This is a genomic window from Kitasatospora sp. NPDC088346 (genome assembly GCF_044740765.1).
Lineage (GTDB): Bacteria > Actinomycetota > Actinomycetes > Streptomycetales > Streptomycetaceae > Kitasatospora.
The window spans coordinates 1-57042 of sequence record NZ_JBIURH010000011.1; the positions used below are offsets into that span (position 1 = coordinate 1).

Here is a 57042-nt window from a genome sequence, read left to right on the forward strand (position 1 = left end):
CGGATCGTCTTCATCCGCACCCTGGTCACCGGCAAGCAGGGCGCCGAGTCCGGCCGCTCCATCGACACTGTCGCCAACACGGGGCAGTACCTGTAAGCGGCGGTCACCCTCCGTCCGGCTGCGGTGCCTGCGGGCCCCGCGGCCGGACGGCGTGTCTCGGGGCCCTGCCGCAGGGGGCGGGGCCAAGCTCGAACCACCACCGGCGCAGTGCCGGCGGTGGCGCAGACAGCGGTACGTCAGTACCCAGCCCGGCGGGGGCGGGGTACCGGGCAAGGAGGGCCGCATGACCGTACGGCGCGTGATGGGGATCGAGACCGAGTACGGAATCTCCGTGCCCGGCCACCCGAACGCCAACGCCATGCTCACCTCGTCCCAGATCGTCAACGCCTACGCGGCGGCGATGCACCGGGCCCGACGGGCCCGCTGGGACTTCGAGGAGGAGAATCCGCTGCGCGACGCCCGGGGCTTCGACCTCGCTCGGGAGGTCGCGGACGCCAGCCAGCTCACCGACGAGGACATCGGCCTCGCCAACGTCATCCTGACCAACGGCGCCCGGTTCTACGTGGACCACGCGCACCCCGAGTACAGCTCGCCCGAGGTCACCAACCCGCGCGACGCCGTACTCTGGGACAAGGCCGGCGAGCGGATCATGGCCGAGGCGGCGGCCCGCGCCCTGGAGCTGCCGAACGGCCAGCCGATCCACCTCTACAAGAACAACACCGACAACAAGGGCGCCTCCTACGGCACCCATGAGAACTACCTGATGCAGCGGGCGACGCCGTTCGCCGACATCGTCCGCCACCTCACCCCGTTCTTCGTCTCCCGCCAGGTGGTCACCGGCGCCGGTCGGGTCGGACTGGGCCAGGACGGCTCCGCCAACGGCTTCCAGATCAGCCAGCGGGCCGACTACTTCGAGGTCGAGGTGGGCCTGGAGACCACGCTCAAGCGCCCCATCATCAACACCCGCGACGAGCCGCACTCCGACGCCGAGAAGTACCGCCGGCTGCACGTGATCATCGGTGACGCCAACCTCTCCGAGATCTCCACCTACCTCAAGCTGGGCACCACCTCGCTGGTGCTGTCGATGATCGAGGACGGCTTCATCGCCGTCGACCTCGCCGTCGACCAGCCGGTCCGCACCCTGCACCGGGTCTCCCACGACCCCGGCCTCGACCACCTGATCACCCTGCGCAGCGGCCGCAAGCTGACCGCCGTCCAGCTGCAGATGGAGTACTGCGAGCTGGCCCGCAAGTACGTCGAGGACCGCTTCGGCCAGGATGCCGACGACCAGACCGTGGACGTGCTGGCCCGCTGGGAGGACGTGCTCGGCCGCCTGGAGCGCGACCCGATGAGCCTGTCCCGGCAGCTCGACTGGATCGCCAAGAAGGAGCTGCTGGAGGGCTACCGCCAGCGCGACGGGCTGGACTGGGAGAACCCCCGGCTGCACCTGGTCGACCTGCAGTACAGCGACGTGCGCGCCGACAAGGGCCTGTACAACCGTCTGGCGGCCCGTGGCCGGTTCGAGCGGCTGCTGACCGAGGAGGAGGTCCAGCGGGCCGTCCTGAAGCCCCCGGAGGACACCCGGGCCTACTTCCGGGGCCGCTGCCTGGAGCAGTACGCCGAGCACGTCGCGGCCGCCTCCTGGGACTCGGTGATCTTCGACCTGCCGGGCCGGGACTCGCTCCAGCGGGTGCCCACCATGGAGCCCCTGCGCGGCACCCGGAACCACGTCAAGGAGCTGCTGGACCGCTGCCGCACCGCGGAGGAACTGGTCCGGGTGCTCTCCGGCGGGTAATTTTCGATCACCACGGGTGAACGGCGCCCGGATGGGAATCATCCGGGGGACCGTCGTGCGTTGAACTCAAATGGGGGCGGGATCCGCACCCTGTGGATAGGGTCTGACTCAAGCAGCAGACCATGCCGTGCCAGACCGATCGAGCGGGGTGAGGGAAATGGCCAGTAAGGACACCGGTGGCGGCCAGCAGCGGGCGAACCGCTCCTCCGAGGAGGTCGAGGAGCAGGCTGCGGAGGCGCAGGGCTCCGAGGACCTCCAGGAGCGCCAGGAAAAGCTGAGCGACGACGTCGACGCCGTGCTGGACGAAATCGACGAGGTCCTGGAGTCGAACGCGGAGGACTTCGTCCGCGGATTCGTGCAAAAGGGCGGCGAGTAGCCGGCCGGGGGAATTCCTCCCTCGGCAGGCGAAACCGCGTAACCGTTGGGAATTCGGGGCGGGCAGCGCTGCAGGCGCCCATCGCGTCTGCAGCGCTGCGTGCTGTCCGGCCCGCTGCGCCCCGCCCCCGCAGCCCCCTCCGTCGGCCCGGCGGACCACCCGAGAAGTGCACCGGCCCGACATGTGGATCACGGGCGGGAAGCGGGTAGGGTCCGGGTCATCAGCTGCAATGATCGTCCACTGGAAGGAAACGTGTGGAAGCCAACACTGGTGGCACCGGGCGTCTACCGGCTGCCTTCCTCACCCCGGGGTCCTCGTCGTTCATCGACTTCCTCGCCGAGCACTCGCCCGGCCTGCTCCCGTCCGGCCGGGCGCTCCCGCCGGGGCTGACGATCGAGGCGCCGCACGGCACCACGATCGTCTCGGCGGTCTTCGGCGGCGGCGTGGTCATCGCCGGTGACCGCCGCGCGACCATGGGCAACGTGATCGCCCAGCGCGACATCGAGAAGGTCTTCCCGGCCGACGAGTACAGCGCGGTCGGCATCGCCGGCACCGCCGGCCTCGCGGTCGAGATGGTCCGGCTGTTCCAGCTGGAGCTGGAGCACTACGAGAAGATCGAGGGCGCCGTCCTCTCGCTGGAGGGCAAGGCCAACCGGCTCACCACGATGATCCGGTCCAACCTCGCGATGGCGATGCAGGGCCTCGCGGTGGTCCCGGTCTTCGCCGGCTACGACCTCGACCTCGGCCGGGGCCGGATCTTCACCTACGACGTCACCGGCGGACGCTCCGAGGAGCGCGGCTTCGCCGCCACCGGTTCGGGTTCGGTCTTCGCCCGCGGCTCGATGAAGAAGCTGTACCGGGACGACCTGACGGCCGATCAAGCCGCGACGCTGGCCGTCCAGGCGCTCTACGACGCGGCCGACGACGACTCCGCGACCGGCGGTCCCGACCTCGCCCGCGGCATCTACCCGATCGTCTCGGTGATCACCGAGGACGGTTTCCGCAGGCTCCCGGACGACGAGGTGGCGGCGATCGCGGCCTCCATCACCGCCGGCCGCCGCGACCACCCCAACGGCCCGCAGGCCCCGCTCCTCTAGTCCGCCGCACTCCTACCCGGAAGGGGTGGTCCACCGGTGTCCACACCGTTCTACGTCTCGCCTCAGCAGGCCATGGCGGACCGCGCGGAGTACGCCCGCAAGGGCATCGCCCGCGGGCGCAGCGTGGTCGTGCTCACCTACACCGACGGCATCCTGTTCGTCGCGGAGAACACCTCCCGCGCGCTGCACAAGGTGTCCGAGATCTACGACAAGATCGCGTTCGCCGCGGTCGGCCGGTACAACGAGTTCGAGAACCTCAGGATCGGCGGCGTGCGCTACGCCGACCTGCGCGGGTACTCCTACGACCGGGCCGACGTGACGGCCCGCGGGCTCGCCAACGTCTACGCCCAGACCCTCGGCACCATCTTCTCCTCGGTCGGCGAGAAGCCGTACGAGGTCGAGCTGATCGTCGCCGAGGTCGGCCGCACCGACCAGGACGACCAGATCTACCGGCTCACCCCGGACGGCTCGGTCGTCGACGAGAAGAACTCCGTGGTGGTCGGCGGCAACGCCGACTCCATCGGCAACTACCTGGGCCAGCGGCACCGGGTCGGCATGGGCCTGGCCGAGGCGCTGAAGGTGGCCGTGGACGCGCTCGCCCGCGACCCCAACGGCGGCAGCCCGCGCACCCTGACCCCGGAGCAGCTGGAGGTGGCGGTCCTGGACCGCCAGCGCCCCCAGCAGCGCAAGTTCAAGCGTGTCCTGGGCGGCCAGCTGTCCCGGCTGCTCAGCGGCGACGAGACGGCGGCCGACGAGGCCGACGCCACCGCCGGAAAGGGCGCAGGGAAGGACGCAGGGAAGGACGTGGGAAAGGACGCCGGGGCGAGCCCGGCGGAGAGCACCCCGGAGGACTCCGCCGGGGAGTGACCCGGCGGCGTGAATCCCGTACGGCGCGTGTCTGCGCGCCGTACGGGATTCACGTGCGCCTCCGGGGATTTGACGGTTCGCCGTGATCGGATTGGCATCGTCGCAGTGGGTTTCGAAAGGCCCCGAGAAGAGAAAAGATGCCTCATGGACCGCCGAATTTTCGGGCTGGAGAACGAGTACGGTGTCACGTGTACGTTTCGGGGACAACGGCGTCTGTCTCCGGACGAGGTGGCCAGGTACCTCTTCCGCCGCGTAGTTTCCTGGGGCCGCAGCAGCAATGTGTTCCTGCGCAACGGTGCACGCCTCTACCTCGACGTGGGCTCGCACCCCGAGTACGCCACTCCCGAATGCGATGACGTCACCGAGCTGGTGACGCACGACAAGGCCGGCGAACGGATCCTCGAAGGCCTGCTGGTGGACGCCGAGCGGCGCCTGCACGAGGAGGGCATCGCCGGCGACGTCTACCTCTTCAAGAACAACACCGACTCGGCCGGCAACTCCTACGGCTGCCACGAGAACTACCTGGTGGCCCGACACGGAGAGTTCTCCCGGCTGGCCGACGTGCTGATCCCGTTCCTGGTGACCCGCCAGCTGATCTGCGGGGCCGGCAAGGTGCTGCAGACCCCCCGGGGCGCGGTGTTCTGCGTCAGCCAGCGGGCCGAGCACATCTGGGAGGGGGTCAGCTCGGCCACCACCCGGTCCCGTCCGATCATCAACACCCGCGACGAGCCGCACGCCGACGCCGAGCGGTACCGCCGGCTGCACGTGATCGTCGGCGACTCCAACATGTCGGAGACCACCACCCTGCTCAAGGTGGGCGCGACCGACCTGGTGCTGCGCCTGATCGAGGCCGGTGTGGTGATGCGCGACCTCACCCTGGAGAACCCGATCCGGGCGATCCGGGAGGTCAGCCACGACCTCACCGGCACCCACCAGGTGCGCCTGGCCAACGGCCGGGAGGCGAGCGCGCTCGACATCCAGGAGGAGTACTACACCAAGGCGCTGGAGTTCGCCGACCGCAAGGGTCTGAACACCGGCACCATCGCCCGGGTGCTCGACCTGTGGGGCCGCACGCTGGAGGCGGTCCGCACCGAGGACCTCGCCAGGGTCGGCAACGAGATCGACTGGATCATGAAGTACAAGCTGATCGAGCGGTACCGCGAGAAGCACCAGATGACCATGTCGAACCCGCGGGTCGCCCAGATCGACCTGGCGTACCACGACATCCACCGCCGGCGCGGCCTGTTCTACCTGCTCCAGAACAAGGGGCAGGCACAGCGGGTGACCACCGACCTGAAGACCTTCGAGGCCAAGTCGGTGCCCCCGCAGACCACCCGGGCCCGGCTGCGCGGCGACTTCATCCGCCGGGCCCAGGAGCAGCGCCGGGACTTCACGGTCGACTGGGTGCACCTGAAGCTGAACGACCAGGCGCAGCGCACGGTGCTCTGCAAGGACCCGTTCCGTTCGGTGGACGAGCGGGTGGAGAAGCTGATCGCCGGCATGTGACCGGCGCGGCCCGGCCTCGGCGCGGGGGCGGTGGACGGACGGACGGTCCGGGCACCGCCCCCGCGCCGTGCCGTGGTGGGGCCCGGCCCGGGGTGTTGCCCTTGTGTCTCCGACATCCGGGGCGAATCGGGCCATAAGCTCAGGATCATGCGCAGAATCGCCGGTCTCCTCGTCGTGCCCCTCGCCGTGCTGCTGGCCGCCTGCAGCAGCGGGTCCGGATCCTCGGGGGGCTCCTCGCCGTCCGCGACGGCCCTGTCGCCGGTGGCGGTACCGAGCCCGGTGACCTCGGCCGACCCGATGCCGACGGTGGAGGGCTCGTTCGGCAGCAAGGCCACCATCACCCTCCCCGCGGGCCAGCCGAGCGGGCAGTTCGTGGTGAACACGGTCTCCGAGGGCAGCGGTGCGACGGTGGCCAAGGGCGACTGGGTCACCGTGAACTACACGGCCAAGGACTGGACCACCGGCAAGGACCTGCCCAGCTCCTACGACCCCGGCAGCAAGCCGCAGCTCTACCAGGCGGGCAGTGGCGGGCTGGTGCCGGCCTTCGACCAGAGCGTGCTGGACAAGAAGGTGGGCAGCCGGCTGCTGGTGGTCGCCCCGCCTGCGGCCGGCTTCGGCAGCGCAGGCAACGCCGCGCTGGGGGTCGGCAAGGACGACACGGTGGTGTTCGTGCTGGACATCATGCAGAGCGTGCCGCAGGACTCGACCATCACCGGTGCGATCACCGAGCCGCCGGCCAACATGCCGCAGGTGAAGGACAACGGCAAGGCCGCCCCGACGATCACCGTCCCGGCCGGGCAGCCGGCGCCGACGGAGCTGCAGACCTTCGTCCTGGTCAAGGGGGACGGCAAGGAGGTCACCTCCGGGCAGACCCTGCTGGTGCAGTACACCGGCGTGGTCTGGGCGGACGGCAAGCAGTTCGACTCCTCCTGGAGCCACGGCGGCGCGCAGGCGCTGCAGGTCGGCACCGGCAGCCTGATCAAGGGCTGGGACCAGGCGCTGGTCGGCCAGACCGTGGGCAGCCGGCTGCTGCTGGTGGTGCCGCCGTCACTCGGTTACGGGGACAAGGCCAGCGGCGCGATTCCGGCGAACTCCACGCTGGTCTTCGTGATCGACATTCTTGCGGCGGTCTGATCCCATGGAGTCGGGCGGACGTTCGGTGAACCTGAACGTCCGTCCTCATGGTGACCTGACATACTGCTGCCCTTCCGCAGTTGGTACCTGTCGTCGGGCGAGATGAATTGGGGAGTCATGTCTGAGAAAGCGTCGAGCCCGGGCGAGGCGGGCACCGCGAACGGCGCGGTCGGCCCCGGCGCGGCATCGCCCGACCGCGAGTCGATCGTCGTGCCGCCGTCGATCCTGGCCCAGCAGGCCGGCTGGGGCCAGGCCCCCGCCGCCCCCGCCGCGCCCAAGGAGGACGAGCAGCCGCAGGTGTTCGCCTCCACCAAGCGCCGGCAGGAGATCTCCGAGGCCGGCTACAACGAGAACCCGCCCGGGGTGGGCCGGCTCGGTGTGATCCTCGGCACGGTACTGGCCCTGCTGCTGATCGGCAGCGGCGTCACGCTGTACCTGGCGAACAAGCCGGACTCCAAGAGCAACGCCGCCAAGCCGGACTCCGCGCCGACCGCCGCGCCGACGCCGACCGAGGCCCCGGTGCCGCCGATCAAGGACAGCGCCAAGGTGCTGCCGACGGTCACCGGCGAGTTCGGCAAGAAGGCCACCATCGAGCTGCCCAAGGAGGCGTCCGACGGCACCTTCGTGGTCAAGGAGCTGATCCCGGGCACCGGTGCGAAGGTCGACAAGAGCAACTGGGTCACCGCCGACTTCACCGCGATGAACTGGAGCACCGGCAAGGAGATCCAGGGCTCGTACGAGGGTGGCAAGCCGCAGCTCTTCCAGGCCGACGGCGGCCAGCTGATCCCCGCGCTGGACGCGGCCGTCACCGGCCACAAGGTCGGTACCCGGCTGCTGGTGGTGGCCCCGCCGGCCGCCGCCTTCCGCGACCAGGGCAGCCAGGGCATGGGCGTCGGGCCGACCGACAACCTGGTCTTCGTGATCGACATCCGCAACGCCAACGCGCAGGACGCGGTGGTCAGCGGTGACGTGATCGCCCCGCCGTCGGACTTCCCGAAGGTCAAGGACAACGGCAAGAAGGCCGCCGAGATCACCCCGGTCCCCGGCGCGGCCGACCCGACCGAGCTGAAGTCCGCGGTGCTGATCCAGGGCAAGGGCCGCAAGGTCGAGACCGGTGAGGGCGTCCTCGTCCAGTACACCGGCGCGCTCTTCAAGGACGGCAAGAAGTTCGACTCCTCGCTGGACCGCGGGCAGGCCTTCACCTTCGTCACCGGTGGCGGCAATGTCATCGAGGGCTGGGACAAGGGCCTCGTCGGCCAGACCATCGGCAGCCGGGTCGAGCTGGTGATCCCCGCCGCGCTGGCCTACAAGGACCAGGCGAAGGAAGGCATTCCGGCCAACTCCACCCTGGTCTTCGTGGTGGACATCCTGGACGCCGGCGTCGGTGGCGGCAGCTGAGCGATAATGATCGGGTGACCGGGCGCGGGGCAACTCGCGGCCGGGCCTGACTTCGACGGGTGGCAGCCGGTCGTACCGTGGTCCTGGAAAGGACCTCGGCGCGGGCGGCTGCCGCCGTGTCATGTGTCTATCAGCGAACGAGAAGAGTCTGTTGTGAGCATCAGCAAGCCGGAGATCGACTTCCCGGTCGGCGACGCGCCGAAGGACCTCCAGATCCGCGACATCGTCGTCGGTGACGGTGCCGAGGCCAAGTCCGGCGCGGTCGTCGAGGTCCACTACGTGGGCGTCACCTTCGAGACCGGCGAGGAGTTCGACGCCTCCTGGAACCGTGGCCAGTCCTTCCGCTTCCCGCTCGGCGCGGGCCGCGTCATCAAGGGCTGGGACCAGGGCGTCCAGGGCATGAAGGTAGGCGGCCGCCGCGAGCTGGTCATCCCGGCCCACCTGGCCTACGGCAACCAGTCGCCGAGCCCGCTCATCCCGGCCGGCTCGACCCTGATCTTCGTGGTCGACCTGCTCGGCGTCTGAGCCCCCGCGCAGGGGCCGCATCCCGATCGGCGGGGTGCGGCCCCTGCGGCGTTCCCGGACTCGGCTTTTGCGCAGCGTGCCCGGACCGGTACGGTCAGGTCGCCGGATCAAGAATGTCCCGCCGAGACTCCCAGGAAGGTCCGCGATGGCGATCGCCAAGGCAGAGCGGCTGATGAACCTGGCCCTGTGCCTGATGAACACCAGACGTCCGCTCTCCAAGAAGGAACTGCGCGAGTCCGTCGAGGCCTACCGCGAGGCCTGGCAGCAGGGCAGCGAGGACGCCTTCAACCGGATGTTCGAGCGGGACAAGGACGACCTGCGCGAGCTCGGCCTGATCATCGACGTCGACGAGAACGCCCTGGACGGCGAGATCGGCTACCTGGCCCGCCGGGACCGCAACCGGCTGCCCGAGATCGCGCTGGACGCCGAGGAGGCCGCCGCGCTGACCCTGGCGGCCCGGGTCTGGCAGCAGGCCAAGATGTCCGGCGCGGCCAGCGGCGCGCTGCAGAAGCTCCGCGCGGCCGGCGTCCCGTTCGCCGAGGACGCCGAGCACAGCGCCCTGGAGCCGCGGATCCCGGCCCGCGAGGCCGCGTTCGAGCCGCTGCTCACCGCCGCCCGGGACCGCCGTCCGGTCGGCTTCGAGTACCGCAAGGCCGGCGCCTCCGTCGCCGAACAGCGGGCCGTCGAGCCGTGGGCCCTGGAGTGCTGGCGCGGCCATTGGTACCTGGCCGGCTTCGACCGGGACCGGCAGGACGCCCGGGTCTTCCGGCTCAGCCGGATCACCGGCAAGGTCCGCTCGCGGGCCGGCGAGTTCACCGGCACCGTGCCCGAGCACGTCGACGTCCGGGCGTACGTGGCCCGCTTCGCCGGGGAGGGCGCGACCAGCACCGCCACCGTCCGGCTGCGCCGCGGCGCGGCCTTCCCGCTCCGCACCAAGGCGCTGAGCAGCCACCGCCTGGACGAGCAGTGGGACGAGCTGGAGATCCCGTACGGCCACGGGCTGGGCGCCGACCTGGCCGAGTTCGGGCCGGACGTCGTGGTGCTGGGCCCGGACGACCTGCGGGCCGACGTCATCGACCGGCTGCGCGCGGTGGCCGGTCTCGCCGAGGGGGAGTAAGGCCATGAGCAACGCGATCGACCAGACCCGGCGGATGCTCTCCCTGGTCACCTACCTGCGCGAGCGCCCCGGGGCCGAGGTGGCCGAGGTGGCGCGTGCCTTCGGCATCACCGAGCGCGAGCTGATCGGCGACCTGAACGTGCTGCCGATGTGCGGCACCAGCTTCCGCGGCGGCGACCTGCTGGACATCGACACCGACGGCGAGCGGATCTGGTGGCACAACGTCGACGACGTCGCCCAGCCGCTGCGGCTGGCCGCCGACGAGGCGACCGCCCTGCTGGTGGCGGCCCGTGCGGTGGCCGGTCTGCCCGGCCTGCGTGAGCGGGACCGGCAGGCGCTCACCCGTGCCGTCGCGAAGATCGAGGACGCGGCCGGCGAGAGCGCCGAGTCCAGCGCCCGGGTCGGGGTGACCTTCGAGGCCGAGGGCCAGGTCTTCGCCGACATCGACCGGGCGCTCAGCGAGGGCCGGCTGATCTGGCTGCGCTACTGGTCGCACGGGCGCGGCGGGATGACCGAGCGCGAGGTCGACCCGATCCGGCTGGTCACCGAGGGCCACACCTACCTGGAGGGCTGGTGCCGGACCTCCGAGGACCGGCGGATCTTCCGGCTGGACCGGGTGGCCGAGATCAAGGTGCTCGACGAGCCCGCCAACCCTCCCCGGCTGCAGCCGCGCGACCTGTCGGCGGGCCTGGTCAACCCGGCCGCCGACGACCCCGAGGTGGTCGTGGAGGTCGGCCCCGGCGGGCGCTGGGTGGCCGAGTACTACACCCACGACAGCGCCGAGGAGCTGCCCGACGGCGGTCTGCGGATCACCCTGCGCAGCGCCGACCCGTCGGGCCTGCGGCCGCTGGCCCTGCGGCTCGGCCGGGACGGCCGGATCGTCTCCCCGGCGGAGCCGGCCGAGCAGGCCCGCGCCGCGGCCCTGGCCGCACTGGACGCCTACCGGGACGGGCAGGGCTGATCCGGGGTGGGGGAGGGCACCAGATTCAAGGTCTACTGCTCCCAGTGCCGGGAGAAGGTCGAGCTGGCGGTCGCCGAGTTCCGGCTGGCCCTGGGGGCCTCCGCGGAGCGGACCTTCTACAGCTTCACCTGTCCGTCCTGCGGTGCGGCGGTGCGCAAGACCGCCGGTGAGAAGATCGTCGCGGCGCTGACCGCCGCCGGGGTGCGGACCATGCGGCTGCTGCGGGTGGAGGGATAGGCTCGGCGCCATGCAGTGGATCATTGTCGCGGCCGTGCTGGCGGCCACCGCGGGCCTGCTCGTGCTCGGTGTGCTCGCCTGCCGGCTCTGGCTGGACGTCCGGGCGCTGGCCCGGGAGGTCGACACGGCCTCCCGCGCCCTGGCCGTGGCCGCCGAGGACCTGGCCGGCGGCCCCACCGGGCGGGTTACCCTCTAGGACACGGCCCCTGCGGTGCGGGAGGGGCCGGTCCGGGTCGCCGGGCGGTTGCCGGGCCGATACCGGCAGCGGCTACCATCGCCCGCAACAGGGCAGTACCCGGAAATGGCCGAGCTGACGGCGGATCAGCACGGGGGCCCGCCGCCCGGCGGGTCTCCTCGCACGAGTTCGAGGACCTGGGTTGAGCAAGTCTTCCAAAGCACCCAAGGACCCCGAGGGCCGGATGGCCCTCGCGGACCACCTGCGCGAGCTGCGCAGCCGGCTGGTGAAGTCGGTCCTGGCGATCCTCGTGTTCACGGCCGTCGCCGTGTACTTCAACAAAGAGCTGATCGACTTCCTGTCGGCGCCGCTGCCCCGGTGCGGCCCGGACAACAAGCCGCTGCCGGGCGACACCAACTGCGCGAGCATCGTCAACATCGGTCTGCTGACCCCGTTCAACCTGGTGCTCAAGGTCAGCCTCACGGCCGGCCTGGTGGCGGCCACCCCGGTGTGGCTGTACCAGCTCTGGCAGTTCGTCTCGCCGGGCCTGCACAAGCACGAGCGCCGGTACTCGCTGGGCTTCCTGGCGGCGGGCACCCCGCTGTTCCTGGCCGGCGCGGCGTTCGCGTACCTGGTCATGCCGGTCACCGCGCAGATGCTGATCTCGTTCACGGCGGACAAGGTCACCAACATCCTGCCGGTCGAGGACTACCTCGACGTGGTCACCAGGATGGTGGTGGTGTTCGGGCTGGGCTTCGAGTTCCCGCTGTTCCTGGTGATGCTGAACCTCGTCGGCGTGCTCACCGGCAAGCGGCTGCTCGGCTGGTGGCGGGCGATGGTCATGGGCATCACCGTCTTCGCGGCCTTCGCCACCCCGAGCGCCGACCCGCTCACGATGCTGGCGCTGGCCGCCCCGATCTGGGCCCTGTACTTCCTGGCCGTCGGCATCGCACTGCTCAACGACCGGCGCAAGCTGCGCAACAACCCGGACGCCGGGCTGGACGACGACGAGGCCTCGCACCTCGACCTCTCGGTGGACGTGGTGGAGGGTGCGGGCCCGGTGGCCGCCTCGGCCGCGCCGGAGGCCTCGGCGCCGGTGCCGGCCGCCCGGCACGAGCAGATGGACGACATCACCTGACCGGTCCTCGAACCGTGCGGCCGAGGCCCCGTTCCGCCACCGGCGGGCCGGGGCCTTCGCCGTGCGGCGCGCGGATCGGGCGGGCCGTCTTGGCAGGCCCTTGACCATGTGACATATTACTGCCGTGTCCATGCGATCCCCCCACGACGTCGTGGTGATCGGCGCCGGCGTCGTCGGCGCCGCCTGCGCCTACTACGCCACCCGGGCCGGCCTGCGGGTCGCCGTCGTCGACCGCGGCCCGGTGGCCGGCGGCACCACCGGCGCCGGCGAGGGCAACCTGCTGGTCTCCGACAAGGAGCCCGGGCCCGAGCTCGACCTCGCCCTGCTCTCCACCCGGCTGTGGCGCGAGCTCGCCGACACCGTGGGCGCCGCCGCCGAGTACGAGCCCAAGGGCGGCCTGGTGGTCGCCGCCGGCCCGCCGGGCCTCGCACAGCTGCGCGCCTTCGCGGCCGCGCAGGCCGCGGCCGGGGTGCGGGCCTCGGAGGTCAAGGGCGACGAGCTGCACGAGCTGGAACCGCACCTCGCCCCCGGCCTGGCCGGCGGCTTCCACTACCCGCAGGACGCCCAGGTCCAGCCCGCGCTGGCCGCCGCCCACCTGCTGCGGGCCGCCCGCCGGCGCGGCGCCGAGCTCTTCCTCGGCGAGGCGGTGCACACCGTCCGCACCCGGCCCGACGGCTCGGTGCTCGGTGTCACCACCGACCGCCGCACCCTGGACGCCCCGGCGCTGGTCAACGCCGCCGGAACCTGGGGCGGCGAACTCGCCCGGCTCGCCGGGGTCGACCTGCCGGTACTGCCCCGGCGCGGATTCGTCCTGGTCACCGAACCGCTGCCGAGGATCGTCCGGCACAAGGTCTACGCCGCCGACTACGTCGCCGACGTGGCCAGCGGCTCCGCCGCCCTGCAGACCTCCGCCGTGGTCGAGGGCACCCCCGGCGGCCCGGTGCTGATCGGAGCCAGCCGCGAACGCGTCGGCTTCGACCGCACCCTGTCGGTCGAGGTCCTGCACCGGCTGGCCGCCAACGCCGCGGCGCTCTTCCCGGTGCTGCGCACGGTCGCCGTCCAGCGCGCCTACCGCGGCTTCCGGCCGTACCTGCCGGACCACCTGCCGGCCATCGGCGCCGACCCCCGGGTGTCCGGGCTCCACCACGCCTGCGGGCACGAGGGGGCCGGCATCGGCCTCGCCCCCGCCACCGGCCTGCTGATCGCGGCCCAGCTCACCGGCGCCGAGCCGGAGCTGGACCTGACGCCGTTCCGGGCCGACCGTTTCGCGGGCCCGCCCGCCCCAGGAGGAGTGCAATGAGCATCCGACGCACCCCGCGCACCCCCGCCGAGCTGGTCGGCGCGGAGCCGGGGCCCGCGCACACCATCGACTTCGACGGCCGTCCCGTGCCCGCGCTGCCGGGCCGGACCATCGCCGCCGCGCTCTGGGCCGAGGGGATCCTCGCCTGGCGCACCACCCGGGTCGGCGGCCGGCCGCGCGGCGCGTTCTGCGGGATCGGCGTCTGCTTCGACTGCCTGGCCACCGTCAACGGGCGGCCGAACCAGCGCACCTGCCTGATCCCGGCCCGGCCGGGGGACACCGTCACCACCCAGGAGGGCCACGGCCGTGCCGACCTCGCCGTCTGACCCGTCGCCGTTCGGCCCGTCGCCGTCCGACCCCTCGTCGCCGGGCGCCGGCACCGCGCCGGCCGGCCGCTACGACCTCGCGGTCGTCGGGGCGGGCCCCGGCGGTCTGGCCGCCGCCGTCACCGCCGCCGACCACGGCCTGTCGGTCGCCCTGATCGACGCCGGACCGCGCCCGGGCGGCCAGTACTACCGCCACCCCGCGCCGGGCCTCGGCGCCGCCCGTCCCGAGCGGCTGCACCACGGGTGGCCGGTCTTCGCCGACCTCTCGGCCCGGCTGCGGGCGCACACCGGCCACCGCCGGATCGCGTACCTGACCGGGCACCACGTCTGGACGGCCGAGCCCGGCGCGTACTGGCGGCTGTACGCCACCGTCGGCCCGGGCGCCGAGGACGCCGCCGTCGTGGAGGCCCGGGAGGTGCTGCTGGCCACCGGCGCGTACGAGCGGCAGCTGCCGTTCCCGGGCTGGACGCTGCCCGGTGTCGTCACGGCCGGGGGCGCCCAGGCCATGCTCAAGGCAGGCCTGGTGCTGCCCGGGCGGCGGATCGTGGTGGCCGGCAGCGGCCCGCTGCTGCTCGCCGCCGCGTCCTCGCTGGTCGCGGCCGGGGCCGAGGTGCCCGCGATCGTCGAGGCGACCGACTACCTCGGCTACGCCCGGGGCCTGCCCACCCTGCTCGGCAACCCGGCCAAGCTGGCCGAGGGCGCCGGGCACGGCGCCGCACTGCTGCGCCACGGCGTCCGGCTGCGCCGCCGCGCCGCGGTGGTCGAGGCGCACGGCGACGACCGGGTGACCGGGGTGACGGTGGCCCGGCTCGACCGGGACTGGCGCCCGGTGCCCGGCGGCGAGCGCCGGATCGACTGCGACGCGGTCGCGGTCGGCCACGGCCTGATCCCCCAGATCGAGCTGGCCACCGAGCTCGGTGCGGACACCCGGGTGACCCCCGACGGCACCGTGGCGCTGGCCGTCGACGGCGAGCAGCGCACCAGCCTGCCCGGCCTCTGGGCGGTGGGCGAGGCCTGCGGGGTCGGCGGCGCCGATCTGGCGGTCGCCGAGGGCGTGCTCGCAGCGCACGCCGTCGCCGGGCGGCCGGCCCCGGCCGCGGCGCTCCGCCGCCGCGACCGCCGCCGGGCCTTCGCCGGGCTGATGGCGGCCGCGCACCGCCCCGACCCGGGCTGGACGGACTGGCTGACGGCGGACACCGACGTCTGTCGCTGCGAGGAGGTCCCGGCCGGGCGGATCCGGGAGGCCGTGGACGACCTCGGCGCGGGCGACGCCAGGACGGTCAAACTGCTCACCCGGGCCGGGATGGGCTGGTGCCAGGGCCGGATGTGCGGCCCGGCGGTGGCCTGCCTGGCCGGTGACCCGCAGGCCCGCGCGGACAGCCGTCCGCTGGCCTGTCCCGTCCCGCTCGGGCAGCTGGAGCGGCTCGGCGAGCGGAGCACCTGACCGGATCCGACCGGTTTTCAGCCCGTTTTCGGCCGGACGGCGGCGCGTGGCCCTTGTGGCCACCCCGTCCTCTCTAATAAAATGTCACACCTCACCTCAGGGAGAATCCCGTGCCTCACGCACCTCATGACCCCACCCGTCCCTGGCGCGGCATCATGGTCGCCACCACGCTTCCGCTGCGCCCGGACCTCTCCGTCGACTACGACGCCTACGCCGACCACGTCCGCTGGCTGATCGCCAACGGCTGCGACGGCGTGGTGCCGAACGGTTCGCTCGGCGAGTACCAGACCCTCACCGACGAGGAGCGCGCCCGCGTCGTCGAGGTCGCCGTCGAGGCCGCCGGCGACGGCGCCCGGGTGATGCCCGGCGTCGCCGCCTACGGCAGCGCCGAGTCCCGCCGCTGGGCCGAGCAGGCCGCCGAGGCCGGCGCCGGCTCGGTGCTGCTGCTGCCGCCGAACGCCTTCCGGGCCGACGCCGCGTCCGTCCGCGCGCACTACGCCGAGGTCGCCCGGGCCGGCCTGCCCGTCGTCGCCTACAACAACCCGATCGACACCAAGGTCGACCTCGTTCCCGAGCTGCTCGCGCAGCTGCACGCGGCCGGCTCGATCGTCGCGGTCAAGGAGTTCAGCGGCGACGTCCGCCGGGCGTACGAGATCGCCGAACTGGCCCCCGGCCTCGACCTGCTGATCGGCGCCGACGACGTGCTGCTGGAGCTGGCCCTGGCCGGCGCCGTCGGCTGGATCGCCGGCTACCCGAACGCGCTGCCGCAGGCCGGTGCCACCCTGTACCACGCCGCGGTGGCCGGGGACCTGGCCACCGCGCTGCCGCTCTACAGGGCGCTGCACTCGCTGCTGCGCTGGGACTCCAAGACCGAGTTCGTCCAGGCGATCAAGCTCTCGATGGACCTCGCCGGCCGCCCCGGCGGCCCGGTCCGCCCGCCGCGCGCCCCGCTCTCCGCGGAGATCGAGGCCGCCGTGCGGGCCGCCACCGAGAAGGCGCTCGCCGAGGGTCTCGCGTAGCGCGCCGTCGGCGCGGCCGGCTGCGGGGACAGCCGGCCCGCCCCGCCGGGGCGCGTCCCCGGGTACCGTCCAGGCCCAGTTCCCGTACGAGGGAGTACTCGCACCCATGCGCAGCCGCCACGTCTTCCACGCCGTCGACTCGCACACCGAGGGCATGCCGACCCGGGTCGTCACCGGCGGGTTCGGCACCATCCCCGGCAGCACCATGGCCGAGCGCCGGGTCCACTTCCAGCAGCACCTGGACCACTTCCGCACCCTGCTGATGTACGAGCCGCGCGGCCACGCGGCGATGAGCGGGGCGATCCTGCAGCCGCCGACCCGGCCGGACGCCGACTTCGGGGTGCTCTACATCGAGGTCTCCGGGCTGCTGCCGATGTGCGGCCACGGCACCATCGGCGTGGCCACCGTCCTGGTCGAGACCGGCATGGTGGAGGTGGTCGAACCGGTCACCACCGTGCGGCTGGACACCCCGGCCGGCCTGGTGGTCGCCGAGGTGCGGGTCGAGGGGGGCGCGGCCAAGGCGGTCACCATCCGCAACGTGCCCGCGTACTCGGTCGCGCTGGACCGCAAGGTGGAGGTGCCCGGTTTCGGCGCCGTCACCTACGACCTCGCCTACGGCGGCAACTTCTACGCCGTGCTGCCGCTCGCCGACCTCGGGCTGCCGTTCGAGCGCGAGCGCAAGCAGGACATCCTGGACGCCGGCCTGGCGGTGATGGAGGCGATCAACGCCGCCGACCGCCCGGTCCACCCCGAGGACCCGTCCATCCACAGCTGCCACCACGTCCAGCTCCTCGCCCCGGGCTCCACCGCCGAGCACTCGCGGCACGCGATGGCCATCCACCCCGGCTGGTTCGACCGGTCGCCCTGCGGGACCGGCACCTCCGCCCGGATGGCGCAGCTGCACGCCCGCGGCGAGCTCCCGTTGCACCGGGACTTCCGCAACGACTCCTTCATCGGGACCACCTTCACCGGGCGGCTGGTCGAGGAGACCACGGTGGCCGGGCTGCCCGCGGTCGTCCCGACCGTCACCGGCCGGGCCTGGATCACCGGCACCGCGCAGTACTTCCTCGACCCCGAGGACCCGTTCCCGGCGGGCTTCCTGCTCTGACCGGGCGACGACGCCGGCCCGACGGCGCCGCCGCGGTGCCCGAACCCCTGAAAGGCTTTCACCCGTGAGCATCGACTCGTACAACCCGGCCGACCCGGACGACCTGGTGGTCTCCGCCGAGGCCCCGGGCGCGGCCGGCACCGCCGCCGCGGTCGAACGCGCCCGCGCCGCGCAGGCCGGCTGGCTCGGCGCGGGCGCCGCGGCCCGCTCCGCGGCCCTGACCCGGGCCGCCGAGGCCGTCGAGGCGCACGCCGCGGAACTGGCGCGGCTGGTGGTCCGCGAGGTGGGCAAGCCGATCGCCGAGGCACACGGCGAGGTGGCCAGGACCGCCGCGATCTGGCGCCACTACGCGCAGGCGCCGTACGCGCCCTCCGGCGAGCTGCACGAACCCGCCGCCGGGCAGGGGCTGTTGATGACCCGGCGGCGCCCGTACGGCGTGGCCGGGCTGATCACCCCGTGGAACTTCCCGCTGGCGATCCCGACCTGGAAGGCCGCCCCGGCGCTCGCCGTCGGCAACACCGCCGTGCTCAAGCCCGCGCCGGAGGCGACCGCCTGCGCGCTGCGGCTGGCCGAGATCGCCGGACTGCCCGAGGGCGTGCTGACCGTCGTCCCCGGAGGCGTGGCGGAGGGCACCGCGCTGGTGGACGCGGCCGACGTGGTGTCGTTCACCGGCTCGACCGCGGTCGGCCGGGCGGTGATCGCCGCCACCGCGGCGCGCGGCGTCCCCGTCCAGGCCGAGATGGGCGGTCTGAACGCGGCGCTGGTCCTGCCGGACGCCGACATCGCCCAGGCCGCCGCCCACCTGGCGAACGCGATCGCCGGGTACGCGGGCCAGAAGTGCACCGCGACCAGCCGGGTGATCGCCGTCGGGGCGGCCTACGAGCCGCTGCGCGAGGCGCTCGCCAAGGCGCTGGCCGGCGCCGCCGCGGGCGACCCCGGCGAGCCGTCGACGGTCTGCGGGCCGGTGATCAACGAGGCCGCGCTGCTGCGCCTGACCGGTGCCGTCGAGTCGGCCGTCGCGGCCGGCGCCACCGTGGTGGCCGGCGGGGGCCGGCCGCGGCGGCCGGGCTGGTTCGTCGAACCGGCCCTGCTGGAGGACGTCCCGGCGGGCCACCCGCTGCTGTCCGAGGAGTTCTTCGGCCCGCTCGCGGTCCTGGTCCGCGCGGCCGACCTGGACGAGGCGATCGCGCTCGCCAACGGCACCCGGCACACCCTGGCCACCTCGGTGCACAGCCGGGACCTGGACACCGCGCTGGCCGCGGCCGACCGGCTGGACGCCGGGATGATCCGGGTCAACGCGCCCTCCAGCGGCGTCGACTTCCACCTGCCGTTCTCCGGCGCCAAGGCCGCCAGCTACGGCGGCCGCGAACAGGGCCGGGCCGCCCTGGAGTTCTACACCTCCGGCCGGACCGTCACCCTGCTGCCCGCCGGGACGCCCCGATGACCGTCGTCACCGTCGACTACCACACGGCCGGCGAGCCGTTCCGGATCGTCACCGCGGGACTGCCGCCGGTGCCGGGCGACACCGTCGCCGAGCGCCGCGCGGTGGCGCTCGGGGCCGGCGGCACCGCCACCGCGCCGCGCCCCGGAGCGCTGGACGACGTCCGGCGGCTGCTCACCCGCGAACCGCGCGGGCACGCCGGGATGTACGGCGGGTTCGTGGTGCCGGCCGACGACTCCGAGGCCCACTTCGGGGTGCTGTTCTGGCACAAGGACGGCTACTCGACGGCCTGCGGCCACGGCACCATGGCGCTCGGGGCCTGGGCCGTGGACTCCGGGCTGGTCGCAGCGCCCGACGACGGCACCGCGTGGGTGCGCATCGACGTGCCCTCCGGACGGGTCTCGGCCGCCGTCCACCGTGCCGGCGGGCGGACCACCGCGATCACCTTCCGCAACGTGCCCGCCCGGATCGCCGCCCGCGGCCTGCGGGTGGAGACCTCCCTCGGGACGGTGGCCGTGGACCTCGTCCACGCGGGCGCCTGCTACGCCTCGGTGCGCGCCGCCGACCTCGGGCTCGCCGTCGAGACCGGGCGGCTGCCCGAACTCACCGCCGCCGGACGGGAGATCCGTGCCGCGCTGGCGGACGAGCCGGCCACCCGCCACCCGGCCGACCCGAGGCTGTCCGGCGTCTACGGGGTGATCCTGCACGACGAGCTGCCGGACACCCCGCGCGGGCCGCACCAGCGCAACGTCACGGTCTTCGCCGACGGCCAGATCGACCGCTCGCCGTGCGGATCCGGCACCTCCGCGCGGCTCGCGCTGCTCGCCGCCGACGGCCGGCTCGGGGAGAGCAGCCGGCTCGGGGCGGGCGACCGGCTCGGGGAGGGCGACCGCGAGCTGCGGCACGAGTCGGTCATCGGCACGGTCTTCACCGGCCGGGTGGTCGCCGAGGGCCCCGACGGGGTGGTCACCGAGGTCACCGGCACGGCCCACCGCACCGGCGAGCACCGCTTCGTGCTCGATCCGTACGACACTCTCGGGACGGGTTTCCTGCTCTGATGACCGACATCCTCGCCACCCCTGCACTGGACCTGACGCCGCGGCAGGCCGTCGAGGCACTGGAGCACGCGCTGCTCGGCGGGCTCGACCCGGAGGACTGCCCGGCCCGCACCAACCTGCCCGTGCCGGCCGGCGAACTGCTGCTGATGCCCGCCGCCGGCCCGGGCTACGTCGGGGTGAAGATCGCCGGGGTGGCACCGGCCAACCCCGGCCGTGGCCTGCCCCGGATCACCGGCAGCTACCTGCTGCTGGACGGCCCGACGCTGCGTCCGCTCGCGCTGTTCGACGGCGCCGCGCTGACCGCCCTGCGCACCCCGGCGGTCACCGCGCTGGCGCTGGACCGCCTCGCCGTGCCGGATGCGGAGCACCTGGTGCTCTTCGGCGCCGGACCGCAGGCGGCCGGGCACCTCGACGCGCTGGTGGCGATCCGGCCGCTGACCCGGGTCACCGTGGTGAGCCGCAGCGCCGGGCCCGCCGAGCGGCTGTGCGAGCGGGCGCGCTCGCTGGGTCTGGCCGCGGTGCGCGGTGCCGCCGGTGCGGTCGCCGACGCCGATCTGGTGGTGTGCTGCACGACGGCCGGCACTCCGCTGTTCGACGGTTCGCTGGTGCCGGACCGCGCGGCGGTGGCGGCGGTCGGTTCGCACCGGCCGGACGCCCGGGAGGTGGACGGCGCCCTGGTGCGGAGGTCGGCGCTTTTCACCGAGTCCAGGGCCACCGCGGAGCGTGAGGCGGGAGATCTGGTGATGGCATTCTCGGAGCGCGGGGCGGGGCTTCCGGCCACCCTTGCGAACCTCTCGGAACTGGTGAACGATGGGGCGGTTGTTCCGCCGGACCGGCCGAGGTTCTTCAAAAGCGTCGGGATGGCCTGGCAGGATCTGGCAGTCGCTGCCAGGCAATACGAATGCCGCGCGGATTGCGTGTGAATCTTCCACAATTTGAGTAACGTGACATTGTACAATGGTGTCCTGCAAACCTCCGGAGGAACACCATGGCGGACCGAAAGCCCCGCACCCTCATCTCGGTTCAGGAGCGGCTGCGAGACCAGGTCGCCCATGCACTGCGCGCGGGACTCATCTCCGGTGAGCTGCGGCCCGGCGTCGTCTACTCCGCGCCCGCCCTCGCCGCCGACTTCGGGGTCTCCGCCACCCCCGTCCGCGAGGCGATGCTCGACCTCGCCCGCGAGGGCCTCGTCGAGGCCGTCCGCAACAAGGGCTTCCGGGTCACCGAGCTCAGCGAGCGCGACCTCGACGAGTACACCGAGATCCGCGCCCTGATCGAGGTGCCCACCGTCGGCCGGGTCGCCCGCACCGCCACCCGCGAGCAACTGGAGGCGCTGCGCCCGGGGGCCCAGGCCATCGTCGTCGCCGCCCGCGAGCACGACCTGATCGGCTACCTGGAGGCCGACCGGCAGTTCCACCTCGACCTGCTCGGCCTGGCCGGCAACGCCCGCCTGGTCGAGACCGTCGGCGACCTGCGCAAGCGCTCCCGCCTCTACGGGCTCAACCGGCTCGACGAGCGCGGCGAGCTGGTCTCCTCCGCCGAGGAGCACCTGGAACTGCTCGACCTGATGATCGCCGGTCAGGCCGACGAGGCCGAGGAGTGCATGGGGCGCCACCTCGGGCACATCCGCTCGCTGTGGGCCGCCGGTGCCGGGAACCCCGTCGAGGAGCGCCCGGCCTTGCGCCTCGGCGCCCGCTGAGCCCGGGCGGCCGCGGGTCAGACCAGCGGCCGCTGCTCAGACCAGCCGGCCGTCGGCCATCCGCAGCACCCGGTCCATCCGGCCCAGCAGCTCGCGGTCGTGCGTGACCATCACCGTCGCCGTCCCGTGGGTCCGGGTGACCTCGGCGAGCAGGTCGACGATCCGCGCACCGCGCTCGTGGTCCAGCGCCGACGTCGGCTCGTCCACCAGCAGCACCGAGGGCCGGCCGAACAGCGCACGGGCGATGTTCACCCGCTGGCGCTCGCCGCCCGAGAGCTGGTGCGGACGGCGGCGCTGCTTCGGCCCGTCCAGCCCGACCGAGGACAGCAGCTCCTCGGCCCGGCCCCGCGCCGCCGACGGCCGGCCGCCGCGCACCGACTCCAGCACCAGCAACTGCTCGACGGCGGTCAGCGAGGCCAGCAGGTTGGACTGCTGGAAGACGATCCCCAGCCGGTCGCGGCGCAGCGCCGTCCGGGCCCGGTCGCCCAGCGCGCCCGCGTCCAGGCCGTCCACCACCACCTCGCCCCGGTCCGGGCGCTGCAGCGTGGCGGCGACCGCCAGCAGGCTCGACTTGCCGGAGCCGGACGGCCCGACCACGGCGGTGAACTCGCCCGGCGCGACCGTCAGCGAGACGTCGTCCAGCGCCGTCAGCCGACTCTCGCCGTCCGGGTAGCTCAGGGTCACCCCGCGCAGGGCGAGGCCGGTACGGGTGGTCTGCACGGTCGTGGTCATCGGGAGGCTCCCAGCGCGGCCAGCGGGTCGACGGAGGTGATGCGGCGGACCGCGAGCGCGGCCCCGGCCAGGCCCAGCAGCACCATCGCGGCCACCGGGACCGCGACCGTCGCCGGGCCGACCTCGAACGGCACCGAGCCGGACGCGAGCAGCCCGCCCAGCCCGCCGGCCGCGCCGCCGAGCGACGCCCCGGCCAGCAGCACCGCCGCGGCCTGCGCCAGCGCGTCCCGCACCAGGTAGCCGCTGCTCGCGCCGACCGCCTTGAGCACCGCGACGTCCGGACGGCGCTGCACCGTCCAGACCGTGAAGAACGCGCCCACCACCAGCGCGCTGACCGCGAACAGGAAGCCCTGGATCAGCTGCAGACTGCCCTGCTCGGCCGCGTACCCGCTGATCCCCGCCGGCGCGTCGGCCAGCGCCACCGTCACGGTGCCCTGCGCCGCGTCCAGCGCCGCCGGGCCCGCGGGCGAGCCGCTCAGCGCCAGCGCCGTCGGGCGGGTCTGGCCGCTGATCCGCTCCCAGGCGGCCAGCGTCGTCCAGACGCCGGGCGCGTGCGCGTACGAGCGCTCCTCGGTGATCCCGGAGACGGTCAGCGGGCTCGGACCGACCCGGACCTGGTCGCCCGGCGCGAGGTGGTACCGGGCCGCGAGGTCCGCGCCGACCGCGACCTGCCCGTCCTGCGGGGCCGCGCCCCGGCGCAGCGGCGGCAGCAGTGCGGCGGGGGAGCCGACCACGCTGACCGAGGCGGCCGCGTCGGTGGCGGTCAGCCTGGTCATCGCGATGCCCAGCGGGTGGACGGCCGTCACCCCGGGGGCGGCGGCGAAGGCCGCCTGCTGCCCGGCCGAGACGGTCGAGTTGGCGAACGAGACCGTCGGCGCGGCGCCGTCGGGTGCGCCGAACACGACCCGGTCGGCGGGGAGGCCGGCGACGGTCGAGGAGGCGGCCGAGGCCAGGCCGCCGGTCAGGCCGTACAGGAACACGACCAGCGTGGTGATCAGGGTGACGACCGCGCCCATGAGCGCGAACCGGCCCTTGGCGAAGCGGATGTCACGCAGTGCGACGAACACGGGGACCTTCCGGTGGAGGGACGTGCGATTCCACCCACCACCCTGGCCGCGCGGGCCGCCGCTGCCATCGTGGAGAGGAACCGGTCCGCCCTCCGCCGCAGGGTGCACCCCGGAATCCATCGAACGGTTGATGCCCGGCCGCTCGGCCCCGCCCGGGGCACCCCGTACCCTCGGGAGGCGTGACCCGCACCGAGACGCCCGCACCGGGCCACACCGCCGACACCCCCGCCCTGCGGCTGATGAACCTCGCCCTGCACGGGCTGTTCTTCGCCCTGCTGGGCGTGCTGGCCGTCCGCGGCGTGCTCGACGGCGGTCTCGGGGCCGCCGGTCTGGCCACGGCCGCCCTGCTCGCCGCCGGGTACGCGGCCGGCGGGGTGGTGGAGCGGATCCGCACCACCCGGCGGTGGGCCGGGCTCTGGCTCGCGGCGGTGGTGCTGGTCTGGATCGCACTGACCATGGTCCACCCCGAGTTCTGCTACCTCGCCTTCCCGCTGCACTTCGTCTGCCTGCACCTGCTGCCCACCCGCCGCGCCGTGCTCGCCGTCGCCGCGCTCACCGCCGTCGTGGTCGCCGCACAGGCCGGCACCGAGGGCGGGCTCACCACCGCCAAGGTCCTCGGCCCGGTCGCGGGCGCGGCCGTCGCGCTGCTCACCGCGTACGGCTACGCGGCGCTCTACCGGGAGAGCCGCGAACGGCAGCGGCTGATCGACGACCTGGTGCGCACCCGCGACGAGCTCGCCGCCTCCCAGCGCGAGGCCGGCCGGCTCGCCGAGCGGCAGCGCCTGGCCCGGGAGATCCACGACACCCTCGCCCAGGGCCTGTCCTCGATCGTGCTGCTCGCCCGGGCCGCCGACGCCGCCCTGCCCGGCGACCCGCAGGCCGCCGCCGGCCGGATCCGCGAGGTCGGCCGGACCGCCTCCGACAACCTCGCCGAGGCCCGCCGCTTCGTCCACGCGCTCACCCCGCCCGCCCTGGACGACACCACCCTCACCGAGGCACTGCGCCGTCTGGCCGGCGGTGCGCGGGCCGACTTCCACCTGGACGGCGAGCCGTACCCGCTGCCCGTCGAGGCCGAGGTCGCCCTGCTGCGCCTCACCCAGGAGGCCCTCGCCAACGCCGTCCGGCACGCCCGCGCCGAGCGGATCGCGGTCACCCTCGCCTACCTCGACGACGAGGTCACCCTGGACGTCTTCGACGACGGCGTCGGCTTCGATCCGCACGCCCCGGCGGACGGTGACCGCCGGACCTTCGGGCTGCACGGCATGCGCGAGCGGATCGCCGCCCTCGGCGGCGGCCTGACGGTGGAGTCCGCCCCGGGCGAGGGGACGGCGGTGGCCGCGGCCCTGCCGCTGCGGGCGGCCGTGCTCGCCGAGGCGGGTGCCCGGTGATCAGCGTCCTGATCGTGGACGACCACCCGGTGGTCCGGCGCGGCCTGCGCGCCATGGTCGACGACCTGCCCGAGGTGACCGCCGTCGGCGAGGCCGCGGACGGCGCCGAGGCACTGCGCCTGCTCGACGGCCCGGCGCCGCGGCCGGACGTGGTGCTGATGGACCTCCAGATGGGCACCGGGATGCACGGCGTCGAGGCCACCCGTCGGATCACCGCGCTGCCCGACCCGCCGGCCGTCCTCATCCTCACCACCTACAGCACCGACGCCGACATCCTCGCCGCCGTCGAGGCCGGCGCCACCGGCTACCTGCTCAAGGACGCGCCGCCGGAGGACGTCGCGGCCGCCGTGCACGCCGCCGCCCGCGGCGAGACGGTGCTCGCCCCGCCGGTCGCCGCCCGTCTGCTCGGCCGGGTCCGCTCCGGGCGGCCGACCCTGTCGCCGCGCGAGAGCGAGATCCTGCAACTGCTCGCCGAGGGCCTGGCGAACCGGCAGATCTCCAAGCGGCTGTTCATCAGCGAGGCCACCGTCAAGACCCACCTGGTGCACATCTACGGCAAGCTGGGCGTCGACAGCCGCACCGGCGCGATCGCGGCCGGGCTCGGCTCGGGGCTGATCCGGCCCGCCTGACCTCGCCGCGCTCAGCCCGGCCGGACCAACCGGGACTCGTAGGCGAACACCACGGCCTGCACCCGGTCGCGCAGCTCCAACTTGGCCAGGATCCGGTTCAGATGGGTCTTCACGGTGGCCTCCGCGACGTGCAGACCCGCGGCGATCTCCAGGTTCGACAGGCCACGGCCCACCTCCACCAGGACCTCGCGCTCCCGGGCGGTCAGCCGTTCCAGCCGTTCGCCGTCCGGGCCGGGGACACCGGCGGGGAGCCGGTCGGCGAAGTTCTCCAGCAGCCGCCGGGTGATCCGGGGGGAGACCACCGCGTCACCGGCGGCCACCGCCCGGACCGCCGCGAGCAGTTCCTGCGGCAGGGCGTTCTTCAACAGGAAGCCCGAGGCACCGGCCCGCAGCCCGGCGAAGGCGTACTCGTCGAGGTCGAAGGTGGTCAGGATCAGCACCCTGGTGCCGGGGCAGTCCCGGACGATCCGGGCGGTCGCCTCGATGCCGTCCGTGCCGGGCATCCGGACGTCCATCAGCACCACGTCGGGCGCGAGCCGGCGGGCCAGCCGGACGGCCTCGGCGCCGTCCCCGGCCTCGCCGACCGGCACCATGTCCGGCTGCGCCTCCAGGACCATGGTGAACGCCATCCGCAGCAGCGGCTCGTCGTCGACCAGCAGGATCCGGATCGTCACACCCCCTCCTCCCCGGCGGGCCCCAGGCCGAGCCTGGTCGCCACCCGCCATCCGGCCGCCCCCGGCAGCGGGCCGGCCTCCAACCGTCCACCGTAGGCGGCCGCCCGCTCGCGCATGCCGGGCAGGCCGTGCCCGCCGTGCCCGCCGGGCGAGGCCGGGCCGGCCGGCGCCGCACGGCCGTCGTCGACCACCTCCACGGTGACCGCCCCCGCCGAACAGCCCACCCTGACCTCGGCGCGGGTGCCGGCCGGGGCGTGCCTGAGGCTGTTGGTCAGCGCCTCCTGCACCAGCCGGTACACGGTGAGCTGCGCCGCGGCCGGCACGGGGGCGGGGTCGCCCGCGACGTCCAGCCGTACCGGCAGCCCGGCCACCCGGACCTGCTCCACCAGGGACTCCAACTGGGCGAGGCCCGGCGCCGGGTGGCGCAGCGCGTCCGGTTCGTCGGCCCGCAGCACGCCGAGGAAGCGCCGCATGTCGGTGAGGGCCTGCCGTCCGGTGTCGGAGACCTGCCGCATCGCGGCGGTCGCCCGCTCGGGGGAGCGGGGCTGGGCGAAGACCGCGCCGTCGGCGAGCGCCACCATCACCGACAGGTTGTGGCTGACGACGTCGTGCAGCTCGCGGGCGATCCGGGCGCGCTCCCCGGCGACCGCGAGCCGGGCCTGCTGGTCGCGCTCGCGCTCCAGGCCGGCCGCCCGGTCCTCCAGCGCGGCCAGGTGGGCGTGTCTGGTCCGTACGGTGGTGCCGGTGACGCCGGCGGCGACGGCCATCGCGGTCAGGGTGACGGTGTCGCCGAGGAAGCGGCCCTCGGGCGACCAGCGGACGCCGGCCAGCACGATGCCCGTCTCCAGGGCGAGACCGGCCACCAGGGCGGGCCGGCGGCCCACCCGGGAGGCCACCGTGTACAGCGCGACCAGCAGTGCGGCGTCGGCGGGCAGTTGAACGCCGGCGAGCCACTGCACGGCCGCGGCCGCGGCCACCACGCCGAACACCGCGAGCGGCGCCCGGCGGCGGGCGAGCAGCGGCAGCACCAGCGCCGCCTGGAGGGCCAGCTCCCAAGGCCGGTCGGACATGCCGTGGCGGACGGCGATGACGGTCGGCACGCACAACCCGGCCACCAGCAGGACGTCCTGGACGGGCGGCGGCAGCGCCGGGCGGCGCGGCGGACGGCCGCGCCGGGGCGGGGCCGCCGGTGGTGCGGATGCCTCGACGTGTCCCGCCACTAGGCGTCCCGCCGCTTGAGCAGGACGGCCGCGCCCGCCAGCGCCGCCACCGCGTACAGGCAGCAGACCGCGAAGCCGGTCCAGGGCGCCAGGGTGTGCTCGTCCGGGCGCAGGACGCAGAGCGCGTGACCGGCGTTGCTCGGCAGGTACGGGCCGATGGTGTCGGCCCAGGTCGAGGGCAGCGCCCTGACCACCTCCGGTACGACCAGCAACAGGCCGAGGACGGTGGCCGTCCCGCCCGCGGTGTTGCGGACGACCGCACCGACCCCGACGCTCAGCAGGGCCACCGCGGTCAGGTACAGGCCGGTGCCGAGCACCGCGCGGGTCACCCCCGGGTCGCCCAGCGAGGTGGCGACGCCGGTGGATTCCATCAGGGCCTGGCCGCTCAGGAAGGCGACCAGCGCGCCGGCCGTCATCAGCAGCCAGGTCACCGCCGCGTACACGGCCGCCTTGGCCCAGAGCACGGGCAGCCGGTCCGGGACGGCCGAGAACGTCGCCCGGATCATGCCGGTCGCGTACTCGCCGGTGACCACCAGCACGCCCAGCACGCCGACCGCGAGCTGCGCGAGGAAGAAGCCGACCAGGCTCAGCGCGGTCGGGTCGACGACCGCCCGCTCCTCCTCGCCGAGCGTCGGCCAGCGGTCGGCGGTGACGCCCGTGAAGAGCAGCCCCAGGCCGACCAGCGCGGCGACGGCGGCGGCCAGGGTGACGGCGGTCGAGCGCAGCGTGCGGAGCTTGACCCACTCCGAGTGCAGCACGCGGGCCCGGGTGACCCGGCCGTGGCCGGTGCGGGCCCGGACGGCGGGCGCGAAGGGCCGGACGGTCATGCCGCACCTCCCCGGCGGCCCGCGCCGGCGGTCGGTACGGCCCGCGCGCCGGTGGTCGGTACGACCCGCGGCACGGCACCGGGTACGAAGCCCGGCGCGGCCCCGGGCACCGCCCGCTCCGGGGCCCGGTACTCGACCGCGTCCCGGGTCAGTTCCATGAACGCCTCCTCCAGGGGCGCCCGGTGCGGGGTGAGCTCGGTCAGCGCGATCCCGTGGTCGGCGGCGAGCCGGCCGATCCGCTCGCTGCTCAGGCCCGTGACCTCCAGGGCGCCCGGCTCGCCGGGCACCACGGAGGCGGCCGTCGCCGCCAGCAGGGCCGACAGTCGCCCGGCCTCGCCGGTGCGGACCAGGACCGTGTCGCGGGCCGCGCGACGCACGAACTCCGCCACCGAGGTGTCGGCGATCAGCCGTCCCTGGCCGATCACGATCAGGTGCTCGGCGGTCAGCGCCATCTCGCTCATCAGGTGCGAGGAGACCAGGACCGTCCGGCCCTCGGCGGCCAACTCCTTGAGCAGGGTGCGGATCCACAGGATGCCCTCGGGGTCGAGACCGTTCACCGGCTCGTCGAGGACGACGGTGGCCGGGTCGCCCAGCAGCGCGCTCGCGATGCCGAGCCGCCGGCCCATGCCGAGCGAGAACCCGCCGGCCCGCCGACGGGCCACCTGACGCAGGCCGACCAGGTCGATCACCTCCTCCACCCGCCGGCGGGGGATGCCCGTGGTGGCCGCCAGTGCGAGCAGGTGGTGGTAGGCGGACCGGCCGGTGTGGACCGACCGGTCCTCCAGCATCGCGCCGACCTCGTGCAGCGGCGCCCGGTGCTCGGCGTAGCGCTTCCCGTTGACCGTGACCCGGCCGGTGGTCGGCGCGTCCAGGCCGAGGATCATCCGCATCGTGGTGGACTTCCCGGCGCCGTTGGGCCCCAGGAACCCGGTGACGGCGCCGGGCCGGACGGTGAAGCCGAGGTCGGTGACGGCGGTCTTGTCGCCGTAGCGCTTGGTCAGGTGGTGGGCTTCGATCACGGGAGCGGGTCCTCGCGGGTGAGAGGGCGTCAACTGGTGGCGCGGGCCGGTGCGGTCGACCGTGGCGCCGACCCGGTCACCACGCTAGGTTCCGTGGCCGGCCGGGACGACGGCCCGAAGGCTGAACCGGCCGGGCGCGGTGTGCGCCCGCAGGTGGAAGGCGCGTACAACCCCGGTTGCAGCCGGGGCGGCACCGGGCCCCGCCGCACCCGTCCGGCTACCGGTCAGTAGGGTGGCGGTCCGGCGACGGTCGCCGGGGTGAACGGGGGACCCATGGCGGATCGGCTCACGGTGGTGTCCGGCGGCGGGACGGGGATCGGCCGGGCGATCGCCCGCGTCTTCGCGGCGGAGGGCGACCGGGTGGTCGTCATCGGCCGCCGGCCCGAACTCCTCGAACGGGCCCGGGCCGAGATCGACGAGGAGGTCGGCGCACCGCGGATCCACCCGGTCCCGGCGGACCTGACCGACCCGCGACAGGTCGCCCGGGCGGCCGCGGAGATCGCGGCCCTGGGGCCCGTCGACGTGCTGGTGAACAACGCCGGCGCCATCGTGACCGCACCGGCCGACGACAGCCTGGCCGCACTCGCCGAGGCCTGGCGGCGCGACCTGGACACCAACCTGCTGACCGCGGTGCTGCTCACCAGCGCCCTGCTCGACCACCTGCGGCGGCCGGGCGGCCGGCTCGTCCTGATCAGCTCGGCGGCGGCCCAGCGCGGCGGTGCGGGCGCCCACTCGGCCGGCTCGTACGCGGCGGCCAAGGCGGCGCTGCACGGCTGGGCGTTCGGCCTGGCCCGGCAGTTGGGGCCGGACGGCATCACCGTCAACGTGCTCGCCCCGGGCTACGTGGCCGACACCCCGATCTTCGGCGACCGGGCCACCCCGGAGTTCCACGCCGGCAAGATCGCCGACACCCTGGTGGGCCGGGCCGGCACCCCGGCCGACGTGGCGGCCGCCGTCGGCTACCTCGCCTCACCGGCGGCCGGCTACCTGACCGGACAGGTGATCGGCCTCAACGGCGGTGCGGTGCTGGGCCGGTAGGCGTCGGGCCCGCCGCCGGGCGCCACCGGACCGCGCCCACCCGGGTGACCTGACACGGCCACCGCGGCCGAGCGGCCCGCAGCGGCTAGGGTGGGGGCGAACCGGCCCGAGGGGAGTGGCAGATGACGGTGGACGCGTTCCGTCCGGAGGTGCCCCTGGTGGCCGCGCCGATGGCGGGCGGCGCCTCGACCCCGCAGCTGGTGGCGGCCGTGAACGGCGCCGGCGGGCTCGGCTTCCTGGCCGCCGGCTACCGGAGCGCCGCCGCCGTGGCCGAACAGATCAGGGCCGTCCGGGAACTGACGGGCCGGCCGTTCGGCCTCAACCTCTTCGTGCCCGCCGAGCCCGGCGACCCCGGCGACCCGGGGGCCGTGGCGGCCTACCGGGAGCGGCTGCGCCCCGAGGCCGAGCGGTACGGCGTCGACCTGCCGGCCGTGATCGCCCCCGACCGGGACGACTGGGACGCCAAGATCGCGCTGCTGCTGGCCGACCCGGTGCCGGTGGTCTCCTACACCTTCGGCCTGCCCTCCCCGGCCGAGGCCGAGGCGCTGCGCGCGGCCGGCACCGTCCAGGTCGGCACCGTGACCTCGCCCGCCGAGGCGCGGGCGGCGGCCGAGGCGGGGATGGACGTGCTGACGGTGCAGGGCCCCGAGGCCGGTGGCCACCGGGCCACCCACCGGGCCGCGGCGACGCCCGGCACCGTACCGCTGCTCGACCTGCTGGCCGAGGTGCGCGCCGAGGTGGACCTGCCGCTGATCGCCGCCGGCGGCATCGCGGACGCCGCGGGCCTGGCCGCCGCCCTCGGGGCCGGTGCGGTGGCCGCCCAGCTCGGCACCGCCTTCCTGCGCTGCACGGAGTCCGGGGCCACGGCGGCCCACCGGGCGGCGCTGGTGGACGAGCGGTTCACCGCGACGGCCGTCACCAGGGCCTTCACCGGCCGGCCGGCGCGCGGGCTGCGCAACGCCTTCATCGAACGCTACGAGCCGTACGCGCCGACCGCCTACCCGGAGGTGCACCACCTCACCCAGCCGCTGCGGGCCGCGGCGGCCGGGCGCGGCGACCTGGAGGCGATGCACCTCTGGGCCGGGACGGGCCACCGGCTCGCCCGGACCGGCCCGGCGGCGGACGTCGTCCGGGCGCTCGCGGGGTAGGCGGCTCCGGCGGTCAGCCCAGCAGGGCGCCCATCCACTCCTCGATGCCGGCCACCGTGCGCGGCAGCGCCCCGGACATCAGCCGGGCGCCGTCGGCGGTGATCACCAGGTCGTCCTCGATCCGGACGCCGATGCCGCGCAGTTCGAGCGGCAGCGTCTCGTCGTCGGGCTGGAGGTAGAGGCCGGGTTCGACGGTGAGCACCATGCCCTCCTCCAGCACGCCGTCGAGGTAGGTCTCGGCCCGGGCCTTCGCGCAGTCGTGGACGTCCAGGCCGAGCATGTGGCCGCTGCTGCACAGGGTGTAGCGGCGGAACAGGCCGCTGTCCTCGTGCAGGGCCTCCTCGGCGGAGACCCGCAGCACGCCCCAGTCGGCGAGGCCCTCGGCGATCACCCGCATGCCGGCCCGGTGGAAGTCCCGGAAGCTGGCGCCGGGGCGCAGGGTGGCGATGGCGGCGTCCTGGGCGGCCAGCACCAGTTCGTAGACCTGACGCTGGACGGGGGAGAAGGTCCCGGAGAGCGGGAGGGTGCGGGTGACGTCGGCGGTGTAGAGGGAGTCGGTCTCCACGCCGGCGTCGAGCAGCAGGAGTTCGGACGGGTCGAGGGCGCCGTCGTTGCGGATCCAGTGCAGCACGCAGGCGTGGGCGCCGGAGGCCACGATGGTGTCGTAGCCGGTGCCGTTGCCCTCGGCGCGGGCACGGAGGTTGAACGTTCCCTCCAGCCAGCGTTCGCCCCGGCCGTGGCGCAGTGCGGTGGGCAGGGCCCGGACGACGTCCTCGAAGCCGGTGGTGGTGAGGTCGACCGAGAGCTGGAGCTGCCCGACCTCCCAGACGTCCTTGACCAGGCGCAACTCGGAGAGCACGGTGGCGAGTCGGGCGTCCGCCGGGTCAGTCGCGGTGTCGGGGCGGCCGGCGAGGGAGTCCAGCACCGGGTCGATGCCGGCCAGGATCCGGGTGGTGGGCTGCGGGCCGGTGAACAGCTTGGCCAGGTCGTCCAGGTGGGCGGTGCGGACACCGGTGAGCTCGGCAGCCTCGGCCAGGTCGGGCCGCCGGCCGACCCAGAACTCGCCGTAGCGGCGGTCGCGGTAGAACTCGGAGCCGTACGGGCTGCCGCCACCGCGCGGCGAGCGCGGGCGCAGGTGGAGCACCGGTTCGCCGTCGGGCTCGACCACCAGGACGTGGCCGACCTGCTCCTCGCCGGTGAGGCCGGTGAGCCAGGCGTACGCGCTGTGCGGGCGGAAGCGGTAGTCGCAGTCGTTGCTGCGGACCTTCAACTGCCCGGCGGGGACGATCAGTCGCTCGCCGGGGAAGGCGGCGGCGAGCCGGCGGCGGCGGGCCGGGGTGGCGTCGTGGCCGGGCACCCGCTCGCCGGCGGGCAGCGGGGTGGCGGCCCACGCGGTGCCCATGAACGCGTCGAGGGCGGGCGGGACGGGCAGGTCGTGGCTGCCGGTGTGCAGGCGGGGGGTGGGCTCGGCGGTCACTGCTGCGACTCCTCTGGCCTGGGGTGGAACCGGGGGGACTGGCGGCGGGTCAGGGCCCGGGGAGGACACGGCTCGGTAACGGGCGGCATCAGCTCTTGCCAGTGCAATTTCACATTACTATGTTACGGGTCACATCCCGGAGGGGCTAGACCCCAGGTCGCCCCTCCGGTGTGGCCCCGGATCAGCCCCGGGGCGGACCGGGCCTCAGCAGTGGCCCCCCATCTCGGAGTTCACCATGAACAGGCGTACCCACGTCGCCCTGGCGGCGACGATCGCAGCAACCCTCACCCTCGGCCTCGGCGCGTGCAGCAGCAACGGCGGCAGCGCCGACGGAGCCGGCGACCAGGCAGGGGTCACCACCGAGGGCAACGGCATCATCGGCGGGACGCCGGTCAAGGGCGGCACCCTCACCATCCTCTCCAACCAGGACTTCGACCAGCTCGACCCGGCCCGCAACTGGACCATGCCGGTGATGGACGTCGGCGTCCGGATGCTCTACCGCACCCTGACCACGTTCAAGGCGGCCCCCGGCGCCGAGGGCCTGAAGATCGAGCCCGACCTGGCCACCGACCTCGGCACCCCGAGCGACGGCGCCAAGACCTGGACCTTCCACCTGAAGGACGGTCTGAAGTACGAGGACGGCACCCCGATCGTCGCCGACGACGTCAAGTACAACGTCGAGCGCTCCTTCTCGCCCGAGCTGGCCGGCGGCCCCGACTACGCGGTGCGCTACCTCAACGCCCCCGACGGCTACCAGGGCCCGCTGAAGGGCGAGCGGCTGGGCAAGGAGGCCATCGAGGTCCCGGACGCCAAGACCATCGTCTTCCACCTCAAGCGCCCGGTCGCGGAGTTCGGCTACACCGTCACCCTGCCGACCTTCTCGCCGGTGCCGAAGGCGAAGGAGACCGGCGCCAACTACAGCAACCACCCGGTCTCCTCGGGCCCGTACAAGATCGAGGAGTACGACCGCGGCAAGCGCATGGTGCTGGTCCGCAACACCAGCTGGGACGAGAAGAGCGACCCGGTCCGCAAGGCGTACCCGGACCGGATCGTCGTCGAGCAGACCCTCAAGGGCGCGGGCATCGCGGACCGGCTGATCGCCGACCAGGGCGAGGACAAGAACGCGATCTCCTACGTCGACCTGGTCTCCGCGAAGGTCAGCGAGGTGCTCACCAACCCGGACCTGAAGAAGCGTCTGATCAGCGAGAACTCCGGCTGCACCTCGATGCTGGTGATGAACACCAGCAAGGCGCCGTTCGACAACCCCAAGCTCCGGCTGGCCCTGCAGTACGCGGTGGACAAGGAGGCCTTCGCGGCCGCGGTGGGCGGTCCGGCGTTCAACGACGTCGCCACCACCTACCTGCCTCCGGTGCTGACCGCCGGCGCGCCGATCGACCACTTCACGATCAAGCCGGCCGGTGACCCGGAGAAGGCCAAGTCGCTGATGGCCGAGGCGGGTTTCGCCAACGGGCTGCAGACCGAGCTGGTCACCTCCACCGGCGCCAAGGCGCAGGCCGAGTCGATCCAGGCCTCGCTGAAGAAGGTCGGCGTCGAGGTCACCGTCACCACGGTCGACCCGACGGCCGTCAACTCGATCGTCGGCGACAAGGACAAGCAGCCCGGCCTGTCGATGAGCGGCTGGTGCCCCGACTACCCGTCCGCCGCGACCTTCCTGCCGATGATCTTCGACGGCCGCTCCATCAAGGACAAGAGCAACAACGGCAACAACAGCCGGTTCAACGACCCCGAGACCATCGCCGAGCTCGACCGGATCGCCGCCCTGGACGACCTGCAGAAGGCCAACGCCTCCTGGCTCGCCCTCGACGCCAAGATCATGGACAAGTCGCCGGCCGTCCCGCTGACCTGGCAGAAGAAGCCGCTGCTGGTCGGCTCCAACATCGCCGGCGCCTACGCCCACCCGGTGTGGTCCGGCCAGATCGACTACGCGGTCATCGGCCTGAAGTCCGTCAAGTAGTCAGGAGCCGACCCCATGACCGCCCCGCTCTCCGAGGCAGCCGCCCGGGGAGCGGGGGCGGCGGTCAGCCCCGCCGCCCCCGCACCCGCAGCGCCCCCCGCCTCGCCCTGGCGCCTCGCCTGGCACCGGCTCCGCGGCCAGAAGGCCGCCATGGTCGGCCTCGGCATCATCGTCTTCTTCGTCCTGTGCTCCCTGCTCGCCCCGGTCCTCACCGCGATCAGCGGCCACGGCCCGTCCGACACCGACAAGAAGGCCCTCAACCTCTACCTCGGCGGCGTGCCCAAGGAGCCGCTCGGCGGCATCGGCCCCGAGCACTGGCTCGGCGTCGAACCGGGCCTCGGCCGCGACATCTTCGCCCGGCTCCTGTACGGCGGTCAGATCAGCCTGCTGGTCGCCTTCAGCGCCGCGGTCATCACCACCGTGATCGGCGTCCTGCTGGGCATCAGCGCCGGCTACTTCGGCGGCCGGACCGACGCCGCGATCAGCCGCTTCATGGACATCATGATGTCCTTCCCCAGCCTGATCTTCATGATCGCGCTGCTCTCCGTCGCCCGGGACGCCAACCGCATCCTGCTGCTGATCGCCGTGATGAGCGTCTTCGGCTGGCCCTACATCGCCCGGCTGATCCGCGGCCAGACCATCTCGCTCAAACACCGCGAGTACGTCGAGGCCGCCCGCGCCTGCGGCACCTCCAGCGCCCGGATCCTGTTCACCGAGATCCTGCCCAACCTCACCGGCACGATCATCGTGTACGTCACGCTGGCGATCCCCGGCCTGATCGGCGCCGAGGCCGCGCTCACCTACCTCGGCGTCGGAGTCCGGCCGCCGACGCCCTCCTGGGGCCAGATGATCTCGGACGCGGTGCCCTACTACAAGGTCGACCCGATGTTCTTCGTCCTGCCCAGCGCCTGCCTGTTCCTGGTCGTGCTGGCCTTCACCCTGCTGGGCGACGCACTGCGCGACGCCCTCGACCCGAAGGGCAGCCGGGCATGATCGGATTCCTGGTCCGGCGGCTGATCGGCATCGCCCTGACCCTCGTGGTGATCTGCGCCATCACCTTCGCCGTCTTCTACCTCCTGCCGACCGACCCGGCCGCACAGTTCTGCGGCAAGGACTGCTCGGCGGAACGCATCCTGCTGGTCCGCCAGCAGATGGGCCTGGACGACCCGCTGACCGTCCAGTTCGGCCGCTACCTGGTCGGCGTCTTCGCCGGCCAGACCCTCGGCAGCGGCAGCTACGCCGTGCAGTGCGACTTCCCCTGCTTCGGCTACTCCTACCAGAGCGCCCAGCCGGTCTGGGACCTGATGATGGACCGCCTCCCGGCCAGCGCCTCGCTCGCCGTCGGCGCGGCCGTCCTGTGGCTGGTGCTCGGCGTCACGGCCGGCGTGGTCTCCGCGCTGCGCCGCAACACCTGGCTCGACCGCACCGTCATGGTCGGCACCATCGGCGTCGCCGCCCTCCCGGTCTACTTCACCGCGATGATCCTGCTCTACGTCGTCGTCTCGGTGATGGACCTGATCCCCTACCCCCGGTACATCGCCTTCGGCGAGGACCCGTTCGGCTGGATCGAGAACCTGGTCCTGCCCTGGATCACGCTCGCCCTGATGTCCGCCGCCATCTACGCCCGGATGACCCGCAACTCCGTCATCGAGACGATGGCCGAGCCGTTCGTGCGCACCGCCCGGGCCAAGGGGCTGCCGGAACGCCGGGTGGTGGGCCGGCACGGCCTGCGGCCCGCGCTCACGCCGGTGGCCACCATGCTCGGCATGGACCTCGGCGGCCTGCTGGCCGGAGCACTGATCACCGAGTCGCTGTTCGGCCTCCCGGGTGTCGGCAAGCTCTTCGCCGACTCGCTCAACAAGGCGGACCAGCCGGTGATCATGGGGATCACCCTGCTCGCCTCCTTCTTCATCGTCACCTCCAACCTGATCGTGGACATGGTCTACGCCTGGATCGACCCGAGGGCGAGGCTGTCGTGACCCTGCTCGAAGTCAAGGACCTCGCAGTCGAGTTCAGCACCGCGGAGGGAACCGTCCGGGCCGTCCGCGGAGTCGACTTCACCGTCGAGGCCGGCCGGACCCTGGGCATCGTCGGCGAGTCCGGCTCCGGAAAGTCCGTCACCTCGCTGGCCGTCATGGGCCTGCACCGCGGCGCCGAGGTCACCGGATCCGTCCGGTTCGACGGCACCGAACTGATCGGCGCCCCCGAGGAGACCGTCCGGGCCCTGCGCGGTCGGCGGATGGCCATGGTCTTCCAGGACGCCCTCACCTCGCTGCACCCCTACTTCACGATCGGCGACCAGATCGCGGAGGCCTACCAGGCGCACTTCGGCGGCAAGCGCCGGACGGCCTGGGCCCGCGCCGTCGAGGTGCTCGGCGACGTCGGCATCCCCGAACCGGCCCGCCGGGCGGGGGAGTACCCGCACCAGTTCTCCGGCGGCATGCGGCAGCGGGCGATGATCGCCCTGGCCCTGTCCTGCGAACCCGACCTGATCATCGCCGACGAGCCGACCACGGCCCTGGACGTCACCGTCCAGGCCCAGGTGCTGGAACTGCTGATGAAGCTCCAGCAGGACCGCGGACTCGGCATCATCATGATCACGCACGACCTCGGCGTGATCGCCCGGGTCGCCGACGAGGTCCTGGTCATGTACGGCGGCTCGGCCGCCGAACAGGCCCCCGCCGAAACCCTGTTCACCGCACCGCGGCACCCCTACACCCGCGGCCTGCTGGACTCGCTGCCCCGCCTGGACGCCGCCGACGGCGACGCCCTGGTCTCCATCCCCGGCAGCCCGCCCTCCCTGCTCGACCCGCCGGCCGGCTGCCCCTTCCACCCGCGCTGCGCGGTCTACCGGGCCGCGTCCGAGGAAGGCCGCCGGGCCTGCACCGAGCAGCGTCCGCCGCTGCGGCTGGTCGCCGAGCACCACCGCACCGCCTGCCTGCTGGACTCGCCGTCCGAGGGCCGCGGCTTCCAGAAGGAGGCGACCGCATGACGGAAGCCCTGCTCACCGTGCAGGACCTGGGAATGACCTTCCCCGGACGGAGCGGCACCTTCCGCCGGCGCCCCGGCATCCGGGCCGTCGACGGGGTCTCCTTCGACGTCCGGCCCGGCGAGACCCTCGGACTGGTCGGCGAGTCCGGCTGCGGCAAGTCCACCACCGGCCGGATGCTGGTCCGGCTGCTCGACCCGACGGCCGGTTCGATCGGCTTCCGCGGACAGGACATCACCCGCACCGGGCAGCGCGAACTGCGGCCGCTGCGCAGCAAGTTGCAGATGATCTTCCAGGACCCGTTCGCCTCGCTCAACCCGCGGCAGACCGTCCAGCAGATCATCGCGGCCCCGCTGCGGGCCCAGGGCACCGCACCGGCGAGGACCGCCGCCGAGGTGCGCGACCTCGTCCGCCTGGTCGGCCTCGCCCCCGAACACCTGGAGCGCTACCCGCACCAGTTCTCCGGCGGCCAGGCCCAGCGGATCGGCATCGCCCGCGCCCTCGCCACCCGCCCCGAACTCGTCGTCGCCGACGAACCGGTCTCCGCCCTCGACGTCTCCATCCAGGCGCAGATCGTCGGCCTGATGGAACGCCTGCAACGCGAACTCGGCGTGGCGTACGTGTTCATCGCCCACGACCTCGCCGTGGTCAAGCACATCAGCCACCGGGTCGCGGTGATGTACCTCGGCCGGATCGTCGAGATCGGCGACAAGCGCCAGGTGTACGAGAGGCCCGCCCACCCCTACACCAGGGCGCTGCTCTCCGCCGTACCGCTGCCCGACCCGCTGGCCGAACGCCGGCGCGAACGGATCGTGCTGCTCGGCGACCCGCCGAGCCCCGCCAACCCGCCCAGCGGCTGCACCTTCCACCCCAGGTGCCCCAAGGCGCAGGACCTCTGCCGCACCGAGGCACCGCTCCTGCAGATCACCGCCCCGGACAGCGGCCGCCAGGCGGCCTGCCACTTCCCCGAGGCCTGATCAGGGCGCCGGCGCCCGCTCGTCGGGCTGCCGGTTGCCGGTTGCCGCCTGCCGTCCGGCGAGCGGGCACCCACGCGCCCCGGCCCGCGTGGCCTCCCCCATGGGGGCCGCGCGGGGCGGCGGTACGGCGTGCGTCCGCATTTCTCAACCCCCCACGATTTCCCCCACATGTTCAGGAGCACGAGTGTCAACTCCCCGTACCGCGCGCAGAGTCCTGCTCGCCGCCGCGCTGGCCGCCTCCCTCACGCTGCCGGCCGTCCAGAGTGCGCAGGCCATCGGCGCGGCCTCCGCCCCCGCGGCTCCCGCCGCACCGAGCTCCGCCGCGCAGACCGTGGCGCCCGCATCGACGCCGAGCGCCTACGACGAGGTCGACCACCTCGCCGCCGCCACCGCGAAGGCGGGCGGTGCGGCCCCCGCACCGGGCGGCGGCTCGCTCGGTGACACGCTGCTGCCCGGCCGGCTGCCCGACCGGGTCGGGGCGCCCGCCCCGATCGCCGGTCCGGCCGCACCCGTCGGTGCTCCGGGCTCCACCGCGGCGGGGGTGCCCTGCACCGCCGCCGGGATGAGCGGACTCGGGCCGGCCCAGCTGGTGGCCTTCCTCACCGACCCGGCGGTCACCGCCGACGGCTGTCTGGCCGGTTTCCTGTGGACCTGGAACGCGGGGTACGCCACCGCCATGGACGACGCCCACGTCCAGGCCGTCGCCGACCGGATCACCCAGCTCGCGGCCGCCCACGACGGCACCGACGGCGCCCACCTGTACGAGCTGTGGACGTTCCTGCACGCCACGGTCTACTTCGACTTCAACCACGACCAGATCGACATCACCGACGCCGCGACCCTGGCCGCCGTCCAGCGGGCGATCGACGCCTGCTCGGCCAACCCCCGGGCGTTCGACGCGACCGACCAGGCCGCCGCGATCCTCCGCGAGATGACCATCACCGCCGGCAGTGTCGGCCTGCGGCAGAACAACCTGGGCCTGGTCAAGCGGATCCTCGCCGCGTTCGGCCCCGGCACCCGGGTGGCCGGCAGCACGCAGTGGGGCAACGCCGCTCTCGCCGCGCTGAACGTCAACTACCTCGGCATCTACAACCAGGACCCGGCGTTCATGGCGGCCGTCGCCGCCGACGCCGACTACCGCGCGGCGTTCCGCGCCTTCGCCTCGGCCGCGCACCTGAAGGGCACCGCCAACGCCTGGGTCGCCCGCGACGCGGTGGCCGAGTACGGCCGGTTCGGCCAGATCGCCTCGCTGCGTGCCGCGGTCAGCGCGGACCTGGGCCCGCTCCTGGACACCACCAAGGCGGCGTTCGGGGAGTTCTCGGGCCCCTGGGTGAAGGCGGTCGGCTGGGCCAACTACTACGGCGTCTGCGACCGGTTCGGCGTCTGCACCGCGCAGATCGAGGCCAAGCTCTTCCCGAACACCTACACGTACGACAACGGGGCGCTGGAGGTGCGGACCGCCCTCGACCGGGCGACCGTGGACCAGATGTACTACGCCAGCAAGCAGGTGAAGACGCAGTTCTTCCGGGTCCTGGGCACCGACGTGCCGCTGGCGGGGGACGTCAACTCCACGCTGCACATCCACCTGTACGCCTCGCGGGCCGACTACGAGGTCTACCACCCGCTGCTGACCGGCATGACGACCAGCAACGGCGGCGTCTACATCGAGAACGGCGCCACCTTCTACACCTACCAGCGCCGGGTGCCGCAGGACTCGACGCTCACCCTGGAGGAGCTGTTCCGGCACGAGTACACCCACTACCTGAACGGTCGCTGGGCCACCCCCGGCACCTTCGGCGAGCCGCGCTGGTACGCCGACGACCTCACCACCGCCATGGACGAGGGCACCGCCGAGTTCTTCGACGGCGCCACCCGGGACCAGGGCGTCCTGGTGCGCAGGTCGCTGGTGAACAAACTCGCCCAGGACGAGGCGGCGGGCATCGCGCGGATGACCGTCAACGAGCTTCTCCACGCCCGCTACACCGACACCCCCGCGTTCCACTTCTACAACTACGCGGGCACGTTCTTCGAGTTCCTGTGGATACAGCACCCCTCGCGGCTGCGCGAGATGTACGGCTACCTGCGGGCCGACGACCCGGCCGAGTTCGACGCCTGGCGCACCCGCGCCGGTGCCGACGCGGGCCTCCAGGCCGAGTACGACGCCTTCCTGGACGCCCGGATCGCGGAAATCCCCGGCCTGTACGTCCCGAACACCTCGTTCACCCCGAACGGGTACCTGAAGTTCGCCTACCCCTCCGAGGTCGCGGCGGCGTTCGCGGGTGCCACCCGGTCCACCCCGTCCTGCAAGGACAACGGCGACTGGAACAACAAGCCGATGCGGTTCGTCTGCACCGGCCGGATCACCGCCAACCTCACCGACTCCACCAGCGCGGACGCGGTGTTCAAGGACATGTCGTCCACCGTCGACTACTTCATCCTGCAGCGGACGAAGGGCGTCGCGAACAACCTCGACGACATGAACTGTTCCTTCGGCAAGGTCGACGTCTGGCCGGGCGGCCGGGCCGGCACCTCCGACTACACCTGCGAGGGTCCGCTCCGCCGGTGAAAAGCCCCCGGTCGGGCGACGGCGGGGAACCGTAACAGCGGGCCGCGCCCGACCGGGCCTCACTCGGCCTCAGACCTCCAGGTCGGCCTCGATCCGCTTCAGCTGGTGGCGGGCCATCGCGAGGTTGGCGCGGCCCTTGTCCAGGGCGAGGTAGAGGAACAGCCCCTTGCCCGTGCGGCCGGTGAGCGGCCGGATCAGGTGGTACTGGCTGCTGAGCGAGATCAGGATGTCCTCGATGGCCTCCTTGAGACCCAGCAGCTCGATCGCCCTGACCTTGGCGCGGACCACGTCGGTATTGCCCGCGGCGGCCACGTTCAGATCGAGGTCGGGGCCGCCGCCGAGTGTGCCGAGCGCCATTCCACTGTTGTAGTCGACCAGAGCGACACCAATGGTGCCGTCGATCGAGTTCATGATGTCCTTGAGTGCGCTGTCGGTGCTGGCCATGGGTCCTCTTCCGTGGGGATTTCGTGGTGGTGACGGGTGTTCGGTCGTGCTGCGGATGGTCGGCGGTACGGGTCAGTCCCGTTGGTCCTGGCGTTCCAGCGCGGCCTCGGTGAGCGCCTCGATCCGGCGCCCGGCCCGGCGGGCCTCCAGGTGCAGCCGGCCGATGTTGGCCTCCGGCCCGGCGAGCAGGGTCAGCACCACGTACGCGCCGGCCGCGTAGGTGGCGGTGTAGCCGAACTCGCCCCTGGTCAGCAGCTCGCGGAAGCTGCCCTGGCCGGTCGCCTCGGCCAGCCGGGCACCGACCCCGAGGGCGGCGGCGGTGAGCGCGGCCACCCCGGAGGGCTCCAGGTTGGTGGTGTCGTGGGCGACCACCAGGCCGTCGGTGGTGGCGACCAGACTGCCGGTCAGGTGCGGGACCCGGGCGCGCAGTCCGCGCAACTCGGTGAGCACCTCGGGCTCGGAGAGCAACTCGGGGTCGATCAGTACGGGAGGCCTACGGGCGGTGAACTGTCGCAAGGTGCGCTTCATGACTCGGTCGGGCGGGGGACAAGGGCGGGCGGAACACTCACAGTCGGGCCTCCAGGCCGGCTCGGATCCTGAGCAGCAGGGCGACGTGCGGATCTGACGGGTCGTAGGTCGGGGCGGTGGCGGCGGGCTGCGTCCGGGTGGGGAACAGCACCCGCGGCGGTTCGACGGGCGGCGGCAGGGGCGGCGGCACCGGGGCCAGCATCGGCTGCAGGGGCACCGGCGGAGGGGGGAGCGGTGGGAGCGGCGGGAGTGGTGGGAGCGGTGGCAGGGCCGGGGTGGACTCGATCAGACCGCCGGCCGCGAGGTGCCTGATGTCCAGCACGGTGCCGAAGGCGGAGCGTCCGAGCAGCAGGGCGATCTCGGCGGGGGTGCGCCGGCCGTCCGCGGCCTCCAGCACGGCGCGGCGTCGCCGGGTGCAGCCGCGCGGCACCGCCACCGGCCGGCGCCGGACGACCGCGCCGTCCAGCTGCGGGCACGGCCAGACCCGGTCCAGCAGGGCGCGCCGGCGGCCCACCGCCGCGCGCAGCTCCCGTACGCCCATCGGCCGGGCGAGGGTGAACAGCGGCCGGGAGGCGGACTCGAAGCGGATCTCGCCCTGGTTCTGGCCGAGGGCGAAGTAGCCGGCGTCCAGCAGGGCGGTCAGGTGGCAGAGCTGGAGTTCGCCGGCGCTCACCCGGCCGGTGCGGATCAGCTCGTCGGCCATCGGCAGGCCGCTCGCGAGGTGGCGGGCCCAGTCGGCGCCGGACAGTCGGCCGCAGCCGGTCAGCAGGGCCTCTATGCCGGGCGCGGAGGCGCTCTCGGCGTGCACCACGAACCCGCCGACCAGGTGCAGGGTGCCGGCGGTGCCGACCATCGCGCCGGTGGCGCGCTGCGCGGCCAGGTCGGCCAGCGCGGTCTCGAAGACGGTGGCGGGCGAGCATCCGGAGCGGCGCCGGCGGGGCAGCCGCGGCGCGTGCGCGGCCGGCGCGTCGACGGTGCGGGCGTCCAGCGTGACGGCCATCAGTCGATCACCAACTGTTCGGCGATCGAGGCGAGTCTCAGCCGCGCCATGGCGAGGTTGGACCGCTCCCGGTCGAGCCGCAGGTAGAGGATGAGGTTGCTGTCGAAGTCCGTGTCGAGGAACCTGACCAGGTGGTAGGCGCCGGCCGAGCTGAGGATCAGGTCCTCGGCGGGAGCCGTCCCGGACGTCGGGTCGGCGAACGAGGTGCTCTGGGTCACCGCCCTGGCGAGCTCGGTGGCGTCGGCGGCCCCGGTCTCGTGGTCGTCGCCCGGTCCCTCCCCGGCGGTGCCCAGCGCGAGCCCGCTGGTCCAGTCGACCAGGCTGGCGCCGAGCGCGCCTGGCACGCCCATGGCCTCGGTAAGGCAGTCATCGATCCCCGGCACCCGATACGCACCCCTCCTGCGGGCCCACGGGGGGCCCGCGCGCGGCTCCGCGCTCACTGGCGGTAACCTCTTCGGAGCGTAACGCTAACCCCGAACGTTCGGCCTCGGGTCGGAATCCGTCATATTCGTCGGGCATATGCCCGAATCTGTTAGGGTCACCGGCCGCACGGGCCGGGGGTCCTGACGGTCCGTCGGCGCTCCGGCCGGTTCGCCGGGCCGTTCGCCGACCGGTGCGTCGAGCCGTTCGTCGTGCGCGTCGTGTGGTTCGTCGTGTGGTTCGTCGGCGTCCGGCCGTGCGGCCGTCAGGTCCCGCAGCCGGGGGATCGGCGAGCCGAGCAGCCACAGGAACGACAGCAGCGCCCCGCCTGCCGCCAGCCACAGCGTCGGCCGCAGGCCGAGGGTGCTGCCGAGCGTGCCGCCGAGCAGCGAACCGATCGGTCGGACACCGTAGTTGACCGCCTGGTAGGCGCCGGACACCCGGGAGCGCAGGTGGTCCGGGACGACCGCGGCGAAGATCGATCCGGCCGCGATGTCCAGCACCATGACCCCGATGCCGGAACCGAACTCGGCCGCGAACAGCAGCGCGGCGGCCAGGGGCGTCGGGCCGTGCGCCGCCGGGACCAGCAGGAGCGGCGCGGGGTAGGCGATCAGGCCGAGCAGGAAGGCAGGCCCCACCCCGATCCGCCGGGTGATCCGGCCGGTGACCGCGGCGCCCAGTACGGCGCCGATCGAGGCGGCCCCCAGAACGGCCCCCAACAGCCCTGCTGAGAGCCCGAGTTCGCCCACCGCGTAGAGGACGAACAGGGTACTCGTCATCAGGGTGAAGAGGTTGACGGTGGCGGTGCCCAGCAGCGCCGCCCGGACGGTGCGCGACTCCCGGATCCAGCGCAGACCCGCCGTCGTCCGCCCGGAACCGGCCGGGTCGCCCGGTGGTTCGACGGGCCCGATCCGGCGCAGGAGGAGCGCCGAGGCCAGGAACGAGAGCGCGTCGGCGACCAGGGCCGCCGGCGCGGCCAGCAGTTGGACCAGCAGCCCGCCGAGCCCGGGCCCGGCGACGTACGCGAGCGCGCGGCTGCCGTTGAGCAGTGCGTTCCCCTGCACGTACCGGTCGGCGGGGACGAGGGCGACGAACAGCGGCGGGTTGCACACGTTGAAGACCACCGAGAGGCTGCCGGCCGCGAACACCACCAGGTAGAGCTGCGCCGGCGAGAGCAGGTCGAGTGCGTACCCGGCCGGGACGGTGAGCAGCAGCGCGGCCCGGCCGAGGTCGGTGGCGATCATCACCCGCCGCCGGTCCGGACGCCGGTCGGCCCAGCCCCCCGCCGGCAGTGAGAAGAGCAGGTACGGCAGCCAGCCGGCCGCCGCCAGGTACCCCATCTGCGCGGCGTCGGCGTGCAGCGCGGTGACCGCGATCAGCGGGACGACGAGCAGGGTGACCTGGTCGCCGAGTGCGGAGACGCTCTGACCGGCCCAGTAGCGCCGGAACAGCCCGTCGCGCAGCAGCTCGGGTATCCGGGCGGTGAGCGCGCTCACGGTGCGGCCGGCCGGCCGTCGACCGGGACGGCCAGGTGCATCAGCAGGACCGGCCGGGAGCCGGTGGGGCGGGCCGCCGGATCGCCCAGGCGGTCCAGGTAGCGGTCGGCCAGCGCGAAGATCCCGGCGGTGAGCTCGGTCAGCTCCTCGGCGGTGACGTGGACCAGGACGTCGCCGGTGGCGGCCGCGGTCTGCCATGCGCGCGGCTCGTCGGCGCGGCCGGCCAGCCATTCGGTGGTGCGGGCGAAGTACTGCTGGACCACCGCGCGCTGGAGGGCGGCCGAGGCCTCGGCGGCGGCCGGGTCCTCGGGGGCGGCGTCCCAGCTGGTGAAGACGGCGGTGGCCCGCCAGGGCTTCTCCCGGCCCCGGCCGCCGCCCGCCTCCTCGACCAGCCCGTACTTGGCGAGCTGGCGGAGGTGGAAGGAGCAGCTGGCGACGGACTCGCCGATCAGCCCCGCCGCCCGGGTCGCCGTCAGTGGTCCCTCCTGGCGGAGCAGGCCGACCAGACGCATCCGGGTCGGGTGGGCGTAGGCACGCAGGGCGCGCGGGTCGGTCAGCTCGACCACGGGCCGGTCGGCCGCCCGCGACGGATCCTGCTTCGGGGATGGAGTCATGTATCTAAAGCTATCTTTAGAAAGAACCCTTTACAAGGAGGCCAGGTAGGCGCGAACGGTGTCGCCCGCCGCCGGTCCGGCCGCCACCGTCAGGGCCACGTGGTTGTCCGGCCGCACCAGCACCAGTGCGTCACCGGTGACCCCGTACGCGCGGCGGGCGTGGCCGCCCCCGTCGGCGAGGCCGTCGGGGCCCGCGTCCACGGCGAGCGGGCGGACGTGCGCGGGCAGCCCGGAGAGCGCGGGGAGCGCGCCGGCGCCGAAGCCGAGCAGGGTGAAGTCGTCCCCGGCGAACGCCTCGAAGAGCCGCACGGGCGTGCCGTCCGCGGCGGTGCAGGGCGCGTCCGGCGCGCGGTCCCCGGCCCGCAGCGGGCCGTCCAGCAGGTCGTCGGCCAGCGAGCCGTCGCGGTACCCGATGCTGAGGCCGGTGACGTCGCCGACCCGCCCGGCCTCCACGCCCACCCCCGGGGTCCGGGTGCCCTCCGCGACGGCGGCCATGCCCGCGTTGCTGATCCCGAGCGTCCAGGCGGCCACCGGCAGGCGCTCCTCCTGGTAGCTGTCCAGCAGGTCGGGGCCCGCCAGGCCGCGCGCGACGTGGCCGAGCTTCCAGCCGAGGTTCCAGGCGTCCTGGATGCCGGTGTTCATGCCGAGGCCGCCCGCGATCGGGTGGACGTGCGCGCAGTCGCCGGCGAGCAGGACCCGGCCGACCCGGTAGCGGTCCACCATCCGGACGTTGATCCGCCAGGTGGAGAGCCAGGTCGCGTTCGAGAGCCGGAGGTCGGTGCGGCCGGTGTACCGCTCGGCCAGCCGCCGGAAGCTCTCCAGCGAGGGCGGCAGGGGCGTGCCGTCGGCGTCCAGCTCTGGGGTGGCCTGCAGCTGCCAGCGGGGCTCGCCCGGGAACGGGCAGAGCATGAAGGCTCCGGTCGGGCCGAACCACTGGTGCCACCGGTCGGGCTCCAGCCCCTCCACCTCGACGTCGCCGCAGACCATCGCGGACTCCGGGTCGCCGTTGCCCTCGAACGGGATGCCGAGCTGCTTGCGCACGGTGCTGCGGCCGCCGTCGCAGGCCACCAGATAGTCGGCGCGGATCCGGCCGCCGTCGCCGAGCAGCGCCGTCACGCCGTCCTCGTCCTGCTCGAACCCGGCCAGCTCGGTGCCGAGTTCGACCTCGACCCCGTACTCCGCGAGCTTCTCGCGCAGCAGCCCCTCGACCCGCCACTGCGGCAGCGTCAGTCCCGACTCGTACGGGGCGTCCGGGGTGGGGACGGCGTCCGCGAAGGGGTCGGTGTCGTTCACGAACGAGCCCTCGTAGTACTTGCGGAACGGCAGGTGGGTCCGGCCGTGGGCGGCCAGCGACTCCGCCAGGCCGAGGTCGGCCAGGATCTCCAGGCTGCGCGGGTTGAGCGCCTTGCCGCGCGAGCCGGTGGGGTGCTCCTCGGCCCGGTCCAGCACCCGGACCGGCACGCCCTGCCGGGCGAGGCCGCAGGCCAGGGTGAGTCCGGTCGGGCCGGCGCCCACGATCACCACGGTTGCCATCGTCGTCTCCTGTCGTCGGCCGGCGGCCGGTGTGCCGTCGGTGTCCCTGGGCACCAGAAGACAGCAACTTGGTAAGAAATGCAACCGAGTAACAAAAGTATCCGGGTTATGATTGACCCATGAGTGAGCCGGAGGGCCTGCGGGCCCTGAAGAAGCAGCGGACCCGTCAGGCGATCGCCGACACCGCGATCGGACTGTTCCTGGCCAACGGCTTCGACCAGGTGTCGGTGGCCGAGATCGCGGCCGCCGCGGAGGTCTCCAAGCCCACCCTGTTCCGCTACTTCGCCACCAAGGAGGAGCTGGTGCTGCACCGGCTCTCCGACCACCTCGGCGAGGCGGCCCGGGTGGTCCGGGAGCGCCCGCCCGGCCTGCCCCCGCTGGCCGCCCTGGAGCGGCACCAGCTGGAGCGCCTCGCCGCCCACGACCCGGTGACCGGGCTGAACGACCACCCCGAGGTGCTCGCCTTCATGCGGCTGGTCTACGACACCCCGGGCCTGTCCTCGCACCTGCGGGACTACATCGCCGAGGACACCGACGCGCTGACGGCGGCGCTCGCCGACGCGCGAGCCGACGCCGAACGAGCCGATGCCGACGCGCGGCCCGACCCCGGCACCGACCCCGACGCGCGGCCCGACCCCGACGCCGACCCCGCGGCGGGCACAGGCCCGCTGGTGCCCCGGCTGATCGCCACCCAGTTCATCGGCGTCCGCCAGGAGCTCGTCCTGGCCAACTGGCGCCGCCTCGCCGCCGGCACCCCGATGGGGGAGGCCCACCGGCTGGCCGTCGCCGAGGTCGCCGAGGCCTTCGCCCTGCTGCGCGACGGCGCCGGGCCCCGCGGCTACTGACCCCGCGGCCGGCGGTTCCCGGCGGCCGCTCCCCGGCCGCTCCCCGGCCGCTCCCCGGCCGCCCGCTGCGCTCGGGTGCCCGCACGTGCCGGAGCCCCGGCCCCGCCGAAGCGGGACCGGGGCTCGGCTCCTGTCACCGGACCGCCCGGTCGGGCGGCAGCCGGACGGATCAGGAGGCGGGGCCGACCTTGATGGTGGTCAGCTTGCCGCCCTGGGTCTCCCGGACGACCTCGATCCTGGTGTTGGTGTTCGGGACCTGCACGCCCAACTGCGGGGCGGCGGGGTTGAAGTAGCCGCCGGTGCGGTCGTTGAAAGCCGGCACCGCGGGCTTGGCCGGGAACTTGGTCACGGCGCTGACGTTGTGCAGCTGGAACGCGGTGGTCGGCTGCAGCGAGAACGGTGCGTCGTAGCTCTGCATCCGCCCGTTGACCGGGGTGCCGCCGTTGAAGTAGTTCACCTCGGGGTGCGCGTCGACCGGCAGGATCAGGCCGCCGCCCGGGTGGTCCTTGGTGTTGTTGTCCTCGAAGGCGGTGTCCCACAGCCAGACCAGGACGCCCTCCTGGTACGGGTAGGTGTCGATGATGCCGGCCTTGCCGTAGATGCCGGAGTACCCGAAGTTGTACGGGCCGGTCTTGAGGTAGGCGCCGTAGCCGACGTAGCGGCGGTTCTCCACCAGGTACGCGCGCGGGTGGTCCTTGACCGCGTCCTTGCCCCTGATCACCGAGAAGCCGGTCAGTGCCCAGCCCTGACCGCCCTGCTCGGCACCGTCGTCGACGATCTCCACCCCGTCGGTGGTGACCTTGACGGCGTCGATCAGCACGCCCCGGCCGTGGGTGTTGCCGTCGGAGGTGACGTGGAAGCGGACCTGCACCTGCTGTCCGAGGTAGGCGTCCAGCGGGATGTGCAGCCGGGTCCAGGTGTTGGAGGCGCCGCTCAGGCCCGGGGTGAGTGCGGTGGTGTTGCCGATCGGCGCGCCGTCGACGGTGCCGTGCAGCGGGGTCCAGGTCCTGCCGCCGTCGGTGGAGGCGTCGACCGACAGGAAGTCGAAGTCCTGCTCGATGTCGTACCAGGCGGAGGCGTCCAGTGCCGCCGAGGCCGACCGGCCGCGCAGGTCCAGGGTGCGGGTGAGCGAGGCGTCCATGTTGTCGCCGGTGTCGCTCCACCACTGCGAGGCGCCCTCGGCCGGGACGGCCAGCGAGGTGGTGGTCTGCGACGGGGGCAGGTGCACCAGGACGGCCTGGGCCTGGTCGGTGTTGTAGCCGCTCACGCCCAGTGCGTGGCTGGAGCGGGTGGCGGCCTGTGCCTCGTCGTAGTTGAGCCAGCCGAGTTGCAGCTTGCTCCACGCGTCGAGGTCGCCGGGGAACTCGCCGGTGGTGTTCTTGCCCTTGCCCAGGTAGGAGGCGGAGGACATCAGCGACCAGAAGTTGACCGCGTTGTCGCCGCCGCTGGTCGGGTACAGGTCGGGCAGGCCCAGGTTGTGGCCGAACTCGTGGGAGAAGAGGCCGACGCCGCTGTTCTCGCCCGCCTGAACGTAGTCGTAGACGTACAGCCCGGTGTCGCCGACCGGCGCGCCGCCGATCCTGTTGCCGTCCGGGCCGGTCTGGCCGGTGGGGTCCGGGAGGTCCCAACTGCGGTGCGCCCACAGCGCGTCGGCGCCCTGGGCACCACCGCCCCAGGTCTCGTCGACGCCGGCGTGCACCACGATCACGTTGTCGAGGTAGCCGTCCGGCTCGTTGAAGTTGCCGTCCTTGTCGTGGTCGTAGCGGTCCTGGGTGTCGTACTGGGCCAGTTCCGCGCGGACGCTCGCCGGGGTGCGGCCCTTGGCGACCTCGCCGTCGAACCAGGCCTTGGTCGCGTCCCGGACGAACTCCTGCGCCTGCGTCCACGCGCCGCTGCCCTGCGGGCCCTTGTTGCTGCCGTAGCGGGCCTCGTTGTACGGGACGGTCACCCAGTCGCTGACGGTGCCCTCGATGTCGTACCGGCCGGAGGACTGGGTGCGGTAGAAGTTCCGCATCGAGTTGGCGCCGGGCGAGGCGTCGAAGAACATCTGCTGGTAGTAGTCGCGACTGAAGTCGTTCTTCCAGAAGGTGTGGGTGTCGTCCTTGCCCGGCTGCGGGATCGTGTTGTGCCGCGGCCCGGGGGTGCCGGCGTAGCGCGGCTGGCCGTTGTAGAGGGTCGAGTTGTCGACCTGGTCGCCGAACTGGGCGAGGATCACGAAGACCTTGTCCTTGCGCTGCTGCGCGAGCTGGACGTAGTCGTTGCCGATCTTCACCTGGGCCGGTGTGGTGCCCGCGGCGGTCTTCGCCACGGCGCCGCTGTTGACCTGCTCCAGGGCGAGGCCGCGCAGCGCCTGGCGCTTGCGCTCCTGCGGCGCGAGCTCCTGTTGCGGGCCCTCCTGGCCGTCGGCGGCCGGGGTGCCGGCGGTGGCCTGGTGGCCGGAGACGGTGACGGGCTGGACGGGGCGGGCCTGGGCGGGGGTGCCCAGCATGGTCACTGCTATCGCACTGGTGCTCAGTGCAGCCACGAGGACTGCGGAGGCTCTGCGCAACTGACCGGTCCTTTCCGGACGGGGGTGGTCGGGTGAGCGGGCGTAATATTTCACATGTCATCGGTCACATGGAAGAGTGCGGGACGGGTCGTCACCCTTCGCGCGCGACCGCCGACCCTGCGTGGTCAGCCGAGCGCCCCGCGCAGGAAGTCCAGCTCCAGCACGGCGAGTTGTTCGAGGGTCCCGTCGGCCGTCAGGTGGCTGACGCCGGGCAGCGCGAGCACGCTGTGCGGCCGGCCCGCCCGGGTCAGCGCCTGGGAGAGCCGCAGGGTGTGCGAGGGGTGCACGTTGTCGTCCGCCAGACCGTGGATCAGCAGCAGCGGACGGCTCAGCGCCGGGGCGTCCTCGACCAGGCAGTCCGCGCGGTACCCCTCGGGGTTCTCCTGCGGCAGGCCCAGGTACCGCTCGGTGTACGCGGTGTCGTACAGCCGGAAGTCGGTCGGCGGCGCGCTGGCGCTGGCGGCGTGGAAGACGTCCGGGCGGCGCAGCACGGCCATCGCCGCGAAGTACCCGCCGTAGGACCAGCCGCGCACCGCGACCCGGTCGAGGTCGAGGTCCGGGTGGCGCCCGCCGAGCGCCCGCAGGGCCGCCACCTGGTCGTCGAGAGCCACCCGGGAGAAGCGCCGGAAGATCGCCCGGGTGAACTCCGGCGAGACGAACGGCGTACCGCGGTTGTCCGTGGTGACCACCGCGAAGCCCTGGTCGGCCCACCACTGGCGGTGCTGCCACCGCCGCGGCTCGGCGGCCACGGCCTGCGCGCCGGGCCCGCCGTAGACGTCCAGCAGGACCGGCAGCCGCTGCCCGGCCACGTGCCCGCGCGGGTACACCACGGCGGTGGGCAGGCCGAGTTCGGTGACCCGGGCGAGCTGGGGCCGCACCCGGTACGGCAGCGGTTCGGCGTGGTCGGCGAGCGGGAACCGCTCCCCCCGGAAGTGGATCCGCCGGCGGATGCCGTCGGCGTCGGCCGAGGTCAGCAGCAGGCTCTCGCCGCCCGCCAGCGCGGAGTGCACGCCGGGCCCGTCGGTGAGCCGTTCCGGTGCGCCGCCGTCCGGGTCGAGCAGGTAGACGTGCTGGTCGGCGGGCTCGTCCTCGTTCGCCTCGACCAGCAGCCGGCCGCCCAGCCGGCCCACCACCCGGCGGACCTGGATCCGCTCGGTGCCGAGGATCCGGCCGTCCAGGGCGACGCTGCGGGCCCGGCCGTCCGGGGTGTCGGCGGCGGTCAGCACCCGGCCGTCGTCCAGTCGGGCCGGCGTCCCGGGGACGTCGTCGACCCAGAACTCGTCGGTGGTGCGGGAGAGTTCGACGGACTTGCCGGTGGCGGGGTCGGCGGTCAGCAGCAGCACGTTCTGCTGCAACCGGTCGGCGACGGTCAGCAGGATCTCCCCGTTGCCCTCCCAGCCGGCCGCGGTCAGGTACGGGAACGCCCCGGCGTCCCAGTGCAGCCGCACCCGGTGGCCGTCCAGGCCGAGCACCCACAGCTGGACGTCGGCGTTGGGGCCGCCGGCCTGCGGGTACGCGAAGGACTCGGGGGCCAGCTCCGGCTGCGCCGGATCGGCGAAGTGGCGCAGCGGCAGGGCGGATTCGTCCACCCGGGTGGCCAGGACGGCGCGGCCGTCGGGTGACCACCAGTGGCCGCGGGTGCGGCCCAGCTCCTCGGCGGCGGCGAACTCGGCCGTTCCCCAGACGGCGCCGTCGCGCGGGCTGAGCGGCCCGCCGGGGTGCAGCGCGGGGGCCGGGGTGAGGTGCAGGGCGCCGTCCGCGACGTATGCGACGCGCCGGCCGGTGGCGTCCGGGCGGGGGTCGAAGGCGGGGGCGACGGTGGGGAGTTCGGTGGTGGCGGCGTGCGCCGTGTCGGTGCGGAAGAGCCGTCCGTCGAGGGTGAAGACGGCGGTCGAGAGGTCGGCGGTGGCGGCGAAGGACCCGATCCCCGGCGCCCACAGCCGCAGCCGCTCGCGCAGCCGCCGTTCGGGCGCGGGCAGGTCGGCGAGGGCGCCGGTGCGCTGCGGGGCGAGGGCCACCGGGTCGGCCACCATGCGCTCCCGGCGGGTGGTCAGGTCGAGCAGCCAGAGCCGGTCGACCGGGTCCTGCGGGCCGGTGGAACGCAGGAAGAGCAGGCGGGTGCCGTCGGCGGAGAAGGCGGCGGCGCGGGGTGAGCCGTAGCTGAACCGGCCGGTGCGGGCGCTGAGCGCGAGGAAGGGGTCGGTGTGGGTCACGGGCACCGATGCTTGCCCCGGGGAGCACTGCTCGGCTAGAACTATGCAGTGTGAAATGTCACACATCAATGAGGCGTCGATGAGCCGCCCCCCCGAGCCGCTGCCGGGCACCCGCGAACTGTTCACCCTGGACCCGGCGGTGGCCCACCTCAACCACGGTTCGTACGGCGCCGTGCCCACACCCGTGCAACGGGTCCAGGCCCGCCTGCGGGCGGAGCAGGAGCAGGACCCGGACGGCTTCTTCGCCGACCTCCCGGACCGGATCGCCCGCGCCCGGGCCCGGATCGCCACCGCCCTGGGCGCCGACCCCGACCGGATCGCGCTGCTCACCAACGTCACCGAGGGCGTCGCGGTGGTGCTGGACTCGCTGCCGCTCGAAGCGGGCGACGAGATCCTGGTGACCGACCACGGCTACGGGGTGGTCTCGGCCGCCGCCGAGCGGCGCGCCGCGGAGACCGGAGCGGTGGTCCGCCGGATCCGGATCTCCCTGCACACCCCCGACGAACAGGCCGTCCGGGCACAGGTGCTGGCCGCGGTGGGGGAGCGGACCAGGGTCGCCGTCCTCGATCTGATCGCCTCGCCCAGCGCCCGGGAGATCGCCGGCGGACCGCTGCTCGCCGACCTCGCCGCCCGCGGCGTCGCCACCGTGGTGGACGCCGCGCACGCGCCGGGCCTGCTGCCCGTCGAGCTCGGCGGCGGGGCGTCCGGCGGGGCCGGCGGCGCGGACTTCTGGATCGGCAACCTGCACAAGTGGGCGTTCGCGCCCCGGGCCACCGCCGTGCTGGCCGTCGGCGGCGCCTGGCGCTCCCGGATCCGGCCGCTCACGCTCTCCTGGGAGCACGACCGGGGATTCCCCGGGCGGGTCGAGTGGCGCGGCACCTGCGACTACACGCCCTGGCTGGCCGCGCCCGCCGGGTTCGCCCTGCTCGAACAGCTGGGTGCCGAACGGGTTCGCGGCCACAACGCGGCCCTCGCCGGGTACGGGGCCCGGGTGCTCGCGGAACGGACCGGGCTGCGCCCGCTGGCGGCCATGCCGGGTGTGGCGATGCGGGCGCTTCGGCTCCCGCCGGGGGTCGCGGAGAGCGACCACGCCGCGAAGGCGCTGATGGTCGCCGTCGCCCGGCGGTTGCGGGCCCGGGTCGCCGTGCGGCCGTGGCCCGGGGGCGGGGTGCTGCGGATCAGCGCCCAGCTGTACAACCGGCCGCAGGAGTACCGCGACCTCGCCGCGGGGCTGCGGGATCTGATCGCCCGGTAGCGCGGGCCCGGCTCACTCCGCCGCACGCAGCTCCGCGAGCAGCACGCCCTGGTCGGCGAGGAGTTCGGTGAGGATGCGCCGGGCCGCCCGCAGCAGGTCGGCGACGTCGGCGCCGGCCAGGGCGTACACCACCGTCGAGCCCTCCCGGGTGGCGGTCACCAACCCGGCGCGCCGCAGTTGGGCCAGCTGCTGGGAGAGGTTGGAGGGCTCGATGTCCAGTTCGGCGAGCAGGTCGCGGACCGGCGTCGGGCCGGCCTGCAACAGCTCCAGCACACGGATCCGGACCGGGTGACCGAGCATGCGGAAGAACTCGGCCTTGGCCTGGTGCAGCGGTACGGGCACCCGCTCCTCCTCCCTGCGTCGCCCTGTCGGCCGGTGGCGGGTCAGACCTCAATGGAGGCCTCGATCCGCTTCAGCTGGTGCCGGGCCATCGCCAGGTTGGCCCGGGACCGGCTGAGCGCGAGGTAGAGGAACAGGCCGCGGCCGGTGTTCGTGGTCAGCGGCCTGATCAGGTGGTACTGACTGCTCAGGGTGATGAGCATGTCCTCGATGTCGTTGTCGTGCAGGTTGAGCATCTCCATCGTGCGCATCTTGGCCCGGACCACGTCGGTGTTGCCGGCGGCCGCGACGTTCAGGTCCAGTTCGGTGTTGTCGCCGAGGGTGCCGAGTGCCATGCCGCTGCCGTAGTCGACCAGGGCGACGCCGATGGCGCCCTCGATGACCATGGCGTCCTTGAGCGCGGTTTCCAGAGTCGCCATCGCGAGTCCTCCAGCAGGTGAGCGCCGCCGGGATGGCGGGGCGAGTGCTCCGACTGTGGTGGACGGGCCCGGCCGGACGCGGCGCGATGATCAGAACTGAGCGCAGCCGATCGGATCGTGAGCGATCGGCGGCGTGATCGAGCCGCATGAAGACTTCAGCAACTCCGGATCTGATTGATCGAGCGTGGCCGCCACCCCGGCGGTCACCCCGGGACACCACCTCCGGGCCCCGCGCCGTGACGCGCTGCGCAGGATCGATCGCTCCAGGTGGTCGAACGGCCGGCCGAATCCGTGCCCACGGGGCCGCCGAGGACCCACCCCCCGCCGCGGGGCCCCGGCCCTTCGAAAAATCGTTGCTATCGATGTCAGTCCCGGCGGGTAATCTCTCGCTGAGATGCTCGATCACCACAACACCCACCACATCCGCTGCGCCCCGACGGCCGTCCAAGCCCCGGCCCCGCAGCCGCAGGCGTCGCCGTCTGCGCCCCCGTCTCGCCCCTCGGGGCCGTCCGCCCGCGGGAAGAAAAGGTGACGCCGATGAACAGCGCCATGCCGGGCCGCAGTGACCAGCAGCTCACCGGCCCGGAAGAAGAGCTCAGCCCCGCCGAGGCCTACCGGGCCTCCCGCCGCCGGGCCGCCGAGCAGGCGACCGCCCTCTACGGCTTCCAGCAGTTGTACGACTTCCCCCTCGACCCCTTCCAGATCGAGGCCTGCGAGGCACTGGAGGCCGGCGAGGGAGTCCTGGTCGCGGCCCCCACCGGGTCCGGCAAGACCATCGTGGGCGAGTTCGCCGTCCACCTGGCCCTGGCCGGCGGCCGCAAGTGCTTCTACACCACCCCGATCAAGGCCCTGTCGAACCAGAAGTTCGGCGACCTGGTCAAGCGCTACGGCGCCGACAAGGTCGGCCTGCTCACCGGCGACAACTCGGTCAACGGCGACGCGCCCGTGGTCGTCATGACCACCGAGGTCCTGCGCAACATGCTGTACGCGGGCTCGCAGGCCCTCGACGGCCTCGGCTACGTGGTGATGGACGAGGTCCACTACCTGGCCGACCGTTTCCGCGGCGCGGTCTGGGAGGAGGTCATCATCCACCTCCCCGAGTCCGTCGTGCTGGCCTCCCTGTCCGCCACCGTCTCCAACGCCGAGGAGTTCGGCGACTGGCTCGACACCGTCCGCGGCGGCACCAGGGTGATCGTCTCCGAACACCGCCCGGTGCCGCTGTGGCAGCACGTGATGGCCGGCAACCGGATGTACGACCTGTTCGCCAGCCCCGACCGGGACGGCCGCCCCAAGGACGCCCCGCGCAACCCCGCCAAGGCGGTCAACCCCGAACTGGTCCGCCTCGCCCGATCCGAGCAGGACCGCGGCGGCCGCGACCGGTTCGCCCGCGGCCGCGGCCGCTCCATGCCGACCGGCCGACCCACCAGGATCTGGACCCCCGGCCGGGTCGACGTCATCGAGCGGCTGGACGCCGAGGGCCTGCTCCCCGCGATCACCTTCATCTTCAGCCGGGCCGGCTGCGAGGCCGCCGTCCAGCAGTGCCTCACCTCCGGCCTGCGGCTCAACCGCGAGGCCGACCGGGCCAGGGTGCGCGAGATCGTCGAGCAGCGCTGCGCCGACATCCCCGACGAGGACCTGCACGTCCTCGGCTACTTCGAGTGGCTGGACGGCCTGGAGCGCGGCATCGCCGCCCACCACGCCGGCATGCTGCCGAGGTTCAAGGAGGTCGTCGAGGAGCTCTTCGTCAAGGGCCTGGTCAAGGCGGTCTTCGCCACCGAGACCCTCGCCCTCGGCATCAACATGCCCGCCCGCTCGGTGGTCATGGAGAAGCTGGTCAAGTGGAACGGCGAGACCCACGCCGACATCACCCCCGGCGAGTACACCCAGCTCACCGGCCGCGCCGGCCGCCGCGGCATCGACGTCGAGGGCCACGCCGTGGTG

53 protein-coding genes (1 of these 53 only partly in view) are annotated in these 57042 nt (G+C 73.7%); 35 read left to right on the forward strand and 18 right to left on the reverse strand.

Annotated elements, in window-relative coordinates; all coding sequences use genetic code 11:
* Positions 1–283 precede the first annotated feature (283 nt).
* The 22 genes from dop to ACIOFR_RS16865 all read left to right on the forward strand — a co-directional run bounded on the left by dop (position 284) and on the right by ACIOFR_RS16865 (position 21721).
* Positions 284–1795: a depupylase/deamidase Dop gene (gene dop / locus ACIOFR_RS16760; RefSeq protein ID WP_400997434.1), complete on the forward strand. Its 1512-nt coding sequence runs from the start codon at positions 284–286 to the stop codon at positions 1793–1795.
* A gap of 157 nt (positions 1796–1952) precedes the next feature.
* Positions 1953–2171, forward strand: coding sequence for a ubiquitin-like protein Pup (locus ACIOFR_RS16765; RefSeq protein WP_371501254.1), 219 nt, complete (start codon positions 1953–1955; stop codon positions 2169–2171).
* Between the two features lie 254 nt (positions 2172–2425).
* Positions 2426–3268 carry a proteasome subunit beta gene (prcB, locus tag ACIOFR_RS16770; protein ID WP_400997437.1) on the forward strand — a complete coding sequence of 281 codons (843 nt, stop codon included), beginning with the start codon at positions 2426–2428 and terminating at the stop codon, positions 3266–3268.
* Between the two features lie 36 nt (positions 3269–3304).
* Entirely contained in the window at positions 3305–4135 is an 831-nt protein-coding gene (prcA, locus tag ACIOFR_RS16775; RefSeq protein ID WP_400997439.1) for a proteasome subunit alpha, read from the forward strand.
* Positions 4136–4279: 144 nt separating this feature from the next.
* Positions 4280–5641, forward strand: coding sequence for a Pup--protein ligase (pafA, locus tag ACIOFR_RS16780; protein WP_400997442.1), 1362 nt, complete (start codon positions 4280–4282; stop codon positions 5639–5641).
* A 147-nt stretch (positions 5642–5788) separates the two neighbouring features.
* On the forward strand, positions 5789–6775 hold the full coding sequence (locus ACIOFR_RS16785; RefSeq protein ID WP_400997445.1) for an FKBP-type peptidyl-prolyl cis-trans isomerase: 987 nt from the start codon (positions 5789–5791) through the stop codon (positions 6773–6775).
* A 117-nt stretch (positions 6776–6892) separates the two neighbouring features.
* On the forward strand, positions 6893–8173 hold the full coding sequence (locus ACIOFR_RS16790; RefSeq protein ID WP_400997447.1) for an FKBP-type peptidyl-prolyl cis-trans isomerase: 1281 nt from the start codon (positions 6893–6895) through the stop codon (positions 8171–8173).
* 153 nt (positions 8174–8326) lie between these two features.
* Positions 8327–8698 (forward strand): FKBP-type peptidyl-prolyl cis-trans isomerase, encoded by a 372-nt coding sequence (locus ACIOFR_RS16795; protein ID WP_400997449.1) that lies wholly within the window; start codon positions 8327–8329, stop codon positions 8696–8698.
* Positions 8699–8843: 145 nt separating this feature from the next.
* A complete protein-coding gene (locus ACIOFR_RS16800) occupies positions 8844–9815 on the forward strand; it encodes a helix-turn-helix transcriptional regulator (protein ID WP_400997451.1) in 972 nt (323 codons plus the stop codon).
* A gap of 4 nt (positions 9816–9819) precedes the next feature.
* A complete protein-coding gene (locus tag ACIOFR_RS16805; RefSeq protein ID WP_400997454.1) occupies positions 9820–10776 on the forward strand; it encodes a helix-turn-helix transcriptional regulator in 957 nt (318 codons plus the stop codon).
* 6 nt (positions 10777–10782) lie between these two features.
* A complete protein-coding gene (locus tag ACIOFR_RS16810; RefSeq protein WP_400997457.1) occupies positions 10783–11013 on the forward strand; it encodes a hypothetical protein in 231 nt (76 codons plus the stop codon).
* Between the two features lie 10 nt (positions 11014–11023).
* Positions 11024–11209, forward strand: a complete 186-nt coding sequence (locus ACIOFR_RS16815; RefSeq protein ID WP_400997459.1) for a hypothetical protein — start codon at positions 11024–11026, stop codon at positions 11207–11209.
* A gap of 181 nt (positions 11210–11390) precedes the next feature.
* Positions 11391–12326 (forward strand): twin-arginine translocase subunit TatC, encoded by a 936-nt coding sequence (gene tatC / locus ACIOFR_RS16820; protein ID WP_400997462.1) that lies wholly within the window; start codon positions 11391–11393, stop codon positions 12324–12326.
* 124 nt (positions 12327–12450) lie between these two features.
* Positions 12451–13626, forward strand: a complete 1176-nt coding sequence (locus ACIOFR_RS16825) for an NAD(P)/FAD-dependent oxidoreductase (protein WP_400997464.1) — start codon at positions 12451–12453, stop codon at positions 13624–13626.
* Positions 13623–13952, forward strand: coding sequence for a (2Fe-2S)-binding protein (locus ACIOFR_RS16830; protein ID WP_400997467.1), 330 nt, complete (start codon positions 13623–13625; stop codon positions 13950–13952). Before ACIOFR_RS16825 ends, ACIOFR_RS16830 begins: the two co-directional genes overlap by 4 nt.
* Positions 13933–15396, forward strand: a complete 1464-nt coding sequence (locus ACIOFR_RS16835) for an FAD-dependent oxidoreductase (protein WP_400997469.1) — start codon at positions 13933–13935, stop codon at positions 15394–15396. The genes ACIOFR_RS16830 and ACIOFR_RS16835 overlap by 20 nt, the downstream gene beginning before the upstream one ends.
* A 155-nt stretch (positions 15397–15551) precedes the next feature.
* Complete coding sequence (locus tag ACIOFR_RS16840; RefSeq protein WP_400997975.1) at positions 15552–16415, forward strand: dihydrodipicolinate synthase family protein; 864 nt, start codon at positions 15552–15554, stop codon at positions 16413–16415.
* Positions 16416–16521: 106 nt separating this feature from the next.
* Positions 16522–17523, forward strand: a complete 1002-nt coding sequence (locus tag ACIOFR_RS16845) for a proline racemase family protein (RefSeq protein WP_400997471.1) — start codon at positions 16522–16524, stop codon at positions 17521–17523.
* Positions 17524–17587: 64 nt separating this feature from the next.
* A complete protein-coding gene (locus tag ACIOFR_RS16850) occupies positions 17588–18967 on the forward strand; it encodes an aldehyde dehydrogenase family protein (protein WP_400997474.1) in 1380 nt (459 codons plus the stop codon).
* Complete coding sequence (locus tag ACIOFR_RS16855; RefSeq protein ID WP_400997476.1) at positions 18964–20022, forward strand: proline racemase family protein; 1059 nt, start codon at positions 18964–18966, stop codon at positions 20020–20022. Before ACIOFR_RS16850 ends, ACIOFR_RS16855 begins: the two co-directional genes overlap by 4 nt.
* Positions 20022–20945, forward strand: coding sequence for an ornithine cyclodeaminase family protein (locus ACIOFR_RS16860; protein ID WP_400997478.1), 924 nt, complete (start codon positions 20022–20024; stop codon positions 20943–20945). The genes ACIOFR_RS16855 and ACIOFR_RS16860 overlap by 1 nt, the downstream gene beginning before the upstream one ends.
* A gap of 65 nt (positions 20946–21010) precedes the next feature.
* Positions 21011–21721 carry a GntR family transcriptional regulator gene (locus tag ACIOFR_RS16865; RefSeq protein ID WP_400997480.1) on the forward strand — a complete coding sequence of 237 codons (711 nt, stop codon included), beginning with the start codon at positions 21011–21013 and terminating at the stop codon, positions 21719–21721.
* A gap of 36 nt (positions 21722–21757) precedes the next feature.
* On the opposite strand, the gene ACIOFR_RS16870 is transcribed toward ACIOFR_RS16865, so the two are convergent.
* Together ACIOFR_RS16870 and ACIOFR_RS16875 are read right to left on the reverse strand one after the other, a co-directional pair.
* On the reverse strand, positions 21758–22453 hold the full coding sequence (locus tag ACIOFR_RS16870) for an ABC transporter ATP-binding protein (RefSeq protein WP_400997483.1): 696 nt from the start codon (positions 22451–22453) through the stop codon (positions 21758–21760).
* Positions 22450–23520 carry an FtsX-like permease family protein gene (locus ACIOFR_RS16875; protein ID WP_400997485.1) on the reverse strand — a complete coding sequence of 357 codons (1071 nt, stop codon included), beginning with the start codon at positions 23518–23520 and terminating at the stop codon, positions 22450–22452. The genes ACIOFR_RS16870 and ACIOFR_RS16875 overlap by 4 nt, the downstream gene beginning before the upstream one ends.
* 179 nt (positions 23521–23699) lie before the next feature.
* Between ACIOFR_RS16875 and ACIOFR_RS16880 the strand changes: the two genes are divergently transcribed.
* Both ACIOFR_RS16880 and ACIOFR_RS16885 read left to right on the forward strand, forming a co-directional pair.
* Positions 23700–24908, forward strand: a complete 1209-nt coding sequence (locus tag ACIOFR_RS16880) for a sensor histidine kinase (RefSeq protein ID WP_400997487.1) — start codon at positions 23700–23702, stop codon at positions 24906–24908.
* Positions 24905–25537 (forward strand): response regulator, encoded by a 633-nt coding sequence (locus ACIOFR_RS16885; RefSeq protein ID WP_400997489.1) that lies wholly within the window; start codon positions 24905–24907, stop codon positions 25535–25537. The genes ACIOFR_RS16880 and ACIOFR_RS16885 overlap by 4 nt, the downstream gene beginning before the upstream one ends.
* 11 nt (positions 25538–25548) lie before the next feature.
* On the opposite strand, the gene ACIOFR_RS16890 is transcribed toward ACIOFR_RS16885, so the two are convergent.
* The 4 genes from ACIOFR_RS16890 to ACIOFR_RS16905 are packed head-to-tail and all read right to left on the reverse strand — an operon-like array spanning position 25549 to position 29277.
* Positions 25549–26211, reverse strand: coding sequence for a response regulator (locus tag ACIOFR_RS16890; protein WP_400997492.1), 663 nt, complete (start codon positions 26209–26211; stop codon positions 25549–25551).
* Complete coding sequence (locus ACIOFR_RS16895) at positions 26208–27431, reverse strand: sensor histidine kinase (protein ID WP_400997494.1); 1224 nt, start codon at positions 27429–27431, stop codon at positions 26208–26210. Before ACIOFR_RS16895 ends, ACIOFR_RS16890 begins: the two co-directional genes overlap by 4 nt.
* The gene (locus ACIOFR_RS16900) at positions 27431–28258 is read right to left on the reverse strand and encodes an ABC transporter permease (RefSeq protein ID WP_400997496.1); all 828 of its coding nucleotides are present in this window, start codon (positions 28256–28258) and stop codon (positions 27431–27433) included. Before ACIOFR_RS16900 ends, ACIOFR_RS16895 begins: the two co-directional genes overlap by 1 nt.
* The gene (locus ACIOFR_RS16905; RefSeq protein ID WP_400997499.1) at positions 28255–29277 is read right to left on the reverse strand and encodes an ABC transporter ATP-binding protein; all 1023 of its coding nucleotides are present in this window, start codon (positions 29275–29277) and stop codon (positions 28255–28257) included. Before ACIOFR_RS16905 ends, ACIOFR_RS16900 begins: the two co-directional genes overlap by 4 nt.
* Before the next feature lie 273 nt (positions 29278–29550).
* Here ACIOFR_RS16905 and ACIOFR_RS16910 point away from each other — a divergent pair, with 273 nt between their 5' ends.
* Positions 29551–30315 (forward strand): SDR family NAD(P)-dependent oxidoreductase, encoded by a 765-nt coding sequence (locus ACIOFR_RS16910; RefSeq protein ID WP_400997502.1) that lies wholly within the window; start codon positions 29551–29553, stop codon positions 30313–30315.
* Positions 30316–30437: 122 nt separating this feature from the next.
* The gene (locus tag ACIOFR_RS16915; protein ID WP_400997505.1) at positions 30438–31463 is read left to right on the forward strand and encodes a nitronate monooxygenase; all 1026 of its coding nucleotides are present in this window, start codon (positions 30438–30440) and stop codon (positions 31461–31463) included.
* Between the two features lie 13 nt (positions 31464–31476).
* On the opposite strand, the gene ACIOFR_RS16920 is transcribed toward ACIOFR_RS16915, so the two are convergent.
* Positions 31477–32940, reverse strand: coding sequence for an aminopeptidase P family protein (locus ACIOFR_RS16920; RefSeq protein WP_400997508.1), 1464 nt, complete (start codon positions 32938–32940; stop codon positions 31477–31479).
* A 235-nt stretch (positions 32941–33175) separates the two neighbouring features.
* Between ACIOFR_RS16920 and ACIOFR_RS16925 the strand changes: the two genes are divergently transcribed.
* The 6 genes from ACIOFR_RS16925 to ACIOFR_RS16950 all read left to right on the forward strand — a co-directional run bounded on the left by ACIOFR_RS16925 (position 33176) and on the right by ACIOFR_RS16950 (position 41447).
* On the forward strand, positions 33176–34915 hold the full coding sequence (locus tag ACIOFR_RS16925) for an ABC transporter substrate-binding protein (protein WP_400997510.1): 1740 nt from the start codon (positions 33176–33178) through the stop codon (positions 34913–34915).
* Positions 34916–34930: 15 nt separating this feature from the next.
* Positions 34931–35908 (forward strand): ABC transporter permease, encoded by a 978-nt coding sequence (locus ACIOFR_RS16930; protein ID WP_400997512.1) that lies wholly within the window; start codon positions 34931–34933, stop codon positions 35906–35908.
* Complete coding sequence (locus tag ACIOFR_RS16935) at positions 35905–36894, forward strand: ABC transporter permease (protein WP_400997515.1); 990 nt, start codon at positions 35905–35907, stop codon at positions 36892–36894. Before ACIOFR_RS16930 ends, ACIOFR_RS16935 begins: the two co-directional genes overlap by 4 nt.
* On the forward strand, positions 36891–37907 hold the full coding sequence (locus ACIOFR_RS16940) for an ABC transporter ATP-binding protein (RefSeq protein WP_400997518.1): 1017 nt from the start codon (positions 36891–36893) through the stop codon (positions 37905–37907). The genes ACIOFR_RS16935 and ACIOFR_RS16940 overlap by 4 nt, the downstream gene beginning before the upstream one ends.
* Entirely contained in the window at positions 37904–38881 is a 978-nt protein-coding gene (locus tag ACIOFR_RS16945) for an ABC transporter ATP-binding protein (protein WP_400997521.1), read from the forward strand. Before ACIOFR_RS16940 ends, ACIOFR_RS16945 begins: the two co-directional genes overlap by 4 nt.
* Before the next feature lie 184 nt (positions 38882–39065).
* Complete coding sequence (locus ACIOFR_RS16950) at positions 39066–41447, forward strand: collagenase (RefSeq protein WP_400997523.1); 2382 nt, start codon at positions 39066–39068, stop codon at positions 41445–41447.
* A 69-nt stretch (positions 41448–41516) separates the two neighbouring features.
* Here ACIOFR_RS16950 and ACIOFR_RS16955 read toward each other — a convergent pair whose 3' ends face one another.
* The 7 genes from ACIOFR_RS16955 to ACIOFR_RS16985 form a co-directional block, all read right to left on the reverse strand.
* A complete protein-coding gene (locus tag ACIOFR_RS16955; RefSeq protein ID WP_400997526.1) occupies positions 41517–41891 on the reverse strand; it encodes a hypothetical protein in 375 nt (124 codons plus the stop codon).
* A 72-nt stretch (positions 41892–41963) separates the two neighbouring features.
* On the reverse strand, positions 41964–42419 hold the full coding sequence (locus tag ACIOFR_RS16960; RefSeq protein WP_400997528.1) for a roadblock/LC7 domain-containing protein: 456 nt from the start codon (positions 42417–42419) through the stop codon (positions 41964–41966).
* 37 nt (positions 42420–42456) lie between these two features.
* Positions 42457–43419, reverse strand: coding sequence for a transcriptional regulator (locus ACIOFR_RS16965; RefSeq protein WP_400997531.1), 963 nt, complete (start codon positions 43417–43419; stop codon positions 42457–42459).
* Positions 43419–43802 (reverse strand): hypothetical protein, encoded by a 384-nt coding sequence (locus ACIOFR_RS16970; protein WP_400997534.1) that lies wholly within the window; start codon positions 43800–43802, stop codon positions 43419–43421. Before ACIOFR_RS16970 ends, ACIOFR_RS16965 begins: the two co-directional genes overlap by 1 nt.
* 84 nt (positions 43803–43886) lie before the next feature.
* The gene (locus tag ACIOFR_RS16975) at positions 43887–45335 is read right to left on the reverse strand and encodes an MFS transporter (RefSeq protein WP_400997537.1); all 1449 of its coding nucleotides are present in this window, start codon (positions 45333–45335) and stop codon (positions 43887–43889) included.
* The gene (locus ACIOFR_RS16980; protein ID WP_400997540.1) at positions 45332–45949 is read right to left on the reverse strand and encodes a winged helix-turn-helix domain-containing protein; all 618 of its coding nucleotides are present in this window, start codon (positions 45947–45949) and stop codon (positions 45332–45334) included. Before ACIOFR_RS16980 ends, ACIOFR_RS16975 begins: the two co-directional genes overlap by 4 nt.
* Before the next feature lie 30 nt (positions 45950–45979).
* Positions 45980–47482, reverse strand: coding sequence for an FAD-dependent monooxygenase (locus ACIOFR_RS16985; RefSeq protein ID WP_400997542.1), 1503 nt, complete (start codon positions 47480–47482; stop codon positions 45980–45982).
* Between the two features lie 119 nt (positions 47483–47601).
* On the opposite strand from ACIOFR_RS16985, the gene ACIOFR_RS16990 reads away from it, so the two are divergent.
* Positions 47602–48327, forward strand: a complete 726-nt coding sequence (locus ACIOFR_RS16990; protein WP_400997545.1) for a TetR family transcriptional regulator — start codon at positions 47602–47604, stop codon at positions 48325–48327.
* Between the two features lie 169 nt (positions 48328–48496).
* On the opposite strand, the gene ACIOFR_RS16995 is transcribed toward ACIOFR_RS16990, so the two are convergent.
* Both ACIOFR_RS16995 and ACIOFR_RS17000 read right to left on the reverse strand, forming a co-directional pair.
* The gene (locus ACIOFR_RS16995) at positions 48497–50851 is read right to left on the reverse strand and encodes an immune inhibitor A domain-containing protein (protein ID WP_400997548.1); all 2355 of its coding nucleotides are present in this window, start codon (positions 50849–50851) and stop codon (positions 48497–48499) included.
* A gap of 149 nt (positions 50852–51000) precedes the next feature.
* Positions 51001–53088: a prolyl oligopeptidase family serine peptidase gene (locus ACIOFR_RS17000; RefSeq protein ID WP_400997551.1), complete on the reverse strand. Its 2088-nt coding sequence runs from the start codon at positions 53086–53088 to the stop codon at positions 51001–51003.
* A gap of 79 nt (positions 53089–53167) precedes the next feature.
* Here ACIOFR_RS17000 and ACIOFR_RS17005 point away from each other — a divergent pair, with 79 nt between their 5' ends.
* Complete coding sequence (locus ACIOFR_RS17005; RefSeq protein ID WP_400997553.1) at positions 53168–54343, forward strand: aminotransferase class V-fold PLP-dependent enzyme; 1176 nt, start codon at positions 53168–53170, stop codon at positions 54341–54343.
* Positions 54344–54355: 12 nt separating this feature from the next.
* Here ACIOFR_RS17005 and ACIOFR_RS17010 read toward each other — a convergent pair whose 3' ends face one another.
* Both ACIOFR_RS17010 and ACIOFR_RS17015 read right to left on the reverse strand, forming a co-directional pair.
* A complete protein-coding gene (locus tag ACIOFR_RS17010; RefSeq protein ID WP_400997556.1) occupies positions 54356–54685 on the reverse strand; it encodes an ArsR/SmtB family transcription factor in 330 nt (109 codons plus the stop codon).
* A gap of 41 nt (positions 54686–54726) precedes the next feature.
* Positions 54727–55101: a hypothetical protein gene (locus ACIOFR_RS17015; protein WP_400997558.1), complete on the reverse strand. Its 375-nt coding sequence runs from the start codon at positions 55099–55101 to the stop codon at positions 54727–54729.
* Between the two features lie 537 nt (positions 55102–55638).
* Here ACIOFR_RS17015 and ACIOFR_RS17020 point away from each other — a divergent pair.
* Positions 55639–57042 carry the 5' portion of a DEAD/DEAH box helicase gene (locus ACIOFR_RS17020; protein ID WP_400997561.1) on the forward strand. Its footprint extends 1467 nt past the window's final position, so 1404 of the gene's 2871 nt are visible here — the first part of the coding sequence; it begins with the start codon at positions 55639–55641; its stop codon lies off the right edge, out of view.

Bases quoted from the DNA above. Each gene is read 5' to 3' on its own strand.
- ACIOFR_RS16765 (WP_371501254.1), top strand. From the start codon at position 1,953: ATGGCCAGTAAGGACACCGGTGGCGGCCAGCAGCGGGCGAACCGCTCC.
- ACIOFR_RS16865 (WP_400997480.1), top strand. From the start codon at position 21,011: ATGGCGGACCGAAAGCCCCGCACCCTCATCTCGGTTCAGGAGCGGCTG.
- ACIOFR_RS16870 (WP_400997483.1), bottom strand. From the start codon at position 22,453: ATGACCACGACCGTGCAGACCACCCGTACCGGCCTCGCCCTGCGCGGG.
- ACIOFR_RS16900 (WP_400997496.1), bottom strand. From the start codon at position 28,258: ATGACCGTCCGGCCCTTCGCGCCCGCCGTCCGGGCCCGCACCGGCCAC.
- ACIOFR_RS16990 (WP_400997545.1), top strand. From the start codon at position 47,602: ATGAGTGAGCCGGAGGGCCTGCGGGCCCTGAAGAAGCAGCGGACCCGT.
- ACIOFR_RS16785 (WP_400997445.1), top strand. From the start codon at position 5,789: ATGCGCAGAATCGCCGGTCTCCTCGTCGTGCCCCTCGCCGTGCTGCTG.
- dop (WP_400997434.1), top strand. From the start codon at position 284: ATGACCGTACGGCGCGTGATGGGGATCGAGACCGAGTACGGAATCTCC.
- ACIOFR_RS17015 (WP_400997558.1), bottom strand. From the start codon at position 55,101: ATGGCGACTCTGGAAACCGCGCTCAAGGACGCCATGGTCATCGAGGGC.
- ACIOFR_RS16925 (WP_400997510.1), top strand. From the start codon at position 33,176: ATGAACAGGCGTACCCACGTCGCCCTGGCGGCGACGATCGCAGCAACC.
- ACIOFR_RS16960 (WP_400997528.1), bottom strand. From the start codon at position 42,419: ATGAAGCGCACCTTGCGACAGTTCACCGCCCGTAGGCCTCCCGTACTG.
- ACIOFR_RS16945 (WP_400997521.1), top strand. From the start codon at position 37,904: ATGACGGAAGCCCTGCTCACCGTGCAGGACCTGGGAATGACCTTCCCC.
- ACIOFR_RS16985 (WP_400997542.1), bottom strand. From the start codon at position 47,482: ATGGCAACCGTGGTGATCGTGGGCGCCGGCCCGACCGGACTCACCCTG.
- ACIOFR_RS16840 (WP_400997975.1), top strand. From the start codon at position 15,552: ATGGTCGCCACCACGCTTCCGCTGCGCCCGGACCTCTCCGTCGACTAC.
- ACIOFR_RS17005 (WP_400997553.1), top strand. From the start codon at position 53,168: ATGAGCCGCCCCCCCGAGCCGCTGCCGGGCACCCGCGAACTGTTCACC.
- ACIOFR_RS16915 (WP_400997505.1), top strand. From the start codon at position 30,438: ATGACGGTGGACGCGTTCCGTCCGGAGGTGCCCCTGGTGGCCGCGCCG.
- ACIOFR_RS16855 (WP_400997476.1), top strand. From the start codon at position 18,964: ATGACCGTCGTCACCGTCGACTACCACACGGCCGGCGAGCCGTTCCGG.
- ACIOFR_RS16980 (WP_400997540.1), bottom strand. From the start codon at position 45,949: ATGACTCCATCCCCGAAGCAGGATCCGTCGCGGGCGGCCGACCGGCCC.
- ACIOFR_RS16830 (WP_400997467.1), top strand. From the start codon at position 13,623: ATGAGCATCCGACGCACCCCGCGCACCCCCGCCGAGCTGGTCGGCGCG.
- ACIOFR_RS16910 (WP_400997502.1), top strand. From the start codon at position 29,551: ATGGCGGATCGGCTCACGGTGGTGTCCGGCGGCGGGACGGGGATCGGC.
- ACIOFR_RS16815 (WP_400997459.1), top strand. From the start codon at position 11,024: ATGCAGTGGATCATTGTCGCGGCCGTGCTGGCGGCCACCGCGGGCCTG.
- ACIOFR_RS16955 (WP_400997526.1), bottom strand. From the start codon at position 41,891: ATGGCCAGCACCGACAGCGCACTCAAGGACATCATGAACTCGATCGAC.
- ACIOFR_RS16935 (WP_400997515.1), top strand. From the start codon at position 35,905: ATGATCGGATTCCTGGTCCGGCGGCTGATCGGCATCGCCCTGACCCTC.
- ACIOFR_RS16965 (WP_400997531.1), bottom strand. From the start codon at position 43,419: ATGGCCGTCACGCTGGACGCCCGCACCGTCGACGCGCCGGCCGCGCAC.
- ACIOFR_RS16845 (WP_400997471.1), top strand. From the start codon at position 16,522: ATGCGCAGCCGCCACGTCTTCCACGCCGTCGACTCGCACACCGAGGGC.
- ACIOFR_RS16790 (WP_400997447.1), top strand. From the start codon at position 6,893: ATGTCTGAGAAAGCGTCGAGCCCGGGCGAGGCGGGCACCGCGAACGGC.
- ACIOFR_RS16805 (WP_400997454.1), top strand. From the start codon at position 9,820: ATGAGCAACGCGATCGACCAGACCCGGCGGATGCTCTCCCTGGTCACC.
- ACIOFR_RS16930 (WP_400997512.1), top strand. From the start codon at position 34,931: ATGACCGCCCCGCTCTCCGAGGCAGCCGCCCGGGGAGCGGGGGCGGCG.
- pafA (WP_400997442.1), top strand. From the start codon at position 4,280: ATGGACCGCCGAATTTTCGGGCTGGAGAACGAGTACGGTGTCACGTGT.
- ACIOFR_RS16800 (WP_400997451.1), top strand. From the start codon at position 8,844: ATGGCGATCGCCAAGGCAGAGCGGCTGATGAACCTGGCCCTGTGCCTG.
- ACIOFR_RS16860 (WP_400997478.1), top strand. From the start codon at position 20,022: ATGACCGACATCCTCGCCACCCCTGCACTGGACCTGACGCCGCGGCAG.